The sequence below is a fragment of the Paenibacillus sp. S33 genome, assembly GCF_053615415.1.
Genome location: NZ_JBSIEZ010000001.1, coordinates 2,913,872 through 2,971,542, shown reverse-complemented (window position 1 = coordinate 2,971,542; position 57,671 = coordinate 2,913,872). Strand labels below are relative to the sequence as shown.

Sequence of the window (57,671 nt, the reverse complement as noted above, 5' to 3'; positions counted from 1 at the left end):
CCGGGTGCCAGTCACACCAAGCAGCAGTACATGATCTGCCTGTTCGTCCATAGCGATTTCCAAAGCAAGCTCAGTATCTGTTAAGTCTTTAAGTACTGGATCGCACGCAATCATACGTTGGCTTGCTGATTCTACCTTTTCTTTTTCCTCTGGTGTGATCGAATCAAAATCTCCTACAGAGATATGTGGTGTAATACCGTGCTCGATCAGGAATAGTGCACCTTTATCTGCACCTATAATAAAATCATCGGGTTGTATTTGATGTAAATCTTCTTCATTAAGACGACCGCCTGAAAATACAATCGCTCGTTTTTTTGTCATAATCAACATCCTTTCTTCCTGATACGATCCTATATATACCATCGTTTTTAAGTATACCGCGTTAAATATGGCTTGCACAATTTTGGAGGACATGGCTACAATGAAACAGAAAAAAGGAAGTGTAACGTGTAATAGGAAGGAGAACGAAATGATTAACGTTTTGTTTGTGTGTTTGGGCAATATTTGCCGCTCTCCGATGGGGGAGGCAATACTGAGACATAAAGCGCAGGAACGGGGCTTGGGCGAAGAAATCGGGGTGGACTCGGCCGGGACAGGCGACTGGCACATCGGAAATCCCCCGCATGAGGGAACACTAAAGCAACTTAAACTGCATGGAATCAGCGAACAAGGCATACAGGCGCGGCAAATAACGGGCCGTGATTTTGATGCGTTTGATTATATTGTGTGCATGGATGACTCTAATGAACGAAACATACGAAAGATTGCAGGTGGAGCGGAGGCTGATATTCTAAAATTTATGGATTTGCTTCCTCAAGAAAAATTAAGAGAAGTACCCGATCCATATTTTACAGGGAATTTTGAAGAGACCTATCGATTAATGGACGCAGGCTGCGACGCCTTGCTGGACAAGATCGTAGAAGAAAAGCTATAATGTGAACGATAGATGACGGCAAAAATTGCCGTTTTTCGTTATACTTTTTTGAAAGCGCAACCAAATTGCATTAAAAAATGAGGAAGGAGCTTTATGACCTAGTAGGTCAATGCTCCATTCCCTATAGAAGAATTTTTACTCAGGCGCGATCCAAAAAATACATTAGCGCGTCAGGCAACTCGTTTTGCCAAAAGCCCCACAAATGTTTGCCATCCTTTTCACGGTAAGAAACTTCAGCGTTCCGTTCGCGCAGCAAATCTGCACATTGACGGTTAAGTTCTACAAAGTTGTAAATGCCAGTATCACTCTCAAATGCATCTTCCTGAAAGCCAACCGTCATCCACACCCGCAAATGAGACAGATCTTTCTCACGGGCGATGATTTCCTGCGAAGCTTCATAGTAAGCACCTGAGAGGCTGATAATGCGGTTGAACAGCTGAGGATACATCAAAGCCAAATGCAGAGACACACTGCCTCCCAGTGAATCCCCCGCCAAAATGCGGGACGCTGCATCTTTTCTTATAGGATACTTTTGCTCCACATAGGGAATAATCTCTTCTGCAAAACAGGTGGTATACGCCTCAAAACGATTGCCAAAGGGAGCGTACTCCTGAGTTCTGATTTTGGTATTCACTTCCACACCTACAATAATGAAGGGTTCGACGCCCTCATCTAGAATGAGGCGGTTGGCGTGAGTTGCAATGCGGCCAAAATTGAAAAATTCTTCTCCGTCCTGACAGTATACGACCGGGTAGCTCAATATTTCATTATAGCCGGGCGGCAAATATATCCGGAGAGTTCTGGTCTCGCTAAGAAAGCGGCTGTTTACTTCGTCTTTAAGGATGGTTCGTTTTAAATACCGAGAATCCGTCATTTTTCGTCACCTTTCTTGGGTATTATTTTGCATTCGGGATCACAATAAGTTAAGATTACCCTGATTGCAATAGATGTTTAAAATTTCAATCATGTACTAAGCTGTTATAGTAAAAAACATACCCTGTTACACACACAAAAATGTGGTAAACTCAAAAAAAATAACTAAATCTTTGACGCGAGCGATATAACAGGTGTATAATAATCCTATAACAGCGGAACTTGATATTCAAATTTTTTTGTTGAGGTGAAGAAAATGAGCAAGGTTCCTTATGAAGTTTACACAGAGGAAGTTGAGGCGCTGTCCGTACTTTCTCCGGATGGTGAAATTATCAATAAAGATATGTTGCCTAAACTTACAGATGATCAATTGAAAGAAATTATGTATCGAATGGTATTTACACGTACTTGGGATGACCGTGCCGTTAACTTAGGTCGTCAAGGACGTCTCGGTTTCTACGCTCCGGTATCCGGACAAGAAGCAACTATGATTGGTAGCGAATATGCGCTCCAAAAAGAAGACTTTATTGCTCCAGGCTACCGCGATATTCCGCAAATCGTTTGGCATGGCCTGCCATTATACCAAGCTTTCTTGTATTCCCGTGGTCATCAACACGGCGGCCAAGTGCCGGACGGTGTTAATGTACTGATGCCGCAAATCATCATTGGCGCGCAAATTTTGCATGCTATGGGTATTGCTATGGGTTACAAACTGAAAAAGCAAAAACAAGTCGCCATTACATATACAGGTGACGGCGGTTCTTCCGAAGGTGATTTCTACGAAGGCCTGAACTATGCTGGTGTATACAAGTTGCCAGTTATTTTCTTTGTGCAAAACAATGGTTACGCGATCACGACTCCATTTTCAAAACAAACGGCTGCTCTTTCGATCGCTCATAAAGCAGTAGCTGCTGGTATTAAAGGCGTGAAAATTGATGGCATGGACGTGCTTGCAGTTATTAAAGCCGTTCAAGAAGCTGCAGAGCGTGGACGTAATGGTGAAGGTGCTACTTTGATTGAAGCCGTAACGTACCGTTTCCGTCCGCATTCCCTTTCTGATGATGCAACAAAATATCGTTCTAAAGAAGAAGAAGGCGAATGGAATGCGAAAGATCCAATTGCCCGCTTTGCGAAATACCTTGAGAAAAAAGGCCTTTGGACTGAAGAAGATACAGCTCGCGTAAAAGAAGAAGCTAAGGCAAAAGTGAACGAAGAGATCAAAAAAGCCGAGAAAACAGAGAAAATGACAATTCCTGGCCTGATCGATAGCATGTTCGAAACAACGCCTAAGCACTTGGAAGAACAAAAAGCTGATTTTAAATAATTGAACTTGAAAGAGACCGGGCGGTAACCCGATCCGGTCTGCTTTTCGATTGACCTGAACTGAAATTGATCTGTCAATGTTTAAGGAGGAAATGAAGCAAATGGCACAAATGAACATGAAAGAAGCGATTCGTGACGCACTGCGCGTAGAGTTGAAACGCGACCCTAACGTCCTGCTTTTCGGTGAAGACGTAGGTCATGTAGGTGGCGTATTCCGCGCTACAGAAGGTCTGCAAAAAGAATTTGGCGAAGAACGTGTATTCGATACTCCGCTGGCGGAATCCGCAATCGGGGGTCTTGCTGTGGGTCTGGGTATCCAAGGCTTCCGCCCTGTAGCTGAAATCCAGTTCGTAGGCTTTATCTTTGAAGCACTCGATCAAATGGCAATTCAAGCATCCCGTATGCGCTACCGTTCCGGTGGACGTTACAATTCTCCAATCGTATTCCGTACACCTTTTGGTGGCGGTGTTAAGGCAGCCGAGCTGCATACAGATTCCTTGGAAGGCCTTCTGGCTCAAACACCTGGTATCAAGGTTGTTGTTCCTTCCAACCCTTACGATGCAAAAGGTCTTATGATCGCGTCTATTCGTGACAATGATCCAGTATTTTTCATGGAGCATTTGAACTTGTATCATGCATTCCGCGCTGAAGTTCCTGAGAATGATTACACAGTTGAACTGGGCAAAGCTAACGTAGTTCGTGAAGGTTCCGATGTGACGATCATTACTTACGGTATGATGGTGCACACTTCGGTTAAAGCTGCTGATGAGCTGGAAAAAACAAAAGGTATCAAAGTGGAAATCATTGATTTGCGTACCATTAGCCCGATTGACATTGATACCGTTGTTGCTTCTATTCAAAAAACCAACCGTGCTATCGTGGTTCAAGAAGCGCAAAAGAGCTCCGGTGTAGCTGCTGAAGTTATTGCACAAATTAACGAAAAAGCAATCCTGCATCTGGAAGCACCTGTTCTGCGTGTAGCAGGCCCGGATACCGTTTATCCTTTTGCTCAAATTGAAGATACTTGGTTGCCAACGCCAACACGTATCATTGATGCGGTTAATAAAGTATTGGAATTTTAATTAAAGCACACCGTAAATTTGGGAGGTTTTAAACGTGGCTAAATTTGAATATAAATTCCCGGAGCTAGGTGAAGGTCTTCACGAAGGCGAAATCATCAAGATGCACATCAAGCCCGGCGACAAAGTAACAGATGAAGATATCATCATGGAAGTACAAAACGATAAGGCTGTAGTTGAAGTTCCTTGTCCGGTTAATGGTACAGTACAAGAAGTATTTGCCAAAGACGGTGACATCTTTAACGTAGGTCAAGTCGTAGCTGTAATTGATGCAGAAGGTGAACTTCCTGAACAAGAAGAAGCACCAGAAGCACCAGCTGCTAGCCCTGAGCCAAGTGCTGCTGCACAAAGCGGAGCTGCAGGTACAGCTAGATTTGAATATAAATTCCCAGAGCTGGGTGAAGGTCTTCACGAAGGCGAAATCATCAAGATGCACATCAAGCCTGGCGACAAAGTAACAGATGAAGATATCATCATGGAAGTACAAAACGATAAGGCTGTAGTTGAAGTTCCTTGTCCGGTCAATGGCACAGTACAAGAGGTATTTGCCAAAGACGGCGACATCTTTAACGTAGGTCAAGTCGTAGCTGTAATCGCTGCAGAGGGTGAACTTCCTGAACAAGAAGAAGCACCAGCTGCTGCTAAACAAGAACAGGATGCTGCACAAGGCGGAGCTAACACTAAACCAGCTGCAACTCCTGCTGCTTCTAACAAAGATGTACTAGCTACACCTAGCGTCCGCAAATTTGCTCGTGAGCAAGGTGTAAACATCGCTCAAGTGAGTGGCTCCGGCAAAAATGGTAAAATCACCAAAGAAGATGTAGAAGCTTTCAAAAATGGTGGAGGCCAAGCGGCTGCACCAGTAGCGAAAGAAGCTGCAAAAGCACAAGAGCCTGCTAAGAAAGAAGCGAAAGCTGCAGCAGCATCCGCACCAGTAGCAGATCCACGTGCTGAGGAAGAGCGCGTACCATTTAAAGGTATCCGCAAGGCTATTTCCAATGCTATGGTTAAATCGGCTTATACGGCTCCGCACGTTACGATTATGGATGAAGTAGATGTAACTGAACTGGTTGCTTTCCGTACTCGTATCAAACCAATTGCTGAGAAGAAAGGCACAAAAGTAACATACCTGCCATTCATCGTAAAAGCTTTGGTTGCTGCTTCCCGTCAATTCCCGGCTCTGAATGCCACAATCGACGAAGAAGCAAACGAAATTGTCTACAAAAAATACTACAACATCGGTATCGCTACAGATACAGACAACGGCTTGATCGTTCCTGTTATCAAAGATGCTGATCGTAAGAGTATCTGGATGATTGCTGATTCCATTCGTGATCTGGCTGTGCGCGGTCGTGATGGAAAATTGGCTGCGAACGAAATGAGAGGAAGTACAATTTCCATCACTAACATCGGTTCTGCAGGCGGTATGTTCTTTACTCCAATCATTAACTTCCCTGAAGTTGCGATTTTGGGTACTGGCCGCATCAGTGAAAAAGCAGTCGTGAAAAACGGTGAAATTGTAGCCGCTCCAGTAATGGCTCTTTCCTTGAGCTTTGACCACCGTATTATTGACGGTGCAACTGCTCAAAACTTCATGAACTATATCAAACAGCTGCTCGCTAACCCTGAGTTGCTTGTTATGGAGGTGTAATCAATGGTAGTAGGAGACGCTTCTCTGGATATTGACACATTGGTTATCGGTGCGGGTCCTGGCGGCTATGTAGCTGCCATCCGTGCCGCACAATTGGGACAAAGCGTATTGATCGTTGACAAATCTGAGCTGGGCGGTGTCTGTCTGAACCGTGGATGTATTCCATCCAAAGCTTTGATCTCTGCAGCTCACCAATACGAAGCAGCTAAACATGGCGAGTCCTTCGGTATTACGGCTGAAAATGTAAAAGTAGACTTTGCTAAAACACAAGAATTCAAAAACGGTGTTGTTAAAAAAATGACAGGCGGCGTAAGCGGCTTGCTCAAAGGCAACAAAGTTGAAGTTTTCAATGGCGAGTGCATGTTCATCAACGAAAACGAAGCGCGTGTATTCAACGAACATGAATCACCACGTTACCGTTTTAAAAATGCAATTATCGCAACAGGTTCCCGTCCAATCGAACTGAAACCATTCCCATTTGGCGGACGCATTCTGTCTTCTACAGAAGCATTGAACCTGCCTGAAATTCCAAAAAGCCTGATCGTAATCGGTGGTGGATACATTGGTGCAGAGCTTGGACAAATGTACTCCAAATTCGGTTCCAAAGTAACGATCATTGAAGGTATGGATACAGTGCTTCCTGGTTTCGACAAAGATATGACTTCGATCGTTGCGAAAAGCATGAAGAAAACTGGTATCGAAATCTTCACTGGTGCTAAAGCGGAAAGTGCAGAGCAAACAGATAAAGACGTAACGGTGAAATTCTCCGTTAACGGCGAAAGTAAAGAAGTAACTGCTGATTATCTGCTTGTAACTGTTGGACGTCGTCCAAACACAGACGGTGAACTGGGTCTGGATCTGATCGGCGTAGAACTGGATGAGCGCGGAATGGTGAAAGTTGATCACCAAGGACGTACTAGCATTCCTCACATCTTTGCAATCGGCGATATCGTAGCTGGTCTTGCTCTGGCACACAAAGCTTCTTATGAAGGTAAAGTGGCTGCTGAAGCAATCGCAGGCGAGCCGTCTGTAGTAGATTACAAATGTATGCCAGCTGTCGTTTTCACAGATCCAGAATGCTCCAGCGTAGGCTACACAGAGACAGAAGCCAAAGAAAAAGGCTACAATGTCAAAGTTGGCAAGTTCTCTTATGGAGCAAACGGTCGTGCGGTTTCCCTGAACGCTGCTGAAGGTTTTGTGAAAATCGTAGCTGACGCTGACACAGGTCTGGTACTGGGTACGCAAATCGTAGGTCTGGAAGCTTCCAACCTTATTGCTGAGCTGGGTCTGGCGATTGAAATGGGTGCTACACTCGAAGATATCTCCTTGACTATTCATGCTCACCCTACATTGGGCGAAATCGTTATGGAAGCAGCGGAAGTCGTGCTGGGTCATCCGATCCATGCATTGGCACCACGTCGCTAATACCATTTTTCATTATCTCGTTTTTGGTTTTCATACATGACAAAGAGAGGCAAGGAGCGCTATATCTGCGCTCTTTGTCTCTTTTTTTTCAAACTTTAGGATTTTCAGGACTACTATGAAAATTCACACAGTACATGGTCAACGAAGCACCGTACATGATAAACTAAATATAGATATTGGTGCAGAAAAAGAATTTTAAAGATTAGAATCTGGCGATGCCAGGTTTTTATTCATGCTCAAAGGAGAGGAATAACGTGCGCAACTATTTGGAACTGCTGGAGGATATTTTAGAGAATGGAGTAAAAAAAGAGGATCGTACAGGAACGGGGACACTATCTGTTTTCGGAAGACAACTCCGTTTTGATCTGGCCAAGGGCTTTCCCTTGGTGACCACCAAAAGAGTTCATTTGAAATCCGTTATTCATGAGCTGTTATGGTTTTTGCGGGGAGATACCAACATTTCTTATCTCAAGGAGAACGGAGTTACCATTTGGGATGAGTGGGCGGACGAGCAGGGGAATCTGGGGCCTGTATATGGATCGCAATGGCGCTCGTGGGAAACAACAGACGGGCAACATATTGATCAAATTGCGAATGTCATAGAGGCAATTAAAAACAATCCGGACTCACGTCGACACATCGTCAGTGCTTGGAATGTGGCAGAAATCGAATCCATGAAGTTGCCGCCATGTCACTTTGTATTTCAGTTCTATGTAGCTGGAGGAAAGCTTTCCTGTATGCTAACAATGCGTTCTGTAGATACCTTTCTAGGGCTGCCGTTCAACATCGCGAGTTATGCATTGCTTACGCATATGGTTGCACAGCAGTGTGGTTTGGAGCCCGGCGAATTTATTTGGTCAGGTGGCGATGTGCATATTTATTCAAATCATATGCAACAAGTGCATACACAGCTGGAACGTGATCCTTATCCGTTGCCTCAGTTAAAAATTCTGCGCAAACCGGATTCGATTTTTGATTATACCTATGACGATTTTGCTTTTGAAAATTACGAGTATCATCCAGGGATTAAGGCGCCTGTCGCCATCTGATTAGAGGAGGTGGAAAAATGGGCATTTCAATGATATGGGCTATGGCACAAAATGGTGTGATTGGCCGGGATAACAAACTTCCCTGGCGCCTCCCTAGAGACATGGCCTTTTTCAAAGAGCAGACGATTAATAAAACGGTACTCATGGGGCGCAATACGTGGGAATCCTTTGGAGGAAAAAGCCTGCCAAACCGACGTAACGTCGTCTTAACTCGAGATCAGTGTTATCAGGTGGAAGGTGCGGAAGTGATTCATTCACTGGAAGAAGGGCTCCAATTAGCAAAGCAGGAGGAGCTAATGGTCATTGGAGGAGCAGAAATTTATGCACTGTTTTGGCCACATGCCGATCGGCTGATTGTGACTCGGATTGAGGAGACTTTTGAAGGCGACACAACGTTCCCTGAGCTGGATTGGAACGGTTGGAATATAGTTAGTGAGACTCCGGGTATCAAGGATGACAGAAATCCATATGAGTACCGTTTTGTTGTTTACGAGAAAACGGAATAAGAATAGACTGTAGCCGACCCCACTCATTTGAAAAATTAATAAACCATATAAAAAATCCTTTTGGTGTTGATGCAAAAAGTTGCATAAGTTTTCATTACTTTTACGCTGTATTGTGATACAATAAATCAAATTCAACGAGAACAGACCCTTTCATAATACAACAGACAAATTCGAATTTGACTTAAATTCTGAATGGATGATCGGGGTTCATAAGCGAAGAGATGGGGGAACGTAACATGTCTACACCAACTGGATTTATGGAATACACACGACAGCTTCCTACAGACCGGGACCCGGCAGAGCGTATAAAGGATTGGGAAGAATTCCATAAGCATATGTCTGAAGAAGAGCTGCGTACCCAAGGGGCGCGTTGTATGGACTGCGGAACTCCTTATTGTCATACGGGGATGGATATCATGGGAGCAACTTTAGGCTGCCCGGTTCATAATCTCATTCCGGAATGGAACAATCTCGTATATCGTGGTTTGTGGAAGGAAGCGCTAGAGCGGCTGCACAAAACGAATAACTTCCCGGAATTTACAGGTCGTGTCTGTCCTGCGCCATGTGAAGGTTCGTGTACAGTCGGCCTGATCGGACAGTCTGTTACAATTAAAACCATTGAGGAAGCTATTATCGAAAAGGGTTTTGAGGAAGGCTGGGTTGTCCCTAATCCGCCAGAAAAGCGTACAGGCAAACGAGTGGCTGTTGTCGGTTCGGGTCCGGCAGGTTTGGCTGCAGCTGCACAGCTTAACAAAGCAGGGCACAGCGTGACTGTGTATGAGCGTGCAGATCGTGTGGGTGGATTATTGATGTATGGCATACCGTCCATGAAATTGGATAAAAAGGTTGTTCAGCGGCGTGTGGATTTGCTGGAGGCTGAAGGTATTCAATTCATCACAAATACGGAAATCGGCAAAGATATCCCTACCGATCAGTTGATTGCTGAATATGATGCTGTTGTCCTATGCGGTGGTTCTACGAAGCCAAGAGAATTCAACATTGAAGGTAGCGATTTGAAGGGTGTTCATTATGCGATGGATTATCTGAACGGTACCATCAAAAGTTACTTGGACTCCAATCTGGAAGATGGCAACTATTTGTCTTCCCAAGGTAAGGACGTTATTGTAATCGGTGGCGGTGATACGGGTTCGGACTGTGTAGCTACTTCTTTGCGTCATGGTTGTCGGAGTGTCACTCAATTTGGCACACACACCAAAGCGCCTATGGAGCGTGACCCGATTGCCAATCCTTGGCCACAATTTCCAAACGTGTATTCTCTCGATTATGCACAGGAAGAAGCTAAGGCGTTGTTCGGAGAAGATCCACGTGAGTTCTCCATCATGACGACCAAATTTGTAGGTGATGAGAACGGTAATCTGAAAGAGCTGCACACCATTCAAATTCAACGGATTGTTGATGAAACGGGGCGCAAAATCTATCAACCGATTCCAGGTACGGAGCGCGTATTCCCTGCACAAATCGCTCTTATTGCCATTGGATTTGATGGTCCTGAGCAAACGATTGTAGAGCAAATTGGTTTGGAGACGGACCGTCGTTCCAACGTTAAAGCACGTTATGGAAAATATGTTACTAATGTGGATAAGGTTTTTGCTGCAGGTGATATGCGTCGCGGACAAAGTCTTGTCGTGTGGGCTATTAATGAAGGTCGAGAAGCTGCACGAGAGGTTGATAAATACCTCATGGGCGCTACCGTTTTGGTGTGATTATAAATTTTATGTTACGGATTAGTCAAAGCTCCATCTTCGGATGGGGCTTTATTGTATTTCAAGCTGAGTCTGCCAGAAGCGAAAAATGAATAAATGATTATTGAGCTGTGAAACATTGTGAAATATATGTTATATAATATAACTTAAATTTAATCTTATCACCATATATTTCTTATCTAAATTGATCATAACATAAAAAGGGGTGTTTAGTGTAGATTTTTTATAGAAAAAATGATTATTTCACAAGAAAATTAGATAAAAGTTGATTTTTATGTTATATAAATTGACGTATACATAACTTTCGTTGACTGTATAAAATCGTGACCTGAGAGAACCATGGTATCTATGGTATAATACACGTATATTGTTGAAGCGTTTGACTAAATGAATTTACAAAGGAGCTTTCGTCGGGAGAAGGCTCCTTTTGCATGAGGCCGGGATACCTGTGTTTTCATAAACATTCCATGTATATGTATGATTCATGGAGGAGAAACAGAAGGCCGTCAGGAAGGAATGGAGTATGAATGAAGACGTTGATTATTGCTGAGAAACCAGATATGGGAAGGACGATTGCCGCCGTTATGGAGCCGCGGGCGAAAAATAACCGTACCTATTTGGAAGGGGAGAAATACATTGTAACCTGGGCGATCGGACATTTGCTGGGTTTGGCTGAGCCGGATGCATACGATGCTAAGTACAAACGATGGAATATAAAGGATCTTCCTATTATCCCTGAGCAGTTCAAAATTGTACCAAATCCGAAAACAAAGGATCAGCTGAAAATAATTGGTGAACTGGCTAAACGCTGCAATGCCATCGTAAATGCTTGTGATGCTGGACGGGAAGGGCAATATATTTTTGCGTTGATTCAACAGCAATTGAAGTTGCATCAGCCAGTTAAGCGACTGTGGATTTCAGATTTGACAGCGGAGAGTATTGCGAAAGGCTTTGAACGATTGCGAGATGCTTCAGAGTTTGAATTTCTGACTCAAGCTGCGAGGGCACGAAGTGAAGCGGATTGGCTGATCGGAATGAATGCTTCCAGAGCGTTCACAACACGACATAATACACTGCTGTCAGTAGGGCGGGTGCAGACTCCCGTGCTGGCATTGATTCATGACCGGGAAAAGGAAATTGAGGCATTTCAGTCTCAAACCTTCTATGATGTGTGGGCTGAATTTAAGCAAGATCAGATCAAGTACAAAGGTGCGTGGCAGGGGGATCGGCTGACGAAGCCGGAGGAAGCTGAGGCGATCGCTGCAGCCGTTCGCGGAAAAATGGGTAAAATCACCAAATATGACACAAAGAAGACAAAAGAGTATCCTTTTAAATTGTACGATTTAACGTTGCTTCAACGCGAGGCGAATGCCAAGTACGGTTATTCGGCCAAAAAAACACTAGATGTGGCACAAGCGCTTTATGAGCGTCACAAGGTCATTTCTTATCCGCGTACCAATTCTAACTATGTGACAGAGCAAAATATAGACGGCATGCACAAGGCGCTACGGATGCTGGGGACAGGTCCTTATGCTGATCTGGTACAACAAGCCAACCCCAACTTGGTCCATAAACAGAATAAATCGGTCTGCAATCCATCTCGTGTCGAAGATCACCATGCTATTCTGCCAACGTTAAAAAGACCAGGTACGCTAAGCAAGGAGGAGCAAAATGTATATGACCTGGTTATTCGCAGGTTTTTGTCACATTTTTTTCCGCCTGCTGAATATAAAATGCATACCGTAATGACGCAGGTGGACAAGCATCAGTTTAAAACAAATATCAAAGAGCTTCTTTCCTTGGGATGGAAAGTGGTTTTAAGTAAGGTTGACCAGGATAAAGGTAAAAAGAGCAAATCATCGAAAAAAGAGGATGAAGAGGAAACGGACGAGTGGACGGACAAGAAGTTTGAGATTGATGCGGGACGTCCGGTGGAGTGTGTTCGTGCTGAGATGAAAGAAAAGGCAACTCAGCCCCCCAAAAGCTACACGGAGGGTACATTGCTTAAGGCGATGGAAAGCGCAGGCAAACAGATGGAGAATGAGGAATTACGTGAGGTCATGAAGGATGCCGGCTTAGGCACACCTGCCACACGGGCTGCCACAATTGAACGATTGAAAAAGGTTGGCTATATTGAAATGAAGGGCAAAAAGATTCTTATTACGGAAAAGGGAAAGATGGCTATTGATCTGATCCGTCATGCCGGGGTTGATCTATTAGCCTCGCCGGAGATGACAGGTCAATGGGAACGTCGTCTACATCAAATTTCCAAGGGTGAGGCGGCTCAGGAGAAATTTATGGATAACGTTAAAAGATTTACGTTGTCCATCATTGACAAGGTGAGGCAGCAGCCACCAGCTCCGGCAGATGCCTTTGGCGAGGAAGCAAGGGGGAAGCGTGCAGCTGGAAAAGAAGGCGCACGTAGCGCACGTGCGAGTGGACGCACCGCCGCCAAGGGGGTGGGGCGTGCTACATCAGGACGCGGTGGTAACGCTGGAAGCGCAACGCTGGAGCAAGCAGCACCACCAGCAAGTCGTGCTGCGGGAACAGCAGGTTCCGTTGCACGCAGCTCTTCTGACGGACACTCAGGCATTTCAGTGAGCCAAAGGCAAGCTTTGGGTAGCTGCCCATGCTCTAATTGTGGCGGAAGCATTATTGAAGGGCGTAAAGGGTATGGGTGCAGCCACTACAAGCAGGGCTGTGGTTTTGTCGTCTGGAAGGAATATGCTGGCAAGCAGATTACCGAAACGATGCTCAAGTCTCTGTTGACAAAGGGACAGACGCAATTGTTGTCTTTTAAGCGTAAAGATGGATCGACCGTCAAAGCGCGAATTATTCTGAATGAACCAGGTACAGGACAACTTAGCGTTCGAGAGGAATCCTGAGACAAGGTTTAGACCACTATTTTGGCTGAATCAAAGGTTGAATAACAATTTAAATACAAAAAAGGGACCCTATCCGAGGGTCCTTTTTTGTTGATGTAATTGTATGCTTTCGTGGATAACCCGTGGTACTTCCGTCAGCTTCTGTATCGTATACATCACGGAGTTCACGTTTTTTTGCAATTCAACCATATTGTAAATCCATTCCTTAGGCTGCTTGAGATAGACAGCATGAATACCTGCGGCAAGGGCTGGAGATACATCAGTGCGCAGAGAATTCCCGATCATCCAGGTGATGCTTCGGTCCAAGCGATTCATCTGGATGATTTCTTCCAGTGCTTCAACATTTTTATGCTGACGAATGTAGATGCGGTCATCAAAGTAGGTAGCCAGTTTCATTTGTTCAATCTTTCTTTCTTGAATGATCTGCTCACCACCAGTATAAAGATGAAGGGAATGCCCTGCTTTTTGGAGGGAGTTCAGCGTTTCGACCATGCCTGGATACGGTTCGATTTCCTGTTCGTATACACTTCGGCCAAGAGAGCGAAGCTCCTGCTCTTCCCGTGAATCGAGACGGCGTCCGAATTGTTCCGAGAAAAATTGGTACGTATCTATCAGAGATTGTGGGAAATGCTCACTGGCAAAGCCCACCTGATGAACTCCAGCCACATCAATTTCGATTTGTTTTTCACGAATCGTATTTTTCGTTAGGTTATGAGTTGCAAACCATTCCTGAAGCAAATCGAAAAAGTGGTTGAGGATAAGGTCAAAATACTTGTTGCAGTGGACTAAGGTGTCATCAAGATCAAATAAAATGTGCTGCTTCGGATACGACATGATGCATACTCCTTCCAAGCCAAAGCTTTAACGCTGCTTCGGTTATAACTAAAAGTACAATTCAAATTACAATCCAATATAGGATTCCAAAAATACCTGTAAATCAGCCGCGCCATCGGGACGGATGCTGAATTTTTCCTTATGATAACGTCCGATGTGAATACGGAGCAGACCAGCCACTCGTAAAATCATCATATCAGACATGAGTGTATCTTCCAAACGGCTCAAATCGTGGCGCATGTCTTCGAGAGACTTAGGACCTTGAGCTACATAACGTAGAATTCGCAGTCGCTGCGGATCATTGACAGCTCGAGTGAGCCGTAGCAGAAGCGTAGGCGGTTCTTCCTCGCTCTCCTCGGGGATATCTACCGGATACTGGATCAGAAGTGTGCGGGTATAAAAACAGTATGAATTAATCGGGCGATTATGGACAACCGGAAATAGGACTACTGTATCCAGGTCTTCCACGTGTGGCACGACTAGTCCAGCTGTCGCATATTCAACCAGTGCTTCCGGTTCCATCTTACTCAGCAGCATGCGTTTTTCCGCAGCGTCTTCTTCTGCCAACACACGTAGTTCGCCTTCCAAGGCCCGAAAATAATCACGATCCCACAATCTAAGGAGTGGTGCGTATACCTTACGAATGCGTAAAGATTCTTCAAAGGTTAAAAAAGGGATATGCGGAACGAGCAGCTCAAACATATCTTTATCCGGACCGTGGTCCAAATAAGAGATATAATCAGATATTTCATCCGATTCCGGTCGAAGTAACGCCCAGGCATAGAGTGCGTCATAATCGCTAAAAGGGCAATCCTGAGCTGTAGCAAGCTCAGTACGAACTTCATGTTGTAGTCGTGCATCTACCTTGTCGATCCATTCATGTCCCAAGTCCATATCTTGGACCCACTTTTTAGTCACATAGGCCATGAAGCTGCCGAGCAATTCATAAATTGGAGAAGTGTCTATTTTAATTTGATAACTCATGGAACCAATGCCTCCTATTCTGTCTTCTAGCCCAGAGCGGTGAACGTAATTAAGCCCGTCCATAAGCAAAACATGAGCATTTTAATAATTGCTCACTTATTTATTATGGCTTGTTCTGCCAGAGATTGTCCACTATAATATGAAATAGTGCGTTGTGACGTGAATGGGTTCGGATTGAACATACGAGGCTCCTTAACCGAAGGAGTCGGTTACATACCAGACAAGCTCTTTCCGTAAAATCGTCATCTCAGATGGCGATTTTTTTCTTCTATTCTTTAATACACTAATTACACCTGAATTTGTATATGTGATTTGCCGGTTTTGCAGGACAGCATGGAATACATAGTGATAAGAATTATTATTGATTATGGAATCAAATGCAAATCATTTCTTAACATTGATTTTAATTATTTTATTTGTCCGATCAGGAGGAGCTAGGATGTCGTCGTCGTTACGGGTTCATTATTTTATTTTAATTGCTGTTATTATTGTTGCCGGATTATGCCAAGGTTTATTATTACCTATTCTGTCTATCTCGTTGGAACAAATGGGAGTTTCATCTTCACTAAACGGAATGAATGCGGCTGCCCTGTATATTGGTTCATTCGCAATGACGTTGGTGGCAGAACGGACATTGGGGTGTTTAGGGTTCAAAAAGCTGATGGCCGGAGGGCTTGTGCTAGTGCTCGTTACGCTGCTGCTATTCCCGCTAATCCCTGATATTCGGGTATGGTTCATACTGCGTCTGCTAGTAGGTATTGGTGACAGTGCGTTACACTACTCTGCGCAGCTATGGATATTGCTGGTGACTCCAGCAGAGAAGCGAGGCCGCAACATTTCCTTTTATGGTATGTCATACGGTCTGGGTTTTGCATTAGGACCATTGGGATTATGGCTACTCGATTATGGAATGCTGGTTCCATTCGCTGCGTTGGCCTTATTATGCTTGCTTGTTTTGCTGTTGGTGTTAATTAAGCTGCCGGACTCCAGACCGGAGAGGCTGGAGTCCGAGGCGCGTCCCACTCAAAGATTTCGTCGCAGCTACAGCTGGGCATGGTACGCTCTTTTACCTGCATTTCTATACGGCTATATGGAAGCGAGCCTGAACAGTAACTTTCCAGTCTATGGCCTGCGTATTGGCTTTCATACCGATGAAATCGCCGCCTTGCTGCCGTTCGTCAGTTTGGGAGGGTTAGTGCTGCAGCTACCGCTAGGGATATTGAGTGACCGTTGGGGACGTAAAAAGGTGCTAATGAGCGTAGGTATAGCAGGGGGAATGACCTTTATGTTGCTACCTTGGAGCGGCAATCATTTTATGTTGACTTTGATATTGCTGACCCTAGCAGGTGGTTTAGTAGGCTCCTTTTTCTCCCTCGGTTTGGCCTATGCCGCTGATCTGCTGCCCAAATCATTTTTAGCAGCCGCGAATGTACTGGCATCCTTTCATTTTAATCTGGGAAGTGTGATCGGACCTAATATTAGCGGAGGGTTGCTGGACTTTGGAACTCAAGGCAGTATGTTTCTTGTCCTTGGAGGTAGTTACGTTGTTTTCGGATTGTTAGGTCTGTTTTCCAGAAAAAGAGTAACGGCGGTTTAAAACTGCGGTTTGCATGGTATTTGTTTCACATTTACTATAAAATATAAACAGTATTGATGGTGCGCAAAGGGGAATCACTTAGATGATTAAAATTCGGAAGCTGACCAAGCAAGTGGGGCCTGAACGGACCCAGCTACTTCGAGGAATTGATGCTGAAATTCATCAGGGCGAATTCATTGCCATAGTGGGGCCAAGTGGAAGCGGCAAAACAACGCTGCTTCGCTGTCTTGCTTTACAAGAGCCATGGGATGAAGGCAGTTTAATTGTAGGTGGCAATGATGTGCTGAAATCCGGGTGGACGGGCAAGAAGAAAATAAAGCGGGAATGGGCATACCTGGAGCAAAACCCGCATCTAAATATGAATCGAACCGCTCTTAAAAATGTGCTCATTGGCAGATCCGGTCAAACTCCAATGTGGAGAATGGTGACGGGGATGGTGCGTTCCGACGATTATATGGGAGCGATGGACGTACTGGAGGATCTGGGTCTGCTGGATAAGGCGCATGATAAATGTGACAAGCTCAGCGGTGGCGAGCGGCAGCGGGTAGCGACTGCGCGTGCTCTCGTGCACGGAGCTAAAGTTATTTTAGCTGATGAGCCTGTAAATGGACTTGATCCAGCTTCGGCAGCGCATGTATTGGAGACCTTTCGCAAGCTGTGTTCTGACGAGCGGGTGACGATCATGACTGTATTGCCGCTGGAAATGGCTGAACGCTTTGCTTCCCGTATATGGGGGTTGAATGATGGTGAATTGGTGTTTGATATTCAGGGAAGACGATTGACACAAGCAGAAAAGAACAAATTGTGAAGGGGACGGCAAGAGAAGTGAATATAATGCTGTTAAGAATGGTGGCTGGCTGCTGTTCCTTGCTGCTCCTTGCTGGATTTTTAAGCGGCTGTAATGTTATTAGCGATCCCATTTCGCTGATGGAGACACCGACGATGTCTGACGAGAAACAGCAGTTGAATGGTGCAGTGAATACGCAGCTAGGGGCGGTACAGCCTTTAAGGCCGAATGACCCAGATGACCCGACGCCAATTCGGACGGGTGATCTGAACAATGATGGCACAGACGAAGCAGTGCTCTTTTATGAAACACCAGATGAGAGCGTAAAAATACATGGTGCCTTGTTTGAAGATCAGGGCGGAACGTGGGTAAAGAAGCTGACGTTTGATGGGGAAGGCACTGTGCTGGAGTCATTTAAGCTCGTGGATTTAACGAATGATGGAACACTCGATATTGTAGCGGGTTTTTCCAGCGGAGATAGTGGCGATGGCGGGGATCAGAAGGGACTCATCGTGTATTCCTATACCGGAGGAACTCTGGAGAAAATATATGCTACAGGTTATACGGACTTCGTCGTAGATGATTTTAACCATAACAAGATGGACTTGAACGGGGATAATTTGAATGATTTGACGATTATCACGCTGCGACGTAATGAATTCTTTACTGTTAAAACGTTTCAATTCAGTGGGGGAACCTTTAAGGAAATCGGATCGTTGGATTTGGACAGTCAGGTCTTAAGTGTCTATAATGTCGTTGCTGGCAAGGTAGCCGAGGGTAGGCAGGGGGTTATTATAGACACCAAAATTGCCCAGACCACTACCGTTTCCAATGTTATTGTGATGGATCACGGCAAGCTCAGGAAGCTTAATCTTATGGATGTCACCTTCAAGGATGCGACCATCGCCAGTGGTGATGTGGATGGTGACGGCATTCTGGAATTTGGTAATTTGGAGAAGCCTAAAGGTTGGAGTAACAAGCCGCTGGATGAGGTTCCATATTTTGTGTCGTTCTATCAGTGGGACGGGGCGAAAGGGACGATTTTTAAGCAGCAGCAGTATCGTGATTCTAATGAACAGGTCTACTTCAGATTACCGAAAGAGCTGCATGGCAAGGTGACTATTGATCCGAAAGTTTCGAAGAAGGACAGCTATTTGCGCTTCATTTTGGATGATACAGACAAAACGATAGCGGAAATTAAATTTTTCTCGTTGTCACAATGGGAACGAAACAACGAAGGTTATAGCCAACTGTGGAGAACGAATGCGCAGGTCATTGGCATTAAGCGATCCAGTGAGCTGGAACCGCGTAAAACCATTAAAAACAAGATGGGGGAAAGGCAGGTAGAGTAGAGTGAGTAAAGTTTTAATCATGGAAGATGAGGAATCCATTCGCAGCTTTATCGTCATTAACTTGAAGCGTAACGGTTTTGAGGTGTTGGAGGCGTCGGAAGGGCATGAGGCTCTGAATATTTTGAACACGGTGCGGGATATTGATATTGCACTGCTCGACGTAATGGTACCTGGTATGGATGGTTTTGAGGTCTGTCGGAGAATCCGGGAAACGAATGAGCGCATCGGCATTATTTTTCTCACAGCGAAGGTACAGGAGCAGGATAAGGTGTATGCCTTGTCTGTAGGGGCCGATGATCATGTGAGCAAGCCTTTTAGCCCGACGGAGCTGATTGCACGTATTCAATCGTTATTGCGTCGGGTGAATGTACATCGTGAAACAGCAGCCAAAGTATCCTTCCAATCCGGGCCGTTCACGCTAGATTTGATTGCTAAGCAATTTAAGAAGAACGGGCAGCTGATCGAGCTGACACCGACTGAGTTTTCCTTGATTCAATTTTTTCTTGAAAAAGAAAATACGCCACTCAGCCGAGATGTTCTACTTGACCACGTATGGGGCAAGGAATATATGGGCGATCCGAAAATTGTGGATGTGAACATCCGACGTCTGCGGCAGAAAATTGAAAACAATCCTTCCGAGCCAGCTTTTTTACAAACAGTCTGGGGACATGGATATAAATGGAAAGGTCAGTCTCAATGATCAAAAAGGGGATTCGCCGACAGATTGTGCTTCACTATTTTTTCGTAGTGTTCTTGGCGCTTCTGTTAGTAGAAGTCATTTTTATGTTTGCACTCCGGTCGTACTATTACGACTCCATTTACAAACATATCGAAAGCCGTATCGAATCGGTAAGTGAATTTGCATCCAAATTCAAGGAGTCCGAGCAATCATTACAATCCTATTTGTTAGATTTTTCTCTGCCCAAAACCGAACTACAAGTGCTTGATGAACAGGGAAATGTAATTGATAACTCGACAAATTTTGCTTCAGATCTTAATGTGCAAACAAGTGATGTGACACAAGCCTTAGTTGGAGATACAGGCAAATGGATCGGAAAGCAACCGAGTACGGGGCAGCAGATGATGGCGGTATCTCAAAAACTGGACAATATCGTCGGAGACCAGGTGTATATCATCCGGTATACGACTTCACTGGAATTAGTAAATGACAAGTTGTTCATCATTACACTATTTTCAGTGGGAGTCATGGCAGCTGTACTGATCATTGTATTTGTAGTCAGCACAGGGCTCGCGAATTCCATTGTTAGACCGATTAATAATATCCGCGATGTATCTGCTCAGATGGCTCAGGGGAGGTTTGATGCACGCATTGAAGGCGATTATCGTTATGAGTTGGGTGAACTGGCTTCGACTCTGAACTATATGGCACAGGAAATTGTCAGAACAAATCAAATCAAGGATGATTTTATTTCATCCATATCTCATGAATTGCGTACTCCACTTACATCTATTAAGGGGTGGAGTGAAACGTTAAATTCTGGCGGATATGACCCGGAAGAGACGAAAATCGGGATGAAGATTATTTCTAAGGAGACCGATCGGCTGATTGGCTTGGTGGAGGAAATTCTCGATTTTTCCAAGTTGGAGCAAAATGCCATGAAGCTTGTGATGGGAACGGTGGATCTACGGGAGCTTTTACAGGAAATTATGCTGAACGTATGGGCCAAGGCAGAAATGAAGCAGATAAAACTTCAGCTGGATTCGGAGGAAACGGCATATCTCGTCCATGGAGACGGTAACCGTCTAAAACAGGTGTTTTTGAACATTGTGGATAATGCTATCAAGTTTTCGCATGAAAGTTCGATTATTTTTCTGTCTCTACAACGGATTGATGGCAATATCGAGATATCCGTACAAGATACAGGGATTGGAATTAGTGCTGAAAACCTTGCCAGAGTCAGAGACCGCTTTTTCCAGGTAGACCACCAAAACGGTGGTACTGGACTGGGATTGGCAATCTCGCAACAGTTTATCGAGCGCCATCATGGTCAGATGCTCATCAGAAGTGAACTGGGGGCTGGAACTACCATTACGGTTTCATTACCTGCTCTGCAAGCAGAGCAATCCGTGGAACCATCACAACTTACTGAAGGACAGATTTAAAGCCTACTTATAGGTGTAATTAGAAAAACAGCCAGTCCTCTCAAATCGGGAGGGCTGGCTGTTTTTAATTTGGGGTAACGTTATGAAGTAAAACCTTCGGCACGCAAGCGTGTATTGCGCTCGTAAGCTTCTTTCAGCATACGTGTAGTTTGCGGTCGTACCGCCATTTTACCAAATACCGTTTCATTGGGTCCGATGACCATAATTTCGCCCGGTTTACCTTTAATGACAGCACCATCGCGAATCACAGCACCTTCACCGATAATCGCATGTTCAATATGGACGTTACGTCCAATGCGTGTGTCAGGCATAACGATACTTTCTTTAATGGCTGAACCTTTACCTACCTCGACACCACTAAATACAACGGAGCGTTCTATTCGGCCCTCTACTTGGCAGGAATCATGCAACAAGCTGCCCAATGGTTGTGTTTGACGGTTAGGTACCTTTTGTGCGCTCAACCTTGTGCGGCGTTCACGTGTATACATCGGCCAGTCCTTGCGTTGAAGGTCGATCGCACAATCATCCTCTAACAAATCCATGTGTGAATCCCATAGGCTTTTAACGGTACCTACGTCCTTCCAATAGCCCTGGAATTCATAAACGTACAAGGATTCTTGGTCCGCCAACATTTTAGGTATGATATCTTTACCAAAATCATGACTGGATTGAGCATCCTGTGCGTCTTCTAACAGGTAATTTCTCAAGTAATCCCATTTGAAAAGGTAAATCCCCATGGAGGCCAAATTACTTTCCGGTTTCTCCGGCTTCTCTGCAAATTCTGTGACACGCAGATCTTCATCGGCACTCATAACACCAAAACGGTGTGCTTCATCCCAAGGTACCTCCATGACAGAAATGGTAGCCGCAGCTCCTTTTTCCTTATGGTAGTTCAGCATTTCACGATAATTCATATAGTAGATATGATCACCGGATAAAATAAGCACATGCTCCGGATTTTGGCTGTCAATATATTCGATATTCTTATGAATAGCATCTGCCGTTCCTAAGTATTCAGCGTTACCTGTGTTATAAGATGGAAGCAGGGTAATTCCTTTATCATCTGTTTTTGTAAGACCCCATGGTGTTCCATCTCCGATATGTTCGTGCAAGGATTCTGCCTCATATTGCGTCAAGACACCTACAGTATCAATGTCTGAATTTACGCAGTTACTGAGAGGAAAATCGATGATCCGGTAATGACCGCCAAAAGGTACGGCGGGTTTTGCAATCGTTGAAGTAAGGGGAGCAAGACGGCGTCCCTCTCCGCCTGCCAGCAGCATGGCAATGCATTCTTTATTAAACATTTCGTTTCCCTCCCGGTTTAGTTGTCAGTGTAGTACATACATAAACGGTATGGGGTACTCTTGAAACCATAAGGTATATAAGATTCCCCCAAAACTAAGGTTTATTTTTTTCCTAGTCATTTTTCTGTTCAATGTGGCTAGAATGGGGTAATAACTCAAGTCAGCTTTGACCCAAAAGCGAATGCATTACCGATTCATACATTTTTACTTACAAAACATATAAGGGTGGTGACGTGATGACAGACCAAACTCTTCCGCAACAGGCTATTTCATCGGAAGATATTTATTTGTTTCATGAAGGAACGCTTTATCACAGCTACCGATCTTTGGGTTCCCACCTTACTGTGGAGAACGGAGAACAGGGCGTCCGCTTTACGGTCTGGGCTCCTCATGCTCTCCATGTCGGGCTTGCTACAGATCGCAACAACTGGAATGGGGAACAGGATTCCTTATATAGGGTTCCCAAATCCGGTTTTTGGAGTCGTTTTTTTCCGGGGATATCCCAAGGAACTTTTTACAAATACGACATTACGGGTGCAAACGGTGAACGATTTCTGAAAGCAGACCCTTACGCGGTACGTGCTGAAGTGAGGCCAGCAACGGCTTCTGTGGTAGCTTCTATAGATGGTTATGCTTGGAACGATGCGATTTGGCGCCGAAAACGTAGAGCACCTTATGGAAAGCCTCTGCACATATACGAGCTTCATCTGGGCACTTGGAAGCAAAAAGAAGATGGTACGTTTTATACATACAGGGAAATAGCTGAGCTTCTTGTGCCTTATGTGACCGATATGGGGTATACACATATTGAGCTGATGCCGCTGAGTGAGCATCCGTATGATCTTTCCTGGGGCTACCAGCTTACCGGATATTTTGCACTCACAAGCCGTTATGGAGAGCCGCATGATTTTATGTATTTGGTGGATCGTTGCCATCAGGCGGGAATCGGAGTGCTGATGGATTGGGTGCCAGCCCATTTTGCAAAAGATGCTCATGGATTAAGGCTGTTTGACGGATCGCCCCTGTTCGAATACGCGGATCCGCTGATTGCGGAAAAGCCCGGCTGGGGAACGCTGACGTTTGATTACAGCAAGCCGGAGGTGCGTTCTTTCCTAATATCTAATGCGCTATTCTGGATGGATGTATACCATATTGACGGCCTGCGCGTAGATGCTGTGACAAGTATGCTACGGCTGGATTTTGAAAAGCAGGACGGTCAATATCGTTTTAACTCTAAAGGAGGCATTGAAAATGAGGAGGCTATTGCCTTCCTTCAACAACTGAATGAAACAGTATTCCGCTATTATCCGTATGCTCTGATGATGGCAGAGGAGTCCAGTGCCTGGCCGATGGTGACTTCCCCGGTAAGCGATGGAGGACTCGGTTTTAATTACAAGTGGAATATGGGCTGGATGAACGATACGCTTGATTATATCGAAACGGATTTCGATCAAAGGCCAGAGCGCCATAATTTGCTGACATTCCCCATAGCTTATGCGTACAGCGAGAATTTTACACTGCCGTTGTCGCACGATGAGGTTGTTCATGGTAAGAAGTCGCTGCTTGATAAAATGCCAGGTAGCTATGAGCAAAAATTTTCCGGGCTTCGAGCGCTTCTCGGTTACCAAATCACCTCACCGGGCAAAAAGCTCTTATTTATGGGAGGGGAATTCGGCCAATTCATCGAATGGAAGGATGAAGAGCAGCTTGACTGGTTTCTGTTGGATTATGACAGTCACCGTTCGCTGCACGCTTATACGAAAGCGCTGAATCATTTGTATATTCAGGAAAAGGCGTTATGGGAACTGGATCATTCGTGGGATGGATATCAGTGGATTGAAGCGGAGGACCGTGGGCAGAGCGTAATTACGTATTTACGTAAAGGTAAAAAGCCGGGAGATACACTGGTCGTGCTAATTAACTTTCAGCCCGTGCCCAGAGAGAACTATCGAATTGGGCTGGAAAAGGCCGGGAGTTATATCGAACTGCTGAACAGTGATCATAAGGACTTTGGGGGAAATGGCCAGCTAAATACCGGAGTGATACGGACCGCCTCCATTCCTTGCCACGGACAGCTTCACAGCTTGGAGGTGACCATACCACCCTTAAGCATCGTTGTACTCAAGAAAGCGCCTCGTAGGTCTAAAAAAGCAGATTAAACACATAAGGAGGAAGCACATATGAACATTTTGTTTGCGGCAGCAGAAGCACATCCATTTATTAAAACAGGCGGGTTGGCTGATGTCATTGGCGCACTGCCGAAGGCACTTCGTCAGGCGGGGTGCGACGTCCGAATCATTTTACCTAAATATGCGGGGATTCCCGATACTTATAAAAAGTCTCTGCGTCCGGTAGCGGTGAAGCAAGTAGCCGTAGGCTGGCGTAATCAATATTGCGGAATAGAGGAACTGACATTAGACGGAATCAAGGTTTATTTTATAGACAATGAGTATTACTTCGGTCGTGACGGTATTTACGGTTATATGGATGATGGCGAACGTTTTTCCTTTTTTAACCGGGCGATTTTAGAAATGCTGCCTGAACTGAACTTTCGGCCGGATATTTTGCATTGTCATGATTGGCATACGGCAATGGTTCCGCTGCTTCTGAATGCCGATTATCGACATTTGCCCTTCTACAGCGATATTCGCACGGTGTTTACGATACATAATCTGCTGTATCAAGGGGATTTTCCGTATGAGGTCTTAACTGAGCTGCTCAACCTGGATGGAAGCTATTTCACCCCCGAGGGTGTGGAGTATCATGGCAGACTGAATTTTATGAAAGGTGGGCTTACGTACTCGGATCATGTCACGACCGTGAGTCCAACCTATGCAGAGGAGATTCAAACAGAATTTTACGGATACGGGCTGGAGGGTCTGCTTCGTAAATTGGGAGATCAGGGTCGCTTAACAGGGATTGTGAACGGAATTGACACCAAAAGCTACAATCCTGCCACGGACAATCGTATTTATACGAAGTACCGCACGAGTCTGACAAAGAAAAAGGAAAACAAAATTGGCCTGCAAAAGGAGTTGGGTCTGCCGGTGCGGCCAGACGTACCTATGATTGCCATGGTAACCCGGCTTGTAGATATGAAGGGGCTAGATCTGGTAACGAGAGTGCTTGATGAAATCCTGTATTATGATGATATCCAGTTTGTCGTGCTGGGAACAGGGGATCCGGCTTTTGAGCATTGGTTTCGTGAGGCAGCGGGACGCTATCCACTGAAAATGTCGGCGCAGCTCGCTTTTAGCGAACCTCTGTCACGAAAAATATATGCGGCAAGTGATATGTATCTTATGCCATCAAGGTTTGAGCCTTGCGGGATCAGCCAACTGCTGGCGCTTCGTTATGGAAGTATCCCTATTGTGCGAGAAACAGGGGGTCTTAACGATACTGTGCAGGCTTACAATGAGTCCACAGGGGAAGGAAACGGATTTAGTTTCACGAACTACAATGCACATGATATGCTGAACACTATTCGTCGTGCTGTTCATTTTTATCGCCAATCTGAGCATTGGTCGAAACTTACACAGACGGCTTTTGCAGGAGAATATAGTTGGGATGTTTCAGCTAAAGCGTATATGGATATTTACCATTTGCTAACAAAGACGGACTGAACAGAGTAGGAACACCATAGTCATGTTAATGAAAAAGGGAATCCCTTTAGCCAGTGTTTGGCTGAGGAATTCCCTTTTTGCTATGATCAGTCGCCCCCGCCACCACAGCTGCTTCCACATGAAGAGCCGCTGCTACACGAAGAATGACTACCAGAATCGCCTGAATCATGGTGAGAAGAGCCTCCATGATGAGAACTGTCATGGGAGGAATGATGGTGCGAGTGATGTGTATCCCAGTTCGAGCAACCGCTTGCCGAGCTACAGCCGGATGAGCTAGCTAATGCGGCATTACCTGTAGCATCAGGGTGCATGTGTACGGCAAATTGTTCAGGTTGATACCATGAATACCACACAACAGCTAATAATAAATAGTCGACCTGTAAATAGTTGACCTTAGGCAATTGCTTCCCCTCAGGATCATCCACCGCTTTATTCACCCGGTCGCGCAGATGTTGTACAATCTTATGAACCGCTTGTTGGGCCTGCTGTGAAATGGCTGTATTCTCCTGTGTATTCCAGCGGTCACCTGCTGGCTGCGCCGAAGTTGCGAGTTTATAATAGCGCGAAAGCTCGTCGTTCGGTAATGGATGATTAAAAAAAGTACCCCACAAACTGGCGCTATAGCGGTTCCAGCCAAAGCATTCCACATACAACCAGTCAAACCACGCCCGCTCCTCAGGCATCGGCTTAGAGCCGCCGGAATGGGGCGCATGGTGAAGCATACGACCAAAAAAAGCTTCCGAGAATTGCTGATATTCGCGGGTAAACATCAACATTTCGTGCCATAATTCATCCACATCACTACTGAACATAGGCACTCTATTCATAATCGCGCATAGCATAAAATATCGTTTTAGCTCATGCCAGCGCCAATCATATTCTTGGTCCGTCAGCTCTGGGTGGGCTTCCATTACACGACTCCTTACGCAATGAGCATAGGAGGCGGGTATGGATTGCTCCAGTAGCTGCATCAGCTCTGTAATCTCTGGATGACGCTCCTGTGTAAGGGACGAAGGAGAAGGGGAGCTGAGGAAAAAAGCATTCCGGCGCCGTGTTTTTCTGTTTCCCCGGTTCCTGCGTATTGCACGGAATATAAACCAAACAATGATGAGGTCCACCACAATAAACAACGTCCAAAAGCTGCTCATACTATCCATGATGGCTGGCTGCTCCTTTCTGAAAGAACACGGAATTAAGATTTAGCTTTCGTTATTCAGCAGAGAGAATTCTTTTTTTATTTGGGCTAGCAGTTCAGGATTCGTGATTACATCGCAAGCAGTCCATGCCAAGGTTCTCGCAGCCAGCAGCATTCCTTCCATGGCCCGGTCCTGCATCGCCAAATCGCGGAATTCTGGTGTATGCAAGGCATGCTTCTCGTCAATAACTTGAATGTACGGATGGATAGCAGGGCAATGAAGCGATACATTTCCGATATCCATGGAGCCGTGATCTTCACCTTCCGTTATATCTTCTTGCGAAATGCCAGCCTGCACCAAATTTGCGGTAAAGGCATCGGAAAGTACGCGGTTTGTGACCATTTCATCATAAGATGTCTCATAATTGGAGGTCTCCAAACGACATCCGGCCTGTAAAGCAGCTCCTTCAGCAATTTGAATAACACGGCGAGTCAGCGGGTTCAGTTCTTGACGTGTAGCGGCCCTCACATAAAATTGGGCTGAGGCGTAATCAGGAATAATATTGGCTGCTTGCCCACCCTGATTAATGATCCCATGGATACGCACTGTACTTTTTACTTGTTGACGGAACGCATTGATGCCATTGAACGTTTGAATCACAGCGTCCAGCGCGTTAATGCCCTCATGCGGGCTGGCAGCCGCGTGGGCGGATTGACCAAAAAATTCGAATTGTACAGCATCAATCGCCAGCGATTTGCCTGATTTTTCGTAACGGTCATAAGGATGCGTCATAAGTGCTATGTCGCAATCATCAAACAACCCGGCAGCGGCCATCGGGACCTTTGCACCGCGTGTTTCTTCGGCAGGTGTACCATATACCCGTACTTCTCCACCGGTTTCGTCGATGATCGACTTGAGGCCGACGGCAGCACCGGTACTCATCATACATATCAAATGGTGCCCACAGGCGTGTCCTAGACCTTTCAGAGCGTCATATTCTGCCAGAAAAGCGACAACCGGTCCGGGTTTTGCAGATTTGTAAGTTGCAATAAAGGCTGTTTCTATGCCCAATACGGGTGCCTGGACCTCAAAACCGTGAAAAACCAGTTCTTCTTTTAAACGGGCAGCGGCCAGAAATTCCTCGTTACCAAGTTCAGGATTTGCGCCAATATATAACGAAATGTCCTTAAACCGTGGGGCATGCTGCTCAATTGTCTTTTGAATGGTCTGTTTAAAATCCATGCTGAAAACTCCTTTATATAAACTGTAATGTAGGTACTGCGTTAGGTATGCTGAAATTGTACGATAACATTCATTGCATAATCATGCATATTCATTTATAATGACACAATCTTATTTATTATAAAGAATTTAAGGAGAGAAAAAAAGATTGAAAAAGGCATATCGTTTTACCGCCCTGGTTTTGTCGGCGGTTATCTTGCTGTTGACTGGTCTTCCCATGCTCACTGCATACGGAACGGAAGCAAAGCCACAGAAAAAGCTTGTAGTGGGCATGAGTGCCGACTTTCCGCCGTATGAGTTTCATAAAGTCATTAACGGTAAGGATACCATTGTTGGGTTCGATGTGGATATCGCCAAGGAAATCGCCAAAGATTTGGATGCGGAGATGGTCCCTGAGGACATGAGTTTTGACTCTTTGCTGCCTGCTTTGCAAAGTGGTCGTGTAGACTTGGTACTGTCCGGTATGACACCGACGGATGAGCGGAGAAAGAGCATTGATTTTTCAGATGTATATTATCGCTCCAAGCAAGTCATTATGGTACGCCCAGAGGATAAAGACAAATATCCTACGATGGATACTTTGAAAGGCGAGAAGATTGGCGCACAAAAAGGGAGTATTCAGGAAGAAATTGCTCAAAAAGTACCCAATGCCACTGTAACCTCACTGGACAAAATATCCGATCTGGTACTCCAGCTGCGGACCCAGCGTATCAACGCTGTTGTGATCGAAGATACGGTTGCTAAAGGATACACGTTAGATGGTACCGTAACACTTGCCAAGGCCGTGCCTGAGGATGCCGGAGCAGAAACAGCAGTAGGTATACGCAAGGGGAACGCAGAATTGCTTGCCTCTGTAAATAAAACGTTGGCTCGCCTGAAAGCGGACGGGTCGATTGAGAAGTTTTCCACAGAAGCGAGCGCGCTCTCTGCAGATCGACAGGTTTCTTCTAATAACATCGTAGATATTTTTTGGAAATACCGCAGTTTTTACGCTACGGGTATCGGCTACACTCTGTTGCTGTCTGCACTCGGAGTACTGTTTGGATTTATCATTGGTCTGATCGTATCCTTGCTGCGGATGAGTGGTATACGCATCATTGAGTGGTTAGGTACCACTTATGTGGAGATCCTGCGTGGCACACCTATGCTGGTACAACTTATGATCATTCACTACGGAGTTGCTTTGACGCTGGGTGTCAATTTTACCCCACTCCAGTCTGGTATAATCACATTGTCTCTAAATAGTTCAGCATATCTGGCTGAAATTTTCCGGGCAGGTATCCAGGCAGTAGACCGTGGACAGATGGAGGCTGCTCGTTCGTTGGGTATGGGACGCGGTAAAGCTATGCGTCATGTCATTTTGCCGCAAGCGTTTAAATCTATTTTGCCTGCTATCGGTAATGAGTTTATTACGATCATTAAAGAATCATCCATTATTTCGACCATTGGGATGGTAGATATTATGTATCAGGCCCAGGTCATTAAGAACATCACCTACGAAGGACTAAGTCCGTTCGTAATCGCAGCCGCTATTTATTTTGTAATGACATTCAGCTTGTCTAAGCTGCTGGGTTTATGGGAAAGGAAGTTGAGAGCCAGTGATCACCGTTAAACAACTGCGTAAATCGTTCGGTAAGAATGAGATTTTAAAAGGCATTGATATAGATATCGCCAAAGGTGAAGTCGTCGTCATCATCGGTCCCAGCGGTTCGGGGAAGAGTACGTTTTTACGTTGTATGAATCTGTTGGAACAGCCTACGGACGGGGAGATTTTGTTTGAGGGCGAGCCGATTACAGCTCGTGGCCATAATATTAATGTAACCCGGGAGAAGATGGGGATGGTGTTCCAGCATTTTAATCTTTTCCCGCATAAAACAGTGTTGCAGAACCTGACACTTGCCCCAACACAGGTTAGAAGACAGTCAGGGAAGGAAGCAGAAAAAATTTCGCTAGAACTCTTGCGTACCGTAGGGCTTGAGGATAAGAAGAATACCTATCCGAACCAGCTATCCGGAGGACAGAAGCAACGTATTGCGATTGCGCGTGCTTTGGCCATGCAGCCGCACGTAATGTTGTTCGATGAGCCGACTTCTGCATTGGACCCTGAAATGGTTGGAGAGGTTCTGGATGTAATGAAGAAGCTCGCCGAAGGCGGCATGACAATGGTAATCGTGACGCATGAAATGGGCTTTGCCCGCGAGGTAGGCGATCGAATCATCTTTATGGATAACGGTCAAATTGTGGAGCAAGGTACACCAGAGCAGGTATTTGGCACTCCAAGCCATGATCGCACCCGTGATTTTCTTGCCAAAGTATTGTAAGGAAGTGCTGATATAATCTATAAAAAAACCCTCCGTTTGACGGAGGGCTTTTTTTCTTTTTGACACCATTTCCCCATACTTTCGTAACAAATATCGATTTGTTGATGACAAAATTGTAACGAGTGTAGTATGATGTTCAAGGTTCCCAACATTTTCATGCGGATAAGGTTACAAAATTGTGATATTATGCAGTAAGCCAAAACTTACCGGGACAGCATGTGGTTATGACAACCGCTGAAGCTGGGCCCAAACTATGGGAAGTGCGGGGGACGTAACAACGGCAGTCATTCCGATACGTCATAAGACGATGTGGAATATGCCTAGGGGTGAATTGCACAAGCATAGGGCTTCTCCTGAGTCCGAATCCGACAGCTAACTTCGCAGGCATAACAGAGGAGGTACATATCTTTGAAACATCTAAAACATATTGGTAAAACGATGAAATTTGCGGTGCTTGCCGCAGCTATTGCAGGGTTGGCACAGACAGCTGGAGTAGCGGATGCTGCTTCGCTTCACACTGCCAAAGAGGGCGATACCTTTTTTTTGCTTGCTCAACGTTATGGAGTATCGGTAGACGAGCTAACGAAGGCGAACCCAAACATTGCCTCCAACAATATATATGCAGGTCTGCAAATTAAGGTGCCTGGCGAAAATAGTGTGAAGGCAGCTTCGGATTCGAAGCCGCAACTTCTTACGAAGAAAGCACCAGCGAATGAGGGGCCAACGATTGAAGCTTGGGGCAAAACATTCAACTATAGCAAAATAGTTGACGTTAAGGCTTCAGCGTATTCTGCCGCAGCCGACGAGAATGGTAAATGGGGAGCAGTGGACTACTACGGCAATCCGCTTAAACTAGGTACAATTGCGGTAGACCCGAACGTCATTCCGATGGGCACGAAAGTGCTGGTTACAGGCTATTCCCACCCAGGTTTGCCGGATCATTCTTTTGTGGCTGTCGCTCGCGATCAGGGCAGCGCCATTACAGGAAAGCGGATTGATATCTTTATTCCTGGCAACAAATCATTTGTGAACGACTTTGGATTTCAAAATGTGAAGCTGTACGTTATTGATAAATAGCATTGTACGTATATACGGTTTAATAAAAAATAATATATATTATGTAAACTTAATACCTGTATCCTGCCGCATATAACTAGGTCGGACTCTTATCAGGTCTTATCCATAAAAAAAAGCTGTCTTGACGAGCAGAAAACTTCTGCTGGTAAGACAGCTTTTTTACGTTGCTTTAGCTGTTGCTCAATCATAAACATATGGTTATTTCCGTTCCGATGTGTGGAGTAGCCGGGGGACTGTCACAAATTTGTAGCCCTTAGCTTTTAGAGAGTGAATTAGACCCGGCAGAGCTTGGACAGTGCCTTGCAAGTTGGAACTTTGACCTCCACCTGCGTGCATTAAAATAATAGAGCCAGGCCCGGTAGCTGGGATCACATTGCGTTGAATTTGTGTTTTACTTAATCCCTTCCAATCGAGAGAGTCTACATTCCAATTAACAATCATATAGCCATGACGACGTGCCCATTGGATTTGAGGCTCCGTGATTTCACCGTAGGGTGGACGAATCAACTTGGGGCGAAAACCTGCGCTGGCTTGTAAAATACGTTCTGTTTTTGTAATCTGGTTGCGAAAGCGTTCTGGTGTGGCCTTCCTAAAATCCGGATGAGTATAGGAATGGTTTCCTATAGCATGGCCTTCACGGATAATACGGCGTATGATCCCCGGATGCTTTTCCGCACGGTGACCGACGATGAAAAAGGTGGCTTTGATGCCATTAGCGTGTAATACGTCCAAAACCTGCGGCGTATACCTAGAATCGGGCACATCATCAAAGGTTAGGGCAATTTGGCGGGTGTGTGGGCCGCACATTTTAAAAATGTCCGCATGTTTTTTACGCAGCATTGCTAATGTAGGAGTTGCTCGATCTGTGCTCTGATGTACAGAAGAAGCAACAGCTGCTTCCTTGGGATGGGGCGTTCCGGTGTTGGGAGGCGCATCCGCGTGAACGGGTAAACTTGAGAATGCTAGTAACAGTGCCAAGCATGGCAACACTCCCCTGTACGGCATATGTATCCCCCCCTTTCCGTGCAGTGGTACCTAGTGGTGCTCTCGACTATTATGTACCTGTCTTATTAAAAATATGCTGGTAACCAAGTTCGGCTCATAAACGACTGGAAAGAAGCCCACGATGAAACGATTATCAATGAAGATGATGGAGCTAAACGTACATATTCTCTTAAACATGACCGAAAACAGGAGCATTTTCGCAAGTTTTAGCCTTACAACGAATTCGGTATACTGTGACAGCTGGTGTATAATGGGGATGCAATTCATAATTATACAGACATGGAATTGAAGGAAGGATGGATAAAAGTGACCGACTTGTTTACTCCTTATCAATTAAAGGGGCTTTCTTTAAAAAATCGGATTGTCATGCCCCCGATGTGCCAATACAGCGTGGAGGCCAAGGACGGAAATCCAACGGATTGGCATCATGTCCATTATGTGAGCCGGGCAGTAGGAGGCACTGGACTTATTATTGTGGAAATGACAGCGGTCCATCCAGATGGACGTATTACGGATCGTGATTTGGGTATTTGGAGTGACGAACATATTCCTGCATATCGTAAGATTGTAGAGGAAGTCCACAAGTATGGTGCCAAGATTGGTATTCAACTAGGCCACGCTGGACGCAAGGCTGAAGATGCTGAGCAACCTGTGGGTCCGTCCACGATTCCTTTTAGCGAACGCTTTAAAAAGCCGCACGCCTTAAAGACAGCTGAAGTCAGGGAATTGGTCCAGGCATACAAAGAAGGCGCGCGCCGCGCGGTGGAAGCCGGTTTTGATACGGTTGAGATACATGGCGCTCACGGCTATCTGATCCATCAATTTCATTCGCCTTTAACAAATACCAGAGAAGATGAATATGGGCAGGATTTGTCACTGTTCGGTGTTGAGGTCATACATGCAGTTAAAGAGGTTCTTCCTGCTGATATGCCTGTGCTTATGCGGATATCTGCCAAAGAATACGTCGAGGATGGATATAATGTGGAATACATAACAGGCGTAGGGGAACGATATCGTGATGCAGGTGTGGATATTTTCCATATTTCTTCTGGTGGTGAGGGTCCGATTGGTTCTGGCGGAGGCCCGTCTGCGCGTGCCGGCTATCAGGTGGATTTGGCTCATACCATCCGTGAAAAGCTGAATGTACCTGTGATTGCTGTTGGCTTACTGGATGATTATGAGGACGCCCGCCGGGTTGTTCAGCAGAAAGAAGCTGATCTGGTAGCAATAGGGCGTGCCATGCTGCGTGATCCCTATTGGGCGCTGCATGCATCGCGGGAGCTAAAAGTACAGGCCGACATCCCAGAGCCTTACTTGCGCGGTTTTTAGATATTTTTGAAACCCTCTTTGCAAAGCTTGCGTAAACATGTGTACAGAGCTTAAAATTTAAGCATTCAACTCTAGGAGGAACTTCACATGTCTATTTTCAAACGATTAAGAGATCTTACGATGTCCAACATTAACGCCATTATCGACAAGGCAGAAGATCCAATTAAAATGACGGATCAATACATTCGTGATATGCAAGAGGACCTGGAAGATGCAGAGAAAGCGGTAGCCGCTCAAATTGCTATTGAAAAGAGGTTCAAACAGCAATACGAAGAACAGGCTGCTTTGGTAAAGAAACGTGAAGAACAGGCACATACCGCTGCAAAAGCACAAAATGTAGATCTGGCCCGTCGTGCGCTGGAAGAAAAGAAATCTGCTGAACAAAAAATGAACGAGTTCAAAGCTGGTTACGAACAGAACAAAGCTGCAGCCGATAATCTACGTGGCAAGCTGGATGAAATGCGCAGACAGCTGACAGAAATGAAAAACAAGCGCGAAACACTGGTTGCCCGTTATAATGCAGCTAAAGCGCAAACCGAAATTAACAAAGCTATGAACGGTTTTAGCTCTGATACGGCAACTGCAGGATTGAAGCGTATGGAAGAAAAAATGCTGCAAGCAGAAGCACGTGCCGAAGCGAGCAACGAAATGTCCTCTAAGGAAAAATCGTTGGATGAGGAGTTCAAAGAGCTGGATAAGAAAAGCGCCGTGGACGATGAGCTTGCCGCTTTGTTAAAGCAATACGAAAATAAATAAGAACATTTTAGCAATGCCACCAAGTGTGATTGCTCAGGAAGCGAAGGAGAAACGTTTTCTCCTTCGCTTTTCCCTGCCTGGAGGCGCAAAACATTATATGAAGGTCAAGAAGATGTGGAGGATGGTATGAAATGCATTTTTTAGAAACGATGAAAGCAATGCTTGTATGGACTGGTGCGGGGGCTATTTTGATCTTCGTATTAATGTATGTCGACTCTTTATTTACGAAGTATAAGGATTTTGCCGAAGTGAAAGCTGGAAATATGGCCGTAACGGTACGAATGATTATGAAGCTGGTTGCACAAGGCTATATTTTGTCAGGGTCTATCGCTACAGCTAATAATTTGCTCGAAGCGCTTGTGTATTCTGTGATCGCCTTTGTCATCCTGCTTGTTTTGGAAGTTATTGTACGTCTGCTGTTGCGGTACTGGGCTCAGTTTGACCTGGATAAAGGTACACAGGAAGGTAAAATTGGTTTCGGTCTGTTTTCAGGAGCGCTGCATCTAGTTGGCGCCTTGATCATTACAGCATGCTTCTAGGCTAAGAAAGGCAGGAATATAACCATGGGTGTGTGGAAACGAATTTCAAATCTATTTGCTAAGCCGGAGCCGCCAAAAGCAGAGAAAAGCATGCTTCACTTAAATCCAGGTGATATCTGTGAAGTGTCGCTTGTTACCTATGAAGTGGTAGGTCGTGTACATAATCGTGCCCGAAATGCCGTTGTTTTGACGCTTCAGGATGGTAATCAAGTCAGTTATCTTCATATTGAGGAACGGGAAACACTGCAATTCGGACTATATCAGGCCATCGACGGCAGACTTGACAACCCCGAGGAAGTGCCGACCATTTTAGAGCTGGATGATACAACGTATCATTTGGAGGAGCAATATTCTGGGCAAGTTACCGTCATGGGCCGTGCTCCTTTCCGACAGGATGGAGAGCAGCATGTTTGGCAGTACCAGTCTGATGATTATCATCTGTTGCGGGTAGAGTGGCAGGACGGTCGCTTTATGCTTTATGAAGGAGAAGAAGTGATTACCGGAGACGTCAAGGTTATTCGGGCAAGCTAGGAGAGGGTTACACATGAGCAAACGCACCTGGCAGTATGCATTAAAGATCATGGTGGCGCTGAGCTTGTTCGTATCCGTTTTAAGCGGCTGCGGCGCGCCAAGTGTAAAAGATACGTATCCGCTGGAATCGGTTAGTGGCAGCGGAAACTCGACCTCGTATGTATACCGGGCAGCTGGTAAGACAGTCCCGGAAGTAGCGGAGGAATTGAAAGAACAGCGTACACCGGAACAAATGTCACCGCAGAGCAATGAGCGGATGTTTCTGGTATATAGCGATGAGTGGTACCATTTGCAGCAAGATCCAGCTAAGAAGGAAGATACACTCATTGAAATTGACAGTAAAAAGTATGTCGAACAAAATTACAGTTCAAGCTTTCTAAAAGGATACTTAACCGCAACTGTGCTGGATGCTCTGTTTGATTCGTTGCGTGGTTCAGGCTCCTATCGGGGCTACTCCAGCAGAGATGTATACCGACCTTCTCAGGGCCAATATCGTGCCCCTACGGTGCAGGAGAAAAAAGCGATCCCGCCGATTACGGTGGAGCGTAAAGGCTCGGTTACCCGTAGAGGAAAGAACTCAGATTCCAGTGTTGGATCAAGCGGAAGTCTGTTCGACAGAGGGTCCAGCAGTTCACCGAGCAGAGGCTCGATTTCACGTGACCGTAGCGACAGCGGTGGTTCCAGCATATTTGATTCGCCGCGTAGATCTTATAGTAAGCCCAAAACACGTAGCGGTTCAGGTAAAATCAGCCGACGAAGTCGACGATGATGGGTATCGTCAATTTATTTGAAAACAAAAGATTCGCGGAACTGTGGTACTGATGCACAGTTCCTTTTTTATTTTTAGAGATGACGTTGGTGATCATCTAGCGGCACAGCCATCAAGTAGAAGTGGACAGATAAGGGAAAGCAGCCGCAACCTACACCTTTATGGATATAATAATGTAGAGATAATCAAAACTCTGTTTGATTGAAGGGAGCGAAAATTAAATGGTACTATCTATTTCTTGGCCAGATCTTTCACAAAGACCATTTAATCTAATGGTGGAACGAAAAATGGAGTGTTCTCCGAATGTCCTGTATCAGGCGTGGACGAAGCAGTTTGATAGTTGGTTTGCAGCCCCAGGATCAGTATTAATGGAGGCTGAAGTGAACACGACCTTCTTTTTCGAAACGCATTTTGAAGGGAAGCGTCATCCACATTACGGAAGATTTCTAAGACTTGAGCAAAACAGACTTATCGAGCTGACTTGGGTTACTGGCGAAGGCGGCACCAAGGGAGCTGAAACAGTGGTCACCGTTGAGCTTAAACCTCGCGGTAATGGCACGCATCTTTACTTAACGCATGCAGGTTTTCCAGATGAGAATTCAAGGAACCAACATGAGCAGGCTTGGCCGCTTGTAATCGAGCAGCTCGACAAAAGGAAGATGCCAGATAGATAATTCAGAAGGTTACAGGCTAAAATTGCAACAAGAGGACGATTTTAAAATCGTTCTTTTCATATTTTTTGACGACAAAAATAATATTTACCTTACATAAAAACAAATATTACCAGTTTACTAGATTATTTCATTGCCACATCTATTAGTAAAATATACAATTACAACAGGCGAAATAAGAGGATGGTGTATCTGTGTTATCTGCTTTTTTATATATATTACTTGGTGTATTCGATGCTTTGGCCGCTGTTATTTTGGTCTTAAAGCTTTATATGCTTCCCGTGAGGGAATATCGCACAAAAATATTATTCTATGCAATGGGCATAGCTTTGTTTTCCTTTCTAATGAGGGAAGTTATAGGCTTGCCTAAATTAGATTTGCCGCTTCAGTATTTGTTAATGGTTATCTTTTTTAGATTCGGTTTAGGGATCAAAACCCATCTAGCAGCTTTTTCTGCTGGTTCAGGTCTAACGGCCTACATTAACCTACAACTTTTTGTATTTCTGTTTGCGTATTTTTTTGGAGTAGCAGAACCAGGTGCTATTAATGATACTTCTGGCTCTTCTATTTACGTTATTCAGTTATCTTCTATTATTATTGCGTGTTTTATTTCTTATATAATGGGAAAATATAACTTTGGTTTCTCATTTATAATTCAGCCTCCACATGATTTTTTAAGAGTTGAAAATTACTTATCATCCCTAAATAAGCTGTTGATTCTAGGTGCTCTAATATCAGCTGTCACGATTTTTATTACTTTGTATATGCTCTATAGTTCAAACACCATAGGATTGCTATCTATTTCATTGCTTACTTTCGGCGTGTCGTATTTCTTTTCAGAGAGAGGAGATTATGAGGATGCTAGAAGCGCTATCACGGTACATCGCAACGGAAATAAAAAAAGCTGATCCTGATGGTCCAACAAGTGTAGAAGTGATGGAATATGCGCTTGGTATAAAAATTACCGAAGTATCGTCGATACTAATGGTTGCGATTATTGCTTGGATGACTGGGCATTTTTGGGGGGCGTTATTAGCTCTAGTAACTATCATGTTTGTAAGAAAATTTTCAGGAGGGGCACACTTCAGTAATCTTACATTTTGTGTCTGTTTTACAACGGCAATATGTGTAACTATACCTCTCGTCTTTTTAAATTTATCAACGATTTTGATTATTAATGCTTGTTCAGTATTAGTGTTTTTAGTTTATGCACCCAATCATTTTATTTATATTCGTAAGACCAATAACCACAAATATTATAAAACGGTATGTGTATTGATTTGTGCGGTGAATTTTTTAGTACAATCCCACATAATATGCTTAGCTTTAGCTATTCAAGCATTCAGTATTCTTCCTTTATGGAAAGGAGGTGAACGAAAATGGATAAGAAATTGGCGAGAGCTTTAAATTTAAGACTGGGAAAATATGCTAACGAATCTACCAAAAACGAAAAAACAGTATTTGGCGCTAAACCGATACCGGCAGAGCTCAAGAAAAAAGAAAAGAACTGATTATGTACCGCGTTACTCTAGACATTGTTTTTATACGATCGGGCTAACCGCACAGGCTTGTAAGGAAGCTTTTTAGCTGTGAGATTGGGCCTGGTACGATTCGAAGCTTCACTTGCTCTATTTCTCATAATAAGCTTGAAGCACTTAAAAAGTTATGGAAATGACCCGTGGAATTCACGGGTTATTTTTATTGCCATACATACTTAGACACCCCCCGATTTGCCAGATAACGGTTTTAGCGTTATAACAGAAAGAGGGCATTTTAGAAGAACGGAGTGAAATTATGAATCATACATCATTAAACGCAGAAAAATTCCAGCGTAAAGCAGTCCAGGTGGAAGAGGCGCAAAGCAGGATAGCTAGTCATGTTAAACAGGGTGAAAGGGAAGACGTAGAGCTGGAACAGGCGCATGGACGTTATTTGGCAATGGATTTGACCGCACCACACCCGTATCCCCGTTTTCGTCGCTCAGGTATGGACGGTTATGCGATCCTTGGCTCGGACACCGAAGTCTGCTCGTCCGGTCAGGAAATCTGGTTACATGTGATTGATGAAATTCCATGTGGCACCGTATCGGACAAGCGGGTGAAAACTGGAATGGCTGCCCGTATCATGACAGGAGCGCAATTACCTGATGGAGCGGACACGGTTGTCATGCTGGAAGCTACACAGCTGCGTGAGGAAAATGGACAGACATATGTCGGCTTGAAGAAGCGTATGGAGATTGGCAAAAATGTGACACAGATTGGTCATGAGATTCAGGAAGGTCAGCTTTTGCTTAGTAAGGGAACCTGCCTGGGAGCAGGGCACATCTCGGTACTGGCTACTTTTGGAGTACATCAGGTACCTGTTTACAGGAAGCCAAGGGTGGCCGTTTTTTCTACAGGATCGGAATTACTAGCAGTGGATGAGCCGTTACAACCAGGGAAAATTCGAAACAGTAATACATATATGCTGGCTTCTCAAATTAGAGAGGCAGGAGGAGAGCCGTTCATTTTACAAGCCATTCATGATGATTTGAGTCTTGCCCGTACCTCTGTACGTGAAGCCATAGCTGCCTATGATATCGTGGTCACGAGTGGAGGAGTATCGGTGGGGGATTTTGATATTATGGGTGACCTGGTACGACAGGAAGATGTGAATATGCTGTTCAACAAGGTTACGATGCGTCCAGGAAGTGTGACCACAGCCGCAGTGATTGACGGCAAGCTGTTATTTGCGCTTTCAGGCAACCCCGGTGCGTGCTTTGTAGGCTGTGAGCTGTTTGTACGGCCGACGATCCAAATGATGTTATCTTCGGCACATCCATATTTACAAACCTGGACGGCGAAGTTAGGCGCAGATTATACGAAGGTAAACAACTATACACGCTTTGTACGCAGCTCTCTGGAGATACGTGGTGGGCAAGTATACGCGATTCCTGCGCGAGTAGATGAATCCAGTGTCATGGTGACCATTAAGGACAGCGACTGTCTGATCGTAATTCCTCCTACAACAGAAGGATTACGCGAAGGTGAAGAGGTGCGAGTACTGGTATTACAAGGTGGACAGGTAACGTGAATACGAAACATCCATTTGTATGTCAAATCGTCGGATTCAAAAATACGGGGAAAACGACCTTTCTCGGAGGGTTGATTCGTTATGTGCAGAAGTCAGGTCTACGCGTAGCAGTGATCAAGCATGATGGACATGAATTTGAAATGGATCATGAGGGTACAGATACGTACAAGCACCGACAGGCGGGTGCTGAAGGCGTAGCTATTGTTTCGGCTGGAAGAACAGCCATTTTAGAGGAGCATAGTCAGCCTGTCACCAGTCTGATCCGGCATTTTCAGGCCTATGATTGTGTGTTGCTGGAAGGCTTCAAGCAGGAGGATTATCCAAAGCTGGTCATGGTGAAGGAACAATTGGATGCTCAGCTTACCGGTAAGCTGACAAATGTACAGGGAGTAGCGGTTTGGGAGCATCAAATGGATTGGGCTCAAGGTCACTACTCAGATGAAATGATACAGATATTTCCTGCCGAGGCCAACGGACCCGCAGGCCGCTGGCTACTCGAACAGATCAAAAGCAGATAGAAGGAATGAGGAATAAGCAGGGGTGAGACATCAATCGGCTGAGTCGGTTAGAGTCTCTACCCGCCGTTCGATCGCCTGGGACATAGTTTTGTCAGTCAGGTGGGCATACACTTCTGTTGTTTCTGTCGAAGCGTGCCCCAGTTGTTCCTTTGTTTTGTAAATATCATTTTGTAAATAATAATCAGTAGCAAAGGAATGACGAAGCTTATGCACGGTAAGGTAAGGCTTGCCGAAACGCTTGGCGTACTTGATGATCATTGCCTGAATCGCTCTTTTGGTCATCCGTTTGCCTTCTGTACTGCCGTTAGGACGTGCGACAAAGAGAGCTTTTTCTTTTTTGGGGGCGCGGTAACGGGTATGTCTCAGGGACAAATAAAGTATGAGATCATCTTTGGATTGCTCGCGGAAATACACCGGCGTTTTAAAGGTTTCGTCGTTATTGCCTTTGCGGTACACATATAATAATTTATTGTTTATGTCTAAATCATCTAGATTCAGATTGACGATTTCAGATACGCGCAGGCCTGAGTTCAAAATGAGGCTGGCGATGCAGGCATCCCGTTCCTTATTTAGTTCATAGGAGTATAACGCCTGCTTGTTATCGGCCAAATCCTGACCATAGCCTTCATAAATATAACCGATGAATTCAAGCAGTTCTTCCTCTTCCAGTATTTTACCTTTAAGCTTGGCCGCCGTATCCTTGGGTTTATGTATACGCTTGATTTCGACCTTGGCCATAATGTTGCGTTTGAGCAATGGATAAAAATTTTCATCCTCAGCGATCTGACTCAAATAATGAAAAAGCGAACGCAGGGACGATAGCTTACGTGAAATGGTAATACGGGAGTTGGAGCCTTCGCGCTTAGTAGACAGGAATAATCGAAAGCCTGTAATACTGTCCATATGAAGTTTCTCCAATTCTTCCAGTGTAACTTGGGCATTTGTTTCTCCAGTAGACAAGCCTTCCGAGCGAAGCCATGAAAAGAAAGCTTCGTAATCCCGCACATATTCTAGTAATGTGGAAGGGGACAGGTCGGGCAGCTTGTAATCCATAAATTGCTGCACGTACCATGGTAATCCCGGCATTTTTTCATCTAGTTTGCGCCGGTCGATGATCTTTTGTATATTCATTGGGTTCCACCTCGTCCGGTCATAATATATATGTATTTTAGCATATTTTGAACAGCACTGGATGGGATGTAATTCGAAGTTTAAGAACAGATTGAACCGCCAAGAGAGGTGAAAGTATGGGGTATAATATCAAATCGGAACTGAAGCTGTCTATTAAGAGTGTACCGGAGTCGCAAAAGGACATTATTGTACAGCTCATGCAATTTTATTTATACGATTTTACAGCCTATCTTCGAATTGATGTCACTGAGAAGGGTACATTCCCGGCTTATCCAGACTTGTATCAATATTGGACGAGCGGTGAACAGAAGCTACCTTTTCTGATTTGGAGACAGGATATTCCTGTGGGCTTTGCACTCGTTGACCGAATGTCCAGCAATCGAGAAGCTGACTACTACATGGCTGAGTTCTTTGTACTTCGTCCTTATCGGCATAATGGGGTTGGGACTTGGGCGGCTCATGAGCTGTTTGGACGTCTTAACGGACGTTGGAAGGTGACCCAAATGAGCACCAATAGGCCGGCACAATCCTTTTGGCGTAAGGTGATTGGAAGCTATACGAAAGGTGAGTACAGGGAACAAACACATCCGGTAAGAGGGAATGTAAGTCAGTTTTTCAATACCTGAAAAATTCGAAATAGAAAGTCAGTAACAAAAAAGAGTCGGGGAGAGTATCCTGTCGGCTCTTTTTTGTTGTCAATTCAAGTCTTCTAAGAGACCAGTTGGACCCGAAAAGAAATGCAAATTAGCATCAAAAAGCCTATTCTTAAATGCTATAGAAGGAGGGAGTTCGTTTGTCATCATTGCTGAAGATTGAACATTTATACGGTCGAATTTCACACTAAAAAAGGTTTACTGCAAGCACTCGACAACGTATCACTAACGATCAGGACGGGAGAAATGGTCTGCCCCAACGGTGAATCCGGCAGCGGAAAAACGTTTACCCCCAAGTCGATTATGCGGCTAACCGATTATGAAAACGGACGAATTGCCCAAGGACAAATACGGTTGCAGTACATAGATTTGACCGTTTTGTCGCAGCAGGAATTAAGCTCACTTCGCGGCAAAAAGATGGCGATGGTATTTCAGGAGCCGATGTCGGCGTTTGATCCGGTGATGTGGTCCTGATCTGCTATGGTTCGCGGTTTCCGCATGAGTTTTCGGGAGGACGCGCCAACGAATCGGGATAGCCCGTGCCATTGCTCTGTATAGGGGTTATGTACTTGGGGGAACTTGTAGAATTGCTCCAAGTGACGAGTTGTTCAGGCATCCTGCCCATCCGTATACCCGAGGGCTTGTTGCATCGATACCTAATCCAAATCCGAAAAACCGCCGGGAGTTAATTACGATGCAAGGTGAGATTCCTTCGCCTGCGAAGCCTCCATCCGGCTGTCGTTTTCATACCCGCTGTCCACTAGCGACCTCGCGTTGCCGTGAGGAAGTACCTGAACTGACAGCGATTAGCACAGGACATTATGCCGCTTGTCATTACCCGTCCTAGGTTCAAGACACCCCTTTGATCTACTATCGGCATGATAAGAGAACTACATTCTATAGGCCGTTCATGGTAAGATAAGGATAGAAGTATATAAATTCAATAGGAAAAGAGGGTATTATGCTAGAAAAATGGGTTCAGGAATTAAAAGATGGTGAACAAGAGCTGATTGCATGGAGAAGACATCTACATCAGCATCCCGAGCTTTCTTTTGAAGAAACGAATACGTCTGCATTTATCGCCGATCAATTGCGCTCTTTTGGCATTGAGGTAAGAACGAATGTGGGTGGAAACGGTGTGCTCGGGTTTTTAGAAGGCGGTCAGCCAGGTAGAACGATTGCATTTCGTGCTGATTTTGATGCGCTTCCCATTCAGGATGAAAAGGATGTGCCTTATAAATCGACCGTTCCGGGTGTTATGCATGCCTGCGGACATGATGGTCACACGGCTGCGTTACTTGGAGTGGCACGCGTATTGAGCCATAACCGTGAGGCGTTGAAGGGAAAGCTTGTGTTTATTTTTCAACATGCAGAAGAAAAACCGCCTGGTGGAGCCAAGTTTATGATTGAGGATGGCTGTCTGGATGGGGTAGAGGCGGTATACGGTATTCACCTCGCCTCTGAAATTCCGCTTGGTAAAATTGGATTAAAGAGTGGGCCTGCGATGGCGGCTGTCGACGCGTTTACGATCCAGATCAACGGTAAAGGCGGGCATGGCGCACGACCGCATCAGACGGTGGACTCTATTGTTATCGGCAGTCAAATTGTGAACGGGTTGCAGCAGGTGGTTAGTCGCAGGGTGGACCCTATTGAATCAGCAGTGTTAACGATTGGGGTATTTCAAGCTGGAACTGCCTTTAATGTGATTGCAGATAAGGCCAAAATTGAAGGGACCGTACGTACGTTTAATAAGGAAGTGCGTAAGGAAGTCGAGAATGAAATTCGCAGTATCGTCAAGGGATTGACTGAGGCTTATCATGCCGGATACGAAATTGACTATTTGAATGGCTATCCTTCTTTGGTGAATGCCGAAGCCGAAACGGAACGTGTACGCGAGCTCATCGGCAGATTGTATGGAGCAGACGCTTTTTTGGATTTGAAGCCGGTCATGGGAGCAGAGGATTTTGCTTATTATTTGGAGCATCGACCGGGAGCATTCATTCATGTGGGTGCACGTAATGAGGATGAACGAACGCATTTTGCTCATCACCATCCTCACTTTGATTTTGATGAGCGAGCATTGCTCGTCTCAGGACATATTTTTTTAGCTCTGGCGCTTGAATACTTGCAATAATATGCATATGTTTATGACTGACGACAGTATTAACGGAAGCAACTGAAGCTGGAACCGCGCATAGCGCGGTTTTTTGTTGTAAATCAAAGTATTTTGACACCCATAAAGAATGAAAATGAGGTAATTATTTCATTATATGAAAAATTCATAATAGAAATAAATCAAAGGTGTTAACTCTGAAGGAAGTCTAAACCTCATATTATAAGCTGAGGAGCAGGAGATAATATTGTATTATCTTGATTTTTCGCACAAGGAGATGAGAAAAAGGTGACGAATCTATTGAGCAAGACACCGATGTAAGCGCTGACAAAACGAGTGTTGCACCGTATATATTGGTTGAATGGGGGTGAGCCTGAGAAAACATTTGTCAGATTTGTGAGAAGCAACGATAACGATAGGAACGTATTCAGAATCGGCTGATTACTTTGATCTCAAAATGACTCGCATATTCAAATGATAATGAAGAAGGAGGTTGAATTCATTGACTAAGGCAAAAAACAGGTTGAGAATTGCTTGTTTGGCGCTTGTGGTAGCGGGTGCTTCCTGGACAGGAATGATAGCACCGGCTCATGCTGCTCCAAGTGACGATTACAGTTGGAAAAGTGTCGTTACGGGTGGAGGTGGTGGTTTTGTACCTGGCATTATTTTTAATGAAACGGAAAAAGACCTAATCTATGCCCGTACAGATATTGGAGGAGCTTACCGCTGGAATGCTGCCAATGAGAGCTGGATTCCGCTGACGGATTCTGTGGGCTGGGAGGATTGGAACAAAAATGGTGTCGATGCACTGGCGACCGATCCTGTTGATCCGAATCGTGTATATATAGCTACAGGTACGTATACTAATTCATGGGATAAACAAAACGGGCAAATTATGCGTTCCACGGACAGGGGCAATACGTGGCAGACAACCAAGCTTCCTTTTAAGGTGGGGGGCAATATGCCGGGGCGTTCAATGGGTGAACGTCTGACGATTGATCCAAATAAGAATAATATTTTGTTCTTTGGAGCTCGAAGTGGTAATGGACTATGGAAAAGCTCTGACTTCGGAGCAACTTGGAGCAAGATGAGCAGTTTCCCGAATCCAGGGACGTATGTACAGGACCCTTCCAATGAATATACCAGTGACATTGTCGGTTTGACCTGGATTACCTTTGACAAAAAAACAGGCTCTTCCAGTAAAGCAACGCAGACGATCTATGTAGGTGTTGCAGATAAAAAGCAAAGTGTCTATCGCAGTACAGATGGCGGGACAACCTGGTCTGCTATAGCGGGACAGCCTACGGGCTATTTGCCACATCACGGTGTGTTATCAGCGGACGGCAACTTGTATATTTCTTATAGCGATGGAGCTGGTCCATATGACGGAACAAAGGGTGAACTGTGGAAATTGAATACAGCAAGCGGGCAGTGGACTAACATTAGCCCTATTGGTAGCAGCAGCGCGGACAATCATTTTGGATATGGTGGACTGACGGTGGATGTCCAGAAGCCAGGTACACTTATGGTTGCTACCTTGAATGCCTGGTGGCCGGATGAAACGATTTACCGCAGCACGGATAGTGGGGCAACCTGGAGTCCTATTTGGGAATTCGATGGTTATCCGTCTCGCAAGCTGAAATACAATCTGGATATAAACGGTGCGCCTTGGCTGACTTTCAATGCCAACCCTGCTCCACCGGAAGTATCGCCCAAGCTGGGCTGGATGATCGGAGATCTGGAGATAGATCCGTTTAATTCAGACCATATGCTGTATGGCACTGGAGCTACGATTTATGGCTCTAAAAACCTGACCAATTGGGATAAAGGAGGAAAGCTGGATATTTCAGTAGCCGCTAAAGGGGTAGAGGAAACGGCGATTTTGGATTTGGTAAGCCCTCCAGTTGGCGCGCCTTTGGTGAGCGCAGTAGGTGATGTCTCTGGTTTCAGGCATGACGATCTGTTCAAGGCTCCAGCTAAAATGCTGGATAATCCGACCTTTACAAGCAGCGAAAGCATTGACTATGCCGAGCTGAATCCTTCTTTTATGGCCCGGGTAGGTAAAGCGGATTATAAAAAAGATCCAAATGCCAAATCCATCGGTTTTTCCAATGATGGCGGAGCCAACTGGTATAAGGCAAATAGCGAGCCTTCCGGTACAGCAGGAGGAGGCAGCATCGCCGTAGCGGCAGATGGGAATGGCTTGCTGTGGAGTACATCGGACAAAGGTGTGTTCTACTCCAAAACTGGCGGCAACGCATGGACAGCAAGCACAGGGATTCCAGCGAATGCAAAGATCGTCTCTGATCGAGTGAATCCTAATAAATATTACGCATTTGCCTCCGGGAAAATATATGTGAGCACCAATGGAGGCGTATCCTTTACGCCATCAGCGGTAACTGGCTTACCGACAGCAGGTAATGCTGATATTGATGCTGTACGAGGAGCAGAAGGAGATGTATGGTTCGCCGGAGGCTCCGAGGATGGAGGAGCATATGGCTTATGGCATTCGAAGGATTCTGGCGCTACGTTCACCAAGCTCTCTAATGTGCAGGAAGCGGATTTTGTAGGCTTTGGTAAGGCAGCGCCGAACCGTACGAATGCAGCGGTATTTATCGTTGGTAAAATTGATGGTACACGTGGATTTTACCGTTCGGACGATGCTGGCGCAAACTGGGCGCGCATTAATGATGACAAGCATCAATATGCTCGAGTGACCAAAATTATTGGGGACCCTCGGGTTTACGGACGTGCTTATCTGGGAACGAATGGCCGCGGCATTCTGGTGGCAGATCGTGTGGGTGGTGATCAGCCATCTACCGGGCAAGCAAGTATTACACCAACGACTGCAACCTATGGAGTAGATAACAGCAATACCGATATTACTGTCAAGCTTACACTTAACGGTAATACGCTAGAAGCGATCAAGCAGGGGAGCGTGGTGCTGAACAAGGGTGAAGATTATACAGTTAGTGAAGAAACAGTCGTTCTTACTAACAAGTATTTATCGAAACTTCCTAAAGGAGAGACCACGCTCAACTTCCATTTTAGTACAGGCACTGATGCGTTGTTCACGATTACGGTGAAAGGGGATACGCCAAGTGAGCGGGGAACAGGCGAGGGCGTTCTGAAGGTGCAAGCCTTCAATGGGAATGTATCCGCCACAAGCAATACAATCAGTTCCAAATTTAAAATAACCAATACGGGAACCTCATCAATTTCCCTAGCAGACGTGACATTGCGGTATTTTTACACCATTAACGGGGAGAAAGCACAAAATTTCTTCACGGATTGGTCGAGCGTCGGTACAGGGAATGTGATTGCTAGCTTCAAAACATTATCCAATGCGAAGCCAGGGGCAGATTCTTATGCAGAAATCGGGTTTAACTCAGCTGCGAGTTCTTTAGAGCCCGGTCAAAGTGTGGAGTTGCAAACCCGGATATCCAAAGAGGACTGGAGCAGTTACACGCAAACCGATGATTATTCATTTAATCCCACAGCAAACAGTTTACAAGATTCTGCTAAAATAACCGCTTACCTGTCTGGAAGCAAGCAATGGGGAATTGAGCCCTAAACCTTAATAAGGATAATCCTAAGTCAGCCACTCTAATGAGTGAGCTGGCTTTATTTTTGATGATCTTGTTGTCCCGCATTCTTTTTTAGGGAAAAAGCAACGACAAATTGAAAACAGGCAGATAATAGAGATTCAAATTAAAGAGTATAATTATTTCACTATATGAAAAATTCATAATAGAAAAAAACTCTTTCTCGCATACGATATCCACAAAACAAACACACCACTTTAAGTAGAAAAAGAAACACTTACGGGAACATATGTTCTTTTATCTCGAAAAAGGAAACGCTCCTGTCCTTAGACAAAAAGCGTCTCTAATCCATTTTTTATATTGATCATACACCTCAAACAAGATGCCGGGATGCTGAAATTAATAGGGTCATCGTAATGACATTCACAATCGTGGAAAGTAATACTGTTTGTGCGGCAAAATCGGGTTCATTTTTATATTCTTCCGCCAAAATACTTGTATTAACACCGGTAGGCATACCCGATGCAATGAGCAAGGCTTGAGCGGGAATCCCCTTAAGACCCAGCAGCAAGACGAGCATAAAACCGACTATTGGACCAGCAATCAGGCGTAGTACCATACTGATGTACACGGCTGTCCGGCGCAAACGAAAGGGATATTGTACAATTTGTGCTCCCAAAGTAAGCAGAGCCACGGCAACCATCGACTGACTAATATAATTCAAAGGTTCAGCCAGTAAATTAGGCAATGGACTATGCAGCAGATTTAGGAGCAAACCTAGCGCAAGCGCATAGGGAACAGGCATTTTTAAAAAATTAATTAATATTTTTCGAGTATTGGCCTTGCCGTTTTGCACAACAAAAGTGCCGTATGTAAATGTGACAAAGCTTTGAAAGGTCATAATCAGAGCTTGAACGGAAATGGCCAAAGGGTCACCTTTGAACACCAACTGATTGATTGGCAGACCATAATTTCCTGAATTATCTAGCATTACACTATTTGTAAAAGCTCCACGCATTCCGGGACTGTATTTCAGAGATCTGGCGACGGTAGTGCTGATTACGTACAGAATAGCTATGTACAAGGCATAAAAAAGTGAAACCTCACCCATGAGCATTAAAGAAATTTCCGAGTTATAAAGACCCGTAAACACAACTGCGGGGGTGATATAGTAAAAATTGATTTTAGCTAAGGTATACAAATCCAGTCGAAAAAAATATTGCATGATACAACCAAAACCGATAAGTACAAAAATAGGTAAAACAACGTCCAAAAGAATGGTGCCGAACATGTCTGTTTCATCTTCTTTCTATTATGCGAATGTAAAGGCTGATACTTAAAAATGCATGTGTAATTCTCATTATACTGTGTAAATAGGTTAGGCGTATAATAAAATTTTATAGTGGTTTTTGGCAATCTGGACTGCGGCTATATTGGTGTCTCACACATTAGTTAAAGAAAAGATAAAAAATCAGCTTAGAGAAGCCGTTAATACATCTAGGGACATTTGAGCCCGGTCTTTACTATAAGGAGGAATCGCATCATGAGAAACACTTGGACAGCTTTACTAGCGTGTATACTGGTCTTGGGATTGGCAGCGGGAACCGCTGAAGCCAAGCAGGGACGCGGAAATGATCAGGAGAACAAACAGGAAGCAAAGACGTCTGTTAAAGACGGGAATGAAAAGAGCGGGGAAGAGCTAATCAATCCCCATGACTCAGACAATGATCAGTCCAAAAAACAAAAGGACAAAGCATCCGGTAAAAAGGATGAAAACAGTAAAAAAGAAAAACACGCAGAAATCAGAAAAACCGAACCTGTTGCAGTAACGGATGATACGTACGAAGAGTCCAAAGACCATAATGGTCACAAGGGACGCAACGGTTACAAGGGTCTGCTTCACGCGGTAGAAAATACGAAGGATAAGCCGGCAGGAGCGGTTATTGCGAATCTGCTGCTTACGAAATACCCGGACCGTTTGACTCCAGAGCAGGTTGCTGAACTTGAATTGATTCGGAATTCTGGTAAAGCACTGACTGAAGCAGCTGAGCTACTAGCTGAAAACGGAAATGTGACAGATGCCGTATACATGCAGGAGGAGGCGGTACTGGCTAATGTGTCCGACCTGGACAGCTACAAAAAGCTCGGTGAATTCTCGAAGAAGGCCGGACGGTCGTCGGGTATGAAGCTGTTCGTGAATGGTGAAGAATACGATGCCAAACCGATTAACCGCAAGGGGACCACACTTGTTCCGTTTAGAACAGCTTCCGAAGCTTTGGATGCAAAGGTTTCCTGGGATCCGAAAGAAAAGGCTGTTACTGTCACCCGTAACGGCGTGTCCGTCAAATTATTTGTTAACAGTCCGAAAGCATATATTAACGGTCAGCCGTATTCTATCGAGCAGCCAGCATCCATAGTGGATGGGACGACAATGGTACCTGTAAGGGTAATCGGAGAGGCCTTGGGGACAAATGTTAAATGGGAGCCTGAGAGCCAGTCCGTTGTTGTATACGAGTAGCCAACAACAACTACTACTACATCAACATCATAACGTGTTGTAAACAAACAAAATTTTGTGAACAAAAAGGGCCCCTGACTAAATGTCAGGCCTTTTTGTTTTACCTTGCAATTAATGATTTCGTATTCTTTTTAATGGTGAGAAGATAGATAGCCTTCATGATACTACCAAGCTATTCGCATTATGTGCTGGTCATGTGTACAATTAAATAGAGAACACTGAGAAAAGGGAGTGTTATAGATGGATTTAGGATTAACGGGAAAAATAGCCTTTGTTGCAGGTTCCAGTAAAGGACTTGGCAAGGCAAGCGCACGGGAGCTGGCACGCGAGGGTGCGAATGTCGTCATTTCAGGACGGAACGAAGCAGAGCTTCAGCGGACGCAGGCGGAATTACTGGAAACAGCGAGTGGCCGCGTTGAATATGTTGTTTGCGATGTAACAAAACCAGAACATATCTCCCAGGCCATCCGCCGTACAGCCGATTTATTTGGCACCGTTGATATTTTGGTTAACAATGCGGGTGGGCCTCCTGCCGGTACCTTTGATGATTTTACAGATGAAGTGTGGATGCAGGCCTTTGAACAAAATTTACTTAGTCATATCCGGTTGATCCGTGAGGTGTTACCTTATATGAAAAAACAACAAAACGGTAGGATTTTAAATATTGCTTCTTCCTCAGTTAAGCAGCCAATTCCGGGGTTAATCATTTCAAATACGCTACGTACGTGAGTCGCTGGATTGGCGAAAACATTGTCTCTGGAATTAGCTCCTCATAATATTCTGGTACATACTGTAGCACCGGGGAGAATTGCAACCGATCGCGTGCGTAGCTTGGACGAGCATCGAGCAGAGAAAACCCAGCAAACGACGGATCAGGTTCGTAAACAAGCAGAAGAGGGCATTCCATTGGGGCGGTATGGAGAGCCTGAAGAGTTCGGTAAAGTTGTTGCTTTTCTGGCGTCTTCAGCTTCATCCTATTTGACAGGGAGCACCATCCTTGTGGATGGCGGAATGATTAAATCGTTATAAAATAAAGATGCGTGCCAGCTCAGGTTTAATTGGGTGCTGGCACGCTTTTTTAAAATTTATCTAAATCTTCATTCACGGCCTGGAAGCTCACAACCCTCATCGGTACATATACCACCTGCATCTTGTTTGGACGAGCTGCCGCTTATCATGGTGAAAGGTGAGCGTTCATCCCATGCTTTTTGAAGCGCATCATGGAATACTTCCTCCGGCTGGGCACCAGAAACAGCAAATTTTCGATCAAATACAAAGAATGGCACACCCTGAACACCTAACTCAGCGCCTTCGGCTTCATCAGCTCTAACTTCGTCGGTAAAACGATCACTGGCTAATATAGCAGCCGCTTCCTTTTGATCCAAACCAACCTCAGTAGCCAGCGCTACCAGCACTTCATGATCCCCTGTATGCTTGCCTTCGATGAATACAGCCTGGAATAAACGCTCGCTCAGCTCCAGCATTTTGCCTTGTGTTTGAGCCCAAAGTGTTAAGCGGTGAGCATCAAGAGAGTTCGTCGGCACCATGGCATGAATATTATAATCAAGACCCGCAGAGCGTGCGTTTTCGTTCATTCGATCATTCATAGCCTGAGCCTCTTGCAGACTGACCCCATATTTAGCGGATAGTTCTTCATTGATCGTTTTACCGCTATCTCTCACAGCATCCGGGTTCAATTCGAAACTCTTGAATGTCAATTGCACCTCATTGCGATGTGGAAATTGCTGTAATACTTGCTCCAAACGGCGTTTGCCAATATAACAGAATGGGCACATATAATCAGACCATACTTCAATATTCATCAGGAAAAAGCCTCCATGTATACGTATTTTATTGAGTAACCGGGAGAGGTGCTCCCCACTTTAGAATGTGCATAAAGGTGGAACTTCATTAGTTACAATAAGAATTATAAAGCTAAAGCATTCAACGTGCAAATAATTAATGCTTGTCAAAAAATTAATGCTATGATATTTTATATGTGTAACCGGTTACACATTGGAGTTGAACCTACACTATGACAACAATTAAAGAAGTCGCCAGCTTTGCAGGTGTTTCCGTAGCGACCGTATCCAGAGTTATTAATGAAACTGGATATGTACATGAGGATACACGGCGAAAGGTTGAGGCTGCTGTGAAGAAGTTAAATTACAAGCCCAATGAAGTTGCACGTTCTCTGTATAAAAAGAAATCCAGATTAATCGGCCTGCTGCTGCCGGATATTACGAACCCTTACTTTCCCTTGTTAGCTCGTGGGGTGGAGGATCGAATGCAGGAAAATGATTTTCGGATTATTTTCGGTAATAGTGATGAAGATCGCCAAAAAGAATTGGATTACATGGATACTTTTGTTCAAAATAATGTCGTTGGTGTTATTTCTTCTACCAATGATCCCGATGCCGACTGTTACGCCAAACTGAAGATCCCGGTCGTTTTTCTCGATCGAACTTCCAGTGACAGTCTCTCCGTATATGCGGATGGAGCCCATGGCGGTTGCTTGGCTGCTCAAGAAATGGTTGCCCGCGGCAGCAAACAAATTACAGTCATGCAGGGCCCTGCACATATTCGTCCAGCACAAGACCGTTTTCGCGGGGCGGTTGAAGAGCTTCAGCAATCCGGAATTGCTTACCATGTGGTCGAGACAACTTCCTTTTCATTCAAGGAGGCCGAGTCGTGGGCCAAAGAGCTGTTTAGCAAGTACCCGGATACGGACGGAGTTATCGCAAGTAACGATATCGTGGCTACAGCGGTGATGCATGAGGCACATAGATTAGGAAAGAAAATCCCGGATGATGTTCAAATTATCGGGTTTGATGATATACCATTAAGCAGTTTGTTATTCCCGCCTTTGTCAACGATCCGACAACCTGCTTATGAAATGGGCTGGGAAGCAGCAGGACTACTCATTCAGCTGATTGAGCAGTCGCAAGTAACGAAGTCAAGCGTACCTAATCTTCATTCGAAAGTACTTACCTATTCAAGCATACAATTGCCCGTCAAATTTATAGAACGGGAAACGACGAGAAAGGTGGATTATGATGGCTAAAATTTCGATTATCGGAAGCAGTTCTATGGATCTCGTAGTTACTTCGTCCAAACGTCCCGGTGCTGGTGAAACGGTATTGGGTGAAAGCTTTACAACCGTACCTGGAGGTAAAGGAGCCAATCAGGCAGTAGCCGCAGCACGACTCGGAGCAGCCGTTACGATGATTGGACGTGTAGGGGATGACCATTTTGGAGAACAGATTTTACGAAATTTTGAAGAAAATCATGTTCATACTGGTTATGTGAAACCGGTTACACATATGGAAAGCGGTACAGCGCATATTGTACTCGCTGAAGGTGATAACAGTATTGTCGTGGTAAAAGCAGCAAATAATGAAGTGACACCCGCCTATGTGGAAGAAGCGCTTGACGTCATCCGAAGTTCGGATATTGTGCTAATTCAACAGGAAATACCAACAGAAACGGTTGTTTATGTAAGCGAGATTTGTGCGAAATACCAGATACCCTTGTTGCTGAATCCAGCCCCGGCTCGTGAAGTGGAAGAAAGCGTAATTGCGAATGCGACCTACATTACGCCAAACGAGCATGAAGCTGCCATTATGTTTAAGGATATGAGCCTGCAAGAAGCGTTGCGTAAATATCCCAACAAGCTGTTTGTGACTGAGGGCAGCAACGGTGTACGATTTTTCGACGGAGAACAGGAAGTCGTGGTTCCTACTTATAAAGTAGAAGCCGTTGATACAACAGGTGCAGGAGATACGTTTAACGCTGCTTTTGCAGTGGCACTGGCCGAAGGAAAATCGCTGGCCGACAGTGTGAAATTTGCTAATCGTGCTGCGTCATTGTCCGTAACCAAATTTGGAGCCCAAGGTGGAATGCCAACCCGTCGTGAAGTGGAGGAGCAAATATAATATGAAGAAACATGGAATCCTAAACAGTCATATATCCAAAATACTGTCGGATCTCGGCCACACAGACTATATTGTCGTGGCTGATGCCGGCTTACCTGTTCCTGAAGGCGTTACCAAAATTGATTTGGCCCTTAAACTGGGTGTTCCATCCTTTCAGGACGTCGTTGATGTCATTGCAGCAGATATGGTGATCGAAAAAGTAACGCTGGCCGAAGAAATCAAACAAGAAAATGAACAAGCATTGCAGTATATTATGCGCAACTTTGCAGGGGAGCAATTAGAACATCCACAGATTAATAAGCAGGCTGCCGTCATTGAGTTTTGCTCTCATGAACAATTCAAGGAGCTGACCCGTTATGCGAAGGCGGTCATTCGTACAGGAGAGGCTAAGCCATTTGCCAATTGTATTTTACAGGCAGGAGTTCATTTTGGATAAATCAATGTTGAATAAAAAGGAGGGTACAGCATGCAGATTCAAATGAAAGGAATTCACAAAGCCTTTGGAACCAATCAGGTACTGAGTGGTGTTGACTTTGATCTTCGTGAAGGAGAAGTCCATGCCCTCATGGGTGAAAATGGTGCAGGAAAATCAACACTGATGAATATTTTAATCGGACTGCATCGGCGAGATGAGGGAACGATCATCATTGACGGCCAGGAAACCTATTTTGCCGACCCCAAAGAAGCGGAGCAAAAAGGAATTGCTTTTATTCACCAGGAACTGAATGTGTGGCCGGAGATGACCGTGCTGGAAAATCTGTTTATCGGCAAGGAAATGACATCCAAGTGGGGCTTACTAGACAGCTCTAAAATGAAAGCGTTAGCAAATGAGCAATTCAGCAAGCTTTCGGTAAACCTTCCATTGAACGGTGAAGCAGGCGAGTGTTCAGTGGGTCAACAGCAGATGATTGAAATAGCCAAAGCACTCATGACGGATGCTAAAGTTATCGTGATGGATGAGCCGACAGCCGCCTTAACCGAACGTGAAATTCAGAAGCTGTTCGAGGTTATTACTTCTTTGAAAAAAGATGGTGTTTCGATCGTGTATATTTCACATCGGATGGAGGAGATATTCGCGATCTGTGATCGGATTACCATCATGCGTGACGGGAAAACGGTGGATACTCAGGCGATTCCCGATACGAATTTTGATGAAGTTGTACGGAAAATGGTAGGTAGAGAGCTGACTGAACGCTATCCGGTAAGAACGCCCGCTTTGGGAGAAGTGGTGCTGGAGGTCAAAAATGCTACGCATAAAGGCTTGTTTGAAAATGTGAATTTTACTGTGCGGTCTGGTGAAATTGTAGGTTTTTCAGGCTTGATGGGCTCGGGACGAACCGAGATCATGAGGGCGTTATTTGGACTGGATGCTTTGGATCGTGGTGAGATCCATGTACGTGGAAAAAAGGTGACTATTCGCAAGCCGGATGACGCGGTGAAACTAGGGATTGGCTTCATTACAGAAGACCGAAAAGATGAGGGCTTGGTTCTGGATTTTTCCATTCGGGAAAATATGGTGCTGCCAAATCTCTTTAGCTTTACCTCAAAAGGATTTATTTCAGGTAAAAAAGAGTTGGATTTTGTTAACACTTTAATTAAGCGCTTACAAATTAAAACCCAATCGGGTGAAACAACAGTTCGCAGTTTGTCAGGTGGTAATCAGCAAAAGGTGGTTATTGCCAAATGGGTAGGTATTGGTCCAAATGTACTCATTCTTGACGAACCGACGAGAGGTGTGGATGTGGGAGCCAAGCGGGAAATCTACCAGTTGATGAACGAGCTGACCGAACGTGGAGTCGCGATTATCATGGTATCCTCGGAACTCCCTGAGGTACTCGGCATGAGCGATCGTATTGTCGTGGTGCACGAGGGAAAGATCAGCGGAGAGCTGAGCAGGGAAGAAGCCACACAAGAAAATATTATGACGCTAGCTACAGGAGGACAGTAATATGACAACTATGAATGAATCAAAAAGCAGCAAAGGCTTTCAAATGTCACAAATCACACAGAAGCTTGGCCCGTTGTTGGGACTCATTATTTTGGTGATTATCGTATCGGTCTTAAATCCCAGCTTTTTGGAACCGCTTAATATTTTGAATTTATTGCGCCAGGTATCCATTAATGCGTTGATTGCGTTCGGTATGACCTTCGTTATTCTCACAGGCGGAATAGATTTGTCAGTCGGCTCCATATTAGCACTATCCAGTGCGTTTGTCGCAAATATGATGCTGGCCGGGTTCGATCCTATTTTGGCGATTATCATCGGCTGTGCATTGGGTGGCGTGATGGGGATGGTCAACGGCTTGATGATTACGAAGGGTAAAATGGCTCCGTTCATCGCTACACTAGCAACCATGACCATTTTCAGAGGATTGACACTCGTTTATACCAATGGTAACCCTATTACAGGACTCGGGGACAGTCTGGTATTTCAATTGTTCGGTCGTGGCTATCAGTTCGGTATTCCGGTTCCAGCGATTACGATGCTTATTACCTTTGCTGTCCTATGGATCATTTTGCATAAAACACCATTCGGACGTAAAACGTATGCCATTGGTGGTAACGAGAAGGCTTCGATTGTATCTGGTATTAAAGTGCCGCGTGTAAAAATTTGGATTTACTCTCTTGCTGGAATGCTCTCCGCATTGGCGGGAGCTATCTTGACTTCACGTTTGAACTCGGCGCAACCGACAGCAGGTACTTCTTATGAATTGGACGCCATTGCGGCTGTCGTATTAGGTGGAACAAGTCTC

General features: G+C 45.0%; 52 protein-coding genes, 1 pseudogene and 1 riboswitch (2 of these 54 running past the window's edge). Of the genes and pseudogenes, 42 read left to right on the top strand and 11 right to left on the bottom strand.

The features are described 5' to 3' along the window. Positions 1–321, bottom strand: the beginning of a protein-coding gene (locus ACWGXJ_RS13560; protein WP_103049145.1) for a thiamine diphosphokinase. 321 nt of this gene lie to the left of the window's left edge; the window shows 321 of its 642 coding nt (coding positions 1–321); the start codon lies at positions 319–321; its stop codon lies beyond the left edge, outside the window. A gap of 148 nt (positions 322–469) precedes the next feature. Between ACWGXJ_RS13560 and ACWGXJ_RS13555 the strand changes: the two genes are divergently transcribed. Beyond that, a complete protein-coding gene (locus ACWGXJ_RS13555) occupies positions 470–934 on the top strand; it encodes a low molecular weight protein-tyrosine-phosphatase (protein WP_250262062.1) in 465 nt (154 codons plus the stop codon). A gap of 139 nt (positions 935–1,073) precedes the next feature. On the opposite strand, the gene ACWGXJ_RS13550 is transcribed toward ACWGXJ_RS13555, so the two are convergent. Then, positions 1,074–1,808, bottom strand: coding sequence for an alpha/beta hydrolase (locus tag ACWGXJ_RS13550; protein WP_452566949.1), 735 nt, complete (start codon positions 1,806–1,808; stop codon positions 1,074–1,076). Positions 1,809–2,063: 255 nt separating this feature from the next. Here ACWGXJ_RS13550 and pdhA point away from each other — a divergent pair, with 255 nt between their 5' ends. From pdhA to ACWGXJ_RS13510, 8 genes are all read left to right on the top strand, one after another. Next, entirely contained in the window at positions 2,064–3,131 is a 1,068-nt protein-coding gene (pdhA, locus tag ACWGXJ_RS13545; protein ID WP_013310511.1) for a pyruvate dehydrogenase (acetyl-transferring) E1 component subunit alpha, read from the top strand. Positions 3,132–3,231: 100 nt separating this feature from the next. Next, the gene (locus tag ACWGXJ_RS13540; RefSeq protein WP_039271308.1) at positions 3,232–4,212 is read left to right on the top strand and encodes an alpha-ketoacid dehydrogenase subunit beta; all 981 of its coding nucleotides are present in this window, start codon (positions 3,232–3,234) and stop codon (positions 4,210–4,212) included. A gap of 34 nt (positions 4,213–4,246) precedes the next feature. Further along, positions 4,247–5,860 (top strand): 2-oxo acid dehydrogenase subunit E2, encoded by a 1,614-nt coding sequence (locus ACWGXJ_RS13535; protein ID WP_322175640.1) that lies wholly within the window; start codon positions 4,247–4,249, stop codon positions 5,858–5,860. 3 nt (positions 5,861–5,863) lie between these two features. Continuing rightward, entirely contained in the window at positions 5,864–7,285 is a 1,422-nt protein-coding gene (gene lpdA / locus ACWGXJ_RS13530; RefSeq protein WP_061831492.1) for a dihydrolipoyl dehydrogenase, read from the top strand. Positions 7,286–7,539: 254 nt separating this feature from the next. After that, on the top strand, positions 7,540–8,334 hold the full coding sequence (gene thyA / locus ACWGXJ_RS13525; RefSeq protein ID WP_013310507.1) for a thymidylate synthase: 795 nt from the start codon (positions 7,540–7,542) through the stop codon (positions 8,332–8,334). A gap of 17 nt (positions 8,335–8,351) precedes the next feature. Beyond that, positions 8,352–8,840, top strand: a complete 489-nt coding sequence (locus tag ACWGXJ_RS13520; RefSeq protein WP_452566948.1) for a dihydrofolate reductase — start codon at positions 8,352–8,354, stop codon at positions 8,838–8,840. A 236-nt stretch (positions 8,841–9,076) separates the two neighbouring features. Further along, positions 9,077–10,564, top strand: a complete 1,488-nt coding sequence (locus ACWGXJ_RS13515) for a glutamate synthase subunit beta (protein ID WP_061831490.1) — start codon at positions 9,077–9,079, stop codon at positions 10,562–10,564. Between the two features lie 527 nt (positions 10,565–11,091). Further along, positions 11,092–13,449 carry a DNA topoisomerase 3 gene (locus ACWGXJ_RS13510; protein WP_452566947.1) on the top strand — a complete coding sequence of 786 codons (2,358 nt, stop codon included), beginning with the start codon at positions 11,092–11,094 and terminating at the stop codon, positions 13,447–13,449. Between the two features lie 69 nt (positions 13,450–13,518). On the opposite strand, the gene ACWGXJ_RS13505 is transcribed toward ACWGXJ_RS13510, so the two are convergent. Beyond that, the gene (locus tag ACWGXJ_RS13505; RefSeq protein WP_029517450.1) at positions 13,519–14,283 is read right to left on the bottom strand and encodes an HAD family hydrolase; all 765 of its coding nucleotides are present in this window, start codon (positions 14,281–14,283) and stop codon (positions 13,519–13,521) included. A 66-nt stretch (positions 14,284–14,349) separates the two neighbouring features. Continuing rightward, a complete protein-coding gene (locus tag ACWGXJ_RS13500) occupies positions 14,350–15,267 on the bottom strand; it encodes a hypothetical protein (protein ID WP_061828235.1) in 918 nt (305 codons plus the stop codon). A 439-nt stretch (positions 15,268–15,706) separates the two neighbouring features. Between ACWGXJ_RS13500 and ACWGXJ_RS13495 the strand changes: the two genes are divergently transcribed. The 5 genes from ACWGXJ_RS13495 (at position 15,707) to ACWGXJ_RS13475 (ending at position 21,127) form a co-directional block, all read left to right on the top strand. Further along, positions 15,707–16,864 (top strand): MFS transporter, encoded by a 1,158-nt coding sequence (locus ACWGXJ_RS13495; protein WP_452566946.1) that lies wholly within the window; start codon positions 15,707–15,709, stop codon positions 16,862–16,864. Between the two features lie 82 nt (positions 16,865–16,946). Further along, on the top strand, positions 16,947–17,672 hold the full coding sequence (locus ACWGXJ_RS13490) for a phosphonate ABC transporter ATP-binding protein (RefSeq protein WP_254325511.1): 726 nt from the start codon (positions 16,947–16,949) through the stop codon (positions 17,670–17,672). Continuing rightward, a complete protein-coding gene (locus tag ACWGXJ_RS13485) occupies positions 17,669–19,003 on the top strand; it encodes a hypothetical protein (RefSeq protein ID WP_348619849.1) in 1,335 nt (444 codons plus the stop codon). The genes ACWGXJ_RS13490 and ACWGXJ_RS13485 overlap by 4 nt, the downstream gene beginning before the upstream one ends. A 1-nt stretch (position 19,004) precedes the next feature. Beyond that, entirely contained in the window at positions 19,005–19,703 is a 699-nt protein-coding gene (locus ACWGXJ_RS13480; RefSeq protein WP_007432526.1) for a response regulator transcription factor, read from the top strand. Then, positions 19,700–21,127, top strand: coding sequence for a sensor histidine kinase (locus tag ACWGXJ_RS13475; RefSeq protein ID WP_452567905.1), 1,428 nt, complete (start codon positions 19,700–19,702; stop codon positions 21,125–21,127). Before ACWGXJ_RS13480 ends, ACWGXJ_RS13475 begins: the two co-directional genes overlap by 4 nt. Before the next feature lie 80 nt (positions 21,128–21,207). On the opposite strand, the gene ACWGXJ_RS13470 is transcribed toward ACWGXJ_RS13475, so the two are convergent. Beyond that, positions 21,208–22,434, bottom strand: a complete 1,227-nt coding sequence (locus ACWGXJ_RS13470; RefSeq protein ID WP_430151118.1) for a glucose-1-phosphate adenylyltransferase — start codon at positions 22,432–22,434, stop codon at positions 21,208–21,210. A gap of 236 nt (positions 22,435–22,670) precedes the next feature. On the opposite strand from ACWGXJ_RS13470, the gene glgB reads away from it, so the two are divergent. Next, positions 22,671–24,593 carry a 1,4-alpha-glucan branching protein GlgB gene (gene glgB, locus ACWGXJ_RS13465; protein ID WP_452566945.1) on the top strand — a complete coding sequence of 641 codons (1,923 nt, stop codon included), beginning with the start codon at positions 22,671–22,673 and terminating at the stop codon, positions 24,591–24,593. Between the two features lie 21 nt (positions 24,594–24,614). Beyond that, positions 24,615–26,057, top strand: coding sequence for a glycogen synthase GlgA (gene glgA / locus ACWGXJ_RS13460; RefSeq protein WP_250261215.1), 1,443 nt, complete (start codon positions 24,615–24,617; stop codon positions 26,055–26,057). A gap of 86 nt (positions 26,058–26,143) precedes the next feature. Here glgA and ACWGXJ_RS13455 read toward each other — a convergent pair whose 3' ends face one another. Together ACWGXJ_RS13455 and ACWGXJ_RS13450 are read right to left on the bottom strand one after the other, a co-directional pair. Further along, positions 26,144–27,214, bottom strand: coding sequence for a glycine-rich domain-containing protein (locus ACWGXJ_RS13455; RefSeq protein WP_322160867.1), 1,071 nt, complete (start codon positions 27,212–27,214; stop codon positions 26,144–26,146). Between the two features lie 42 nt (positions 27,215–27,256). Beyond that, positions 27,257–28,435 (bottom strand): M20 family metallopeptidase, encoded by a 1,179-nt coding sequence (locus ACWGXJ_RS13450; protein ID WP_061828244.1) that lies wholly within the window; start codon positions 28,433–28,435, stop codon positions 27,257–27,259. A 148-nt stretch (positions 28,436–28,583) separates the two neighbouring features. Between ACWGXJ_RS13450 and ACWGXJ_RS13445 the strand changes: the two genes are divergently transcribed. From ACWGXJ_RS13445 to ACWGXJ_RS13435, 3 genes are all read left to right on the top strand, one after another. After that, the gene (locus ACWGXJ_RS13445; RefSeq protein WP_165176986.1) at positions 28,584–30,047 is read left to right on the top strand and encodes an ABC transporter substrate-binding protein/permease; all 1,464 of its coding nucleotides are present in this window, start codon (positions 28,584–28,586) and stop codon (positions 30,045–30,047) included. Further along, on the top strand, positions 30,034–30,756 hold the full coding sequence (locus tag ACWGXJ_RS13440; RefSeq protein ID WP_061828246.1) for an amino acid ABC transporter ATP-binding protein: 723 nt from the start codon (positions 30,034–30,036) through the stop codon (positions 30,754–30,756). Before ACWGXJ_RS13445 ends, ACWGXJ_RS13440 begins: the two co-directional genes overlap by 14 nt. 233 nt (positions 30,757–30,989) lie before the next feature. After that, positions 30,990–31,158: riboswitch (cyclic di-AMP (ydaO/yuaA leader) on the top strand. A gap of 6 nt (positions 31,159–31,164) precedes the next feature. Further along, a complete protein-coding gene (locus ACWGXJ_RS13435; RefSeq protein WP_452566944.1) occupies positions 31,165–31,833 on the top strand; it encodes a 3D domain-containing protein in 669 nt (222 codons plus the stop codon). Positions 31,834–32,031: 198 nt separating this feature from the next. Here ACWGXJ_RS13435 and ACWGXJ_RS13430 read toward each other — a convergent pair whose 3' ends face one another. Next, positions 32,032–32,838: a polysaccharide deacetylase family protein gene (locus ACWGXJ_RS13430; RefSeq protein WP_069289669.1), complete on the bottom strand. Its 807-nt coding sequence runs from the start codon at positions 32,836–32,838 to the stop codon at positions 32,032–32,034. A gap of 306 nt (positions 32,839–33,144) precedes the next feature. Here ACWGXJ_RS13430 and ACWGXJ_RS13425 point away from each other — a divergent pair, with 306 nt between their 5' ends. The 11 genes from ACWGXJ_RS13425 (at position 33,145) to mobB (ending at position 41,023) form a co-directional block, all read left to right on the top strand. Continuing rightward, complete coding sequence (locus ACWGXJ_RS13425) at positions 33,145–34,167, top strand: NADH:flavin oxidoreductase/NADH oxidase (RefSeq protein WP_081330763.1); 1,023 nt, start codon at positions 33,145–33,147, stop codon at positions 34,165–34,167. A gap of 87 nt (positions 34,168–34,254) precedes the next feature. After that, on the top strand, positions 34,255–34,923 hold the full coding sequence (locus tag ACWGXJ_RS13420) for a PspA/IM30 family protein (protein ID WP_013310486.1): 669 nt from the start codon (positions 34,255–34,257) through the stop codon (positions 34,921–34,923). A gap of 131 nt (positions 34,924–35,054) precedes the next feature. Next, positions 35,055–35,462, top strand: coding sequence for a DUF350 domain-containing protein (locus tag ACWGXJ_RS13415; RefSeq protein WP_235309699.1), 408 nt, complete (start codon positions 35,055–35,057; stop codon positions 35,460–35,462). A 24-nt stretch (positions 35,463–35,486) separates the two neighbouring features. Continuing rightward, positions 35,487–35,993 carry a DUF4178 domain-containing protein gene (locus ACWGXJ_RS13410; protein ID WP_452566943.1) on the top strand — a complete coding sequence of 169 codons (507 nt, stop codon included), beginning with the start codon at positions 35,487–35,489 and terminating at the stop codon, positions 35,991–35,993. Positions 35,994–36,006: 13 nt separating this feature from the next. Beyond that, positions 36,007–36,762, top strand: a complete 756-nt coding sequence (locus tag ACWGXJ_RS13405; protein WP_069289667.1) for a DUF4247 domain-containing protein — start codon at positions 36,007–36,009, stop codon at positions 36,760–36,762. A 221-nt stretch (positions 36,763–36,983) separates the two neighbouring features. After that, entirely contained in the window at positions 36,984–37,436 is a 453-nt protein-coding gene (locus ACWGXJ_RS13400; protein ID WP_452566942.1) for an SRPBCC family protein, read from the top strand. Positions 37,437–37,627: 191 nt separating this feature from the next. Further along, the gene (locus ACWGXJ_RS13395; RefSeq protein WP_165176975.1) at positions 37,628–38,341 is read left to right on the top strand and encodes a hypothetical protein; all 714 of its coding nucleotides are present in this window, start codon (positions 37,628–37,630) and stop codon (positions 38,339–38,341) included. After that, the gene (locus ACWGXJ_RS13390; RefSeq protein WP_348619840.1) at positions 38,292–38,840 is read left to right on the top strand and encodes an accessory gene regulator ArgB-like protein; all 549 of its coding nucleotides are present in this window, start codon (positions 38,292–38,294) and stop codon (positions 38,838–38,840) included. Before ACWGXJ_RS13395 ends, ACWGXJ_RS13390 begins: the two co-directional genes overlap by 50 nt. Further along, the gene (locus ACWGXJ_RS13385; protein ID WP_023988946.1) at positions 38,813–38,944 is read left to right on the top strand and encodes a hypothetical protein; all 132 of its coding nucleotides are present in this window, start codon (positions 38,813–38,815) and stop codon (positions 38,942–38,944) included. Before ACWGXJ_RS13390 ends, ACWGXJ_RS13385 begins: the two co-directional genes overlap by 28 nt. A 283-nt stretch (positions 38,945–39,227) precedes the next feature. Continuing rightward, positions 39,228–40,505 (top strand): molybdopterin molybdotransferase MoeA, encoded by a 1,278-nt coding sequence (locus ACWGXJ_RS13380; RefSeq protein WP_452566941.1) that lies wholly within the window; start codon positions 39,228–39,230, stop codon positions 40,503–40,505. Next, positions 40,502–41,023, top strand: coding sequence for a molybdopterin-guanine dinucleotide biosynthesis protein B (mobB, locus tag ACWGXJ_RS13375; RefSeq protein ID WP_452566940.1), 522 nt, complete (start codon positions 40,502–40,504; stop codon positions 41,021–41,023). Before ACWGXJ_RS13380 ends, mobB begins: the two co-directional genes overlap by 4 nt. 30 nt (positions 41,024–41,053) lie before the next feature. Here mobB and xerS read toward each other — a convergent pair whose 3' ends face one another. Beyond that, positions 41,054–42,154, bottom strand: a complete 1,101-nt coding sequence (gene xerS / locus ACWGXJ_RS13370) for a tyrosine recombinase XerS (protein WP_452566939.1) — start codon at positions 42,152–42,154, stop codon at positions 41,054–41,056. A 116-nt stretch (positions 42,155–42,270) separates the two neighbouring features. On the opposite strand from xerS, the gene ACWGXJ_RS13365 reads away from it, so the two are divergent. The 5 genes from ACWGXJ_RS13365 (at position 42,271) to ACWGXJ_RS13345 (ending at position 48,494) form a co-directional block, all read left to right on the top strand. Next, positions 42,271–42,780, top strand: coding sequence for a GNAT family N-acetyltransferase (locus tag ACWGXJ_RS13365; protein WP_452566938.1), 510 nt, complete (start codon positions 42,271–42,273; stop codon positions 42,778–42,780). Positions 42,781–43,053: 273 nt separating this feature from the next. Beyond that, on the top strand, positions 43,054–43,281 hold the full coding sequence (locus ACWGXJ_RS13360) for a hypothetical protein (protein WP_452566937.1): 228 nt from the start codon (positions 43,054–43,056) through the stop codon (positions 43,279–43,281). A gap of 130 nt (positions 43,282–43,411) precedes the next feature. Beyond that, positions 43,412–43,654 carry an oligopeptide/dipeptide ABC transporter ATP-binding protein gene (locus tag ACWGXJ_RS13355; RefSeq protein WP_452566936.1) on the top strand — a complete coding sequence of 81 codons (243 nt, stop codon included), beginning with the start codon at positions 43,412–43,414 and terminating at the stop codon, positions 43,652–43,654. 114 nt (positions 43,655–43,768) lie between these two features. Then, positions 43,769–44,941, top strand: a complete 1,173-nt coding sequence (locus ACWGXJ_RS13350; protein ID WP_322172289.1) for a M20 metallopeptidase family protein — start codon at positions 43,769–43,771, stop codon at positions 44,939–44,941. Positions 44,942–45,422: 481 nt separating this feature from the next. Then, the gene (locus ACWGXJ_RS13345) at positions 45,423–48,494 is read left to right on the top strand and encodes a X2-like carbohydrate binding domain-containing protein (protein WP_452566935.1); all 3,072 of its coding nucleotides are present in this window, start codon (positions 45,423–45,425) and stop codon (positions 48,492–48,494) included. Between the two features lie 344 nt (positions 48,495–48,838). On the opposite strand, the gene ACWGXJ_RS13340 is transcribed toward ACWGXJ_RS13345, so the two are convergent. After that, positions 48,839–49,756 carry an AEC family transporter gene (locus tag ACWGXJ_RS13340; RefSeq protein ID WP_025682690.1) on the bottom strand — a complete coding sequence of 306 codons (918 nt, stop codon included), beginning with the start codon at positions 49,754–49,756 and terminating at the stop codon, positions 48,839–48,841. Between the two features lie 252 nt (positions 49,757–50,008). On the opposite strand from ACWGXJ_RS13340, the gene ACWGXJ_RS13335 reads away from it, so the two are divergent. Together ACWGXJ_RS13335 and ACWGXJ_RS13330 are read left to right on the top strand one after the other, a co-directional pair. After that, on the top strand, positions 50,009–50,983 hold the full coding sequence (locus ACWGXJ_RS13335) for a copper amine oxidase N-terminal domain-containing protein (RefSeq protein ID WP_452566934.1): 975 nt from the start codon (positions 50,009–50,011) through the stop codon (positions 50,981–50,983). 240 nt (positions 50,984–51,223) lie between these two features. Next, positions 51,224–52,012, top strand: a pseudogene (locus ACWGXJ_RS13330) (SDR family oxidoreductase). Positions 52,013–52,080: 68 nt separating this feature from the next. On the opposite strand, the gene ACWGXJ_RS13325 reads toward ACWGXJ_RS13330, so the two are convergent. Further along, positions 52,081–52,806 (bottom strand): DsbA family oxidoreductase, encoded by a 726-nt coding sequence (locus ACWGXJ_RS13325; RefSeq protein WP_452566933.1) that lies wholly within the window; start codon positions 52,804–52,806, stop codon positions 52,081–52,083. A 212-nt stretch (positions 52,807–53,018) separates the two neighbouring features. On the opposite strand from ACWGXJ_RS13325, the gene ACWGXJ_RS13320 reads away from it, so the two are divergent. The 5 genes in view from ACWGXJ_RS13320 to ACWGXJ_RS13300 are tightly spaced (at most 30 nt apart) and all read left to right on the top strand, a layout consistent with a single transcriptional unit that may run on beyond the window. Beyond that, positions 53,019–54,047 carry a LacI family DNA-binding transcriptional regulator gene (locus ACWGXJ_RS13320; RefSeq protein WP_039273211.1) on the top strand — a complete coding sequence of 343 codons (1,029 nt, stop codon included), beginning with the start codon at positions 53,019–53,021 and terminating at the stop codon, positions 54,045–54,047. Continuing rightward, positions 54,040–54,918, top strand: a complete 879-nt coding sequence (rbsK, locus tag ACWGXJ_RS13315; protein ID WP_452567904.1) for a ribokinase — start codon at positions 54,040–54,042, stop codon at positions 54,916–54,918. The genes ACWGXJ_RS13320 and rbsK overlap by 8 nt, the downstream gene beginning before the upstream one ends. Before the next feature lies 1 nt (position 54,919). Then, positions 54,920–55,354: a D-ribose pyranase gene (gene rbsD / locus ACWGXJ_RS13310; protein ID WP_039273206.1), complete on the top strand. Its 435-nt coding sequence runs from the start codon at positions 54,920–54,922 to the stop codon at positions 55,352–55,354. Positions 55,355–55,384: 30 nt separating this feature from the next. Further along, positions 55,385–56,866 carry a sugar ABC transporter ATP-binding protein gene (locus ACWGXJ_RS13305; protein WP_029517485.1) on the top strand — a complete coding sequence of 494 codons (1,482 nt, stop codon included), beginning with the start codon at positions 55,385–55,387 and terminating at the stop codon, positions 56,864–56,866. A gap of 1 nt (position 56,867) precedes the next feature. Then, a protein-coding gene (locus ACWGXJ_RS13300; RefSeq protein ID WP_013310465.1) for an ABC transporter permease subunit crosses the window boundary here: on the top strand, positions 56,868–57,671 show its 5' portion. Its footprint extends 165 nt past the window's final position; only the first 804 of its 969 coding nucleotides appear in the window; the start codon lies at positions 56,868–56,870; its stop codon lies off the right edge, out of view.

What these genes read in the sequence shown, in the direction of transcription:
- ACWGXJ_RS13470 (WP_430151118.1), bottom strand. Translation starts at nt 22,434, where the DNA reads ATGTTTAATAAAGAATGCATTGCCATGCTGCTGGCAGGCGGAGAGGGA.
- ACWGXJ_RS13380 (WP_452566941.1), top strand. Translation starts at nt 39,228, where the DNA reads ATGAATCATACATCATTAAACGCAGAAAAATTCCAGCGTAAAGCAGTC.
- ACWGXJ_RS13420 (WP_013310486.1), top strand. Translation starts at nt 34,255, where the DNA reads ATGTCTATTTTCAAACGATTAAGAGATCTTACGATGTCCAACATTAAC.
- ACWGXJ_RS13405 (WP_069289667.1), top strand. Translation starts at nt 36,007, where the DNA reads ATGAGCAAACGCACCTGGCAGTATGCATTAAAGATCATGGTGGCGCTG.
- glgB (WP_452566945.1), top strand. Translation starts at nt 22,671, where the DNA reads ATGACAGACCAAACTCTTCCGCAACAGGCTATTTCATCGGAAGATATT.
- ACWGXJ_RS13490 (WP_254325511.1), top strand. Translation starts at nt 16,947, where the DNA reads ATGATTAAAATTCGGAAGCTGACCAAGCAAGTGGGGCCTGAACGGACC.
- pdhA (WP_013310511.1), top strand. Translation starts at nt 2,064, where the DNA reads ATGAGCAAGGTTCCTTATGAAGTTTACACAGAGGAAGTTGAGGCGCTG.
- ACWGXJ_RS13400 (WP_452566942.1), top strand. Translation starts at nt 36,984, where the DNA reads ATGGTACTATCTATTTCTTGGCCAGATCTTTCACAAAGACCATTTAAT.
- rbsD (WP_039273206.1), top strand. Translation starts at nt 54,920, where the DNA reads ATGAAGAAACATGGAATCCTAAACAGTCATATATCCAAAATACTGTCG.
- ACWGXJ_RS13350 (WP_322172289.1), top strand. Translation starts at nt 43,769, where the DNA reads ATGCTAGAAAAATGGGTTCAGGAATTAAAAGATGGTGAACAAGAGCTG.
- rbsK (WP_452567904.1), top strand. Translation starts at nt 54,040, where the DNA reads ATGGCTAAAATTTCGATTATCGGAAGCAGTTCTATGGATCTCGTAGTT.
- ACWGXJ_RS13430 (WP_069289669.1), bottom strand. Translation starts at nt 32,838, where the DNA reads ATGCCGTACAGGGGAGTGTTGCCATGCTTGGCACTGTTACTAGCATTC.
- ACWGXJ_RS13340 (WP_025682690.1), bottom strand. Translation starts at nt 49,756, where the DNA reads ATGTTCGGCACCATTCTTTTGGACGTTGTTTTACCTATTTTTGTACTT.
- glgA (WP_250261215.1), top strand. Translation starts at nt 24,615, where the DNA reads ATGAACATTTTGTTTGCGGCAGCAGAAGCACATCCATTTATTAAAACA.
- ACWGXJ_RS13450 (WP_061828244.1), bottom strand. Translation starts at nt 28,435, where the DNA reads ATGGATTTTAAACAGACCATTCAAAAGACAATTGAGCAGCATGCCCCA.
- ACWGXJ_RS13305 (WP_029517485.1), top strand. Translation starts at nt 55,385, where the DNA reads ATGCAGATTCAAATGAAAGGAATTCACAAAGCCTTTGGAACCAATCAG.
- ACWGXJ_RS13325 (WP_452566933.1), bottom strand. Translation starts at nt 52,806, where the DNA reads ATGAATATTGAAGTATGGTCTGATTATATGTGCCCATTCTGTTATATT.
- ACWGXJ_RS13390 (WP_348619840.1), top strand. Translation starts at nt 38,292, where the DNA reads ATGCTAGAAGCGCTATCACGGTACATCGCAACGGAAATAAAAAAAGCT.
- ACWGXJ_RS13505 (WP_029517450.1), bottom strand. Translation starts at nt 14,283, where the DNA reads ATGTCGTATCCGAAGCAGCACATTTTATTTGATCTTGATGACACCTTA.
- ACWGXJ_RS13410 (WP_452566943.1), top strand. Translation starts at nt 35,487, where the DNA reads ATGGGTGTGTGGAAACGAATTTCAAATCTATTTGCTAAGCCGGAGCCG.
- ACWGXJ_RS13495 (WP_452566946.1), top strand. Translation starts at nt 15,707, where the DNA reads ATGTCGTCGTCGTTACGGGTTCATTATTTTATTTTAATTGCTGTTATT.
- ACWGXJ_RS13540 (WP_039271308.1), top strand. Translation starts at nt 3,232, where the DNA reads ATGGCACAAATGAACATGAAAGAAGCGATTCGTGACGCACTGCGCGTA.
- ACWGXJ_RS13500 (WP_061828235.1), bottom strand. Translation starts at nt 15,267, where the DNA reads ATGAGTTATCAAATTAAAATAGACACTTCTCCAATTTATGAATTGCTC.
- xerS (WP_452566939.1), bottom strand. Translation starts at nt 42,154, where the DNA reads ATGAATATACAAAAGATCATCGACCGGCGCAAACTAGATGAAAAAATG.
- ACWGXJ_RS13385 (WP_023988946.1), top strand. Translation starts at nt 38,813, where the DNA reads ATGGATAAGAAATTGGCGAGAGCTTTAAATTTAAGACTGGGAAAATAT.
- ACWGXJ_RS13550 (WP_452566949.1), bottom strand. Translation starts at nt 1,808, where the DNA reads ATGACGGATTCTCGGTATTTAAAACGAACCATCCTTAAAGACGAAGTA.
- ACWGXJ_RS13335 (WP_452566934.1), top strand. Translation starts at nt 50,009, where the DNA reads ATGAGAAACACTTGGACAGCTTTACTAGCGTGTATACTGGTCTTGGGA.
- ACWGXJ_RS13455 (WP_322160867.1), bottom strand. Translation starts at nt 27,214, where the DNA reads ATGGATAGTATGAGCAGCTTTTGGACGTTGTTTATTGTGGTGGACCTC.
- ACWGXJ_RS13320 (WP_039273211.1), top strand. Translation starts at nt 53,019, where the DNA reads ATGACAACAATTAAAGAAGTCGCCAGCTTTGCAGGTGTTTCCGTAGCG.
- ACWGXJ_RS13415 (WP_235309699.1), top strand. Translation starts at nt 35,055, where the DNA reads ATGCATTTTTTAGAAACGATGAAAGCAATGCTTGTATGGACTGGTGCG.
- ACWGXJ_RS13365 (WP_452566938.1), top strand. Translation starts at nt 42,271, where the DNA reads ATGGGGTATAATATCAAATCGGAACTGAAGCTGTCTATTAAGAGTGTA.
- ACWGXJ_RS13510 (WP_452566947.1), top strand. Translation starts at nt 11,092, where the DNA reads ATGAAGACGTTGATTATTGCTGAGAAACCAGATATGGGAAGGACGATT.
- ACWGXJ_RS13360 (WP_452566937.1), top strand. Translation starts at nt 43,054, where the DNA reads ATGGTCTGCCCCAACGGTGAATCCGGCAGCGGAAAAACGTTTACCCCC.
- ACWGXJ_RS13520 (WP_452566948.1), top strand. Translation starts at nt 8,352, where the DNA reads ATGGGCATTTCAATGATATGGGCTATGGCACAAAATGGTGTGATTGGC.
- ACWGXJ_RS13515 (WP_061831490.1), top strand. Translation starts at nt 9,077, where the DNA reads ATGTCTACACCAACTGGATTTATGGAATACACACGACAGCTTCCTACA.
- ACWGXJ_RS13555 (WP_250262062.1), top strand. Translation starts at nt 470, where the DNA reads ATGATTAACGTTTTGTTTGTGTGTTTGGGCAATATTTGCCGCTCTCCG.
- ACWGXJ_RS13475 (WP_452567905.1), top strand. Translation starts at nt 19,700, where the DNA reads ATGATCAAAAAGGGGATTCGCCGACAGATTGTGCTTCACTATTTTTTC.
- lpdA (WP_061831492.1), top strand. Translation starts at nt 5,864, where the DNA reads ATGGTAGTAGGAGACGCTTCTCTGGATATTGACACATTGGTTATCGGT.